The organism is Burkholderia diffusa, from assembly GCF_902499115.1.
Taxonomy (GTDB): Bacteria; Pseudomonadota; Gammaproteobacteria; order Burkholderiales; family Burkholderiaceae; genus Burkholderia; species Burkholderia diffusa.
Map to the genome: position 1 here is coordinate 113,978 of NZ_CABVPN010000014.1, position 55,607 is coordinate 169,584.

Below are 55,607 nucleotides of genomic sequence, written 5' to 3' on the forward strand. Positions count from 1 at the left end.
GAGATCGACGCCGACGCGGTGCCGCGCTCGGCCGCGCTCACGACGCTGCCGCCCGACGTGCAGCGACGCTGCATGCTCGCCGGCGGCGACGACTACGAGCTGTGCTTCACCGCGCCGGCCGCGGCCCGCGCGACGATCGAGGCAGCGGGCGCGAGTGCCGGCGTCCGGGTGACGCGAGTCGGTACAATACGCGCGTTGTCCTCGCCGTCGGAGCAGCCCGCGATCGCGTGGCGCGACGCCGCCGGCGCCCCCCTGACTCTCACGTTGCACGGTTTCGACCACTTCCATGCAGACTGACCCGACCGGGCAATCCGCGGCCGCGCCCGGCGCCGCCCGGAACGTGCCGCAGCGCGCCACGGCGCGCTTCATGCTGTCGCACCCGGTGCACATCGTGTCGCTCGGCTTCGGCAGCGGGCTCGCGCCGTTCATGCCCGGCACGTTCGGCTCGCTGTTCGGCTGGCTCACGTTCGTGGTGCTCAATCGCTACCTGACGGTGCCCGAATGGTGGGCGCTGATCGCGGTCGGTTTCGCGGCGGGCACGTGGATCACCGGTTTCACCGCACGAAAGATGGGCACGTCCGATCCGGGCGCCGTCGTCTGGGACGAAATCGTCGCGATCTGGCTCGTGATGCTGTTCGTCACGCCCGCGACCTTCATCGGCCAGTTGTGGGCGTTCGTCGTGTTCCGCTTCTTCGACATGCTCAAGCCGCCGCCGATCCGCTATTTCGACCGTCGCGTGAAAGGCGGGCTCGGCATCATGGTCGACGACCTGATCGCCGCGTTCATGACGCTGCTCGTGATCGCCGCCTGGCGCTCCGTCGTCGGCTGACCGATTTCCCGACTCCCCGTTCCCGACGCGCATGCCAACCGATTCCGTCGTCCATCAGCTTGCGATCCGCGCAGGCAACAAGCTGCGTGACGAGCACCTGTCGCTCGCCACCGCCGAATCCTGCACGGGCGGCATGATCGCCGCCGCGATCACCGACATCTCCGGCAGCAGCCAGTGGTTCGAGCGCGGCTTCGTCACCTACTCGAACCAGGCGAAGATCGACATGATCGGCGTTCCACCCGACCTGATCGAGAAACACGGCGCCGTCAGCGAGCCGGTCGCACGCGCGATGGCCGAAGGTGCGCTGCGCAACAGCCGCGCGCAGGTCGCGCTGTCCGTCACCGGCATCGCCGGTCCCGCCGGCGGCAGCGAGAAGAAGCCGGTCGGCACCGTGTCGTTCGCATGGAGCAACCGGCTGCATACCGACGTCGAGACCCTCGTGTTCAAGGGCGACCGCGAGCAGATCCGCGCGCAGGCCGCCGCGCATGCGCTGCGCGGGCTGCTGAAGCTGCTCGACGAGCGCGAAGGCTGATTCGCCGGCGCAGCGGCAGGGGCGGCCGCCCCTGCCCGCCGACTGAATTGCGTCGGGCTTCACGACGATCCAGTTCTTGTGCGCCGTGGCCGGCAGGCCGAGCGCCTTCTGCCGCGCAGGCATGCGGTGCGCAAGCGACGGGAAAGTTGTTCGCGTGCGCCAGGATGGCAGACACGCGAAGCAGGCGCGCGGCCCGCGGATGCGGGCTCGGCGGTGAAAGGCCGCCCGGGCGGGCGGCCTGCGTTTCAGCGCTATTTCAGCGATGCGCGTTGATCGTATCGCGCGTCTTCTGCGCGGCGAGCGCGGCGGCTTCGGCGAAATCCTCACCCTTGCTCGCGTACAGGATCGCGCGCGACGAGTTGATCATCATCCCGGTGCCGTCGGCGGTGCGGCCCGCGTTGACGGTCGCCTGCACGTCGCCGCCCTGTGCGCCGATGCCGGGGATCAGGAGCGGCATGTCGCCGACGATCCCGCGCACGATCTCGATTTCCTTCGGGAACGTCGCACCGACCACGAGGCCGAGCTGGCCGTTCTTCGCATTCCACTTGTTCGCCGCGAGGTCGGCCACGACCTGGTACAGCGGCCGGCCGTTGGTGTCGAGGAACTGCAGGTCCGACCCGCCCGGGTTGGACGTGCGGCACAGCACGATCACGCCCTTGCCTTCATGCTCGAAGTACGGCTCCACCGAGTCGTAGCCCATGTACGGGTTCACCGTGACCGCGTCCGCGCGATAGCGCTCGAACGCCTCGCGCGCGTACTGCTCGGCCGTGCTGCCGATGTCGCCGCGCTTCGCGTCGAGGATCACGGGCAGCCCCGGATGCTGGAGGTGGATGTGCGCGATCAGGCGCTCGAGCTGATCTTCCGCGCGATGCGCGGCAAAGTACGCGATCTGCGGCTTGAACGCACTCGCGTATTCAGCGGTCGCGTCGACGATCTGCCGGCAGAATTCGAAGATCGCGTCGGGCTGGCCGTCGAACTGCACGGGAAAGCGCGACGGCTCGGGGTCGAGGCCGACGCACAGCAGCGAATTCGTGCGCTGCCACGCGGCGCGCAGCGATTCGATGAAAGTAAGCGGGGAAGACATGGCGGATACTCGCGGCAAACCGTTGGTAGACCGCGTATTTTACCCGCGTCGCCGGCGTCCTTCGCGCGCGGCGGCGTCGATGCGCGCATCGGACCGCTCGACGGTGAATGCGAAACGCCGCGTGAGCCGCTCGCCCGGCGCGAGCAGCGTCATCCCGTGCGCGGCCGCGCCGCCCGGCAGGTTCACCGCATTGATCGGATGATCGACCGGCTCGAAGCAGAAAAAATGCTCGCCGGGCGGCGTATAGAGCACGTACGCATCGGCGTCGGCCGCGATCGTCAACAACAGCCCGCGGCGCGGCCAGCTCACCGTCGCGTGGCCGCCCCAGCCGGTGAACGCATGATTGACGAGCGTCGCCGGCAACGGATATGCGACGCCGAACTGCCAGGCCGGCGGCACGCTCACGTGCCGCACCGGCAGGAAATCCGTACCCGACAGCCACAGGCCGCCCGCGGCCGCGGCCAGCTCGGTCGCGTCGTCGCGCACGAGGAACGGATGCATGCCGAGCCCGAACGGCAGCCGTGCACGCCCCACGTTTTCGATCGTCAGCGCGATCGACAGCGTCGTATCGTCGAGCGCGAACGACTGGATCGCGCGAAACGCGTACGGCGCGCCGCTCGCGCGATCGAGCGACAGCTGCAGCGTCGTGTCGGTTGCGTCATCCACCTGCCACGGCGCGAGCCAGCCGTCGCCGTGAATCGGCAATGGTTCGTCGCGGCGGTTGCGCGGCACCGCGACGCTGCGCCCGTCGCATTCGAAACGGCCGTTGCCGATCCGGTTCGAGTACGGCAGCAGCGGATAGCAGGCGAGCGCGTTCGGATCCGTCGCCGTTTCCGGGTGCTCGCAACGCCGGAACACCGGCACCAGCGCGCCGTGATCGCCGCGCCAGTCGAAGCGCGCGATGCCGCCGCCCAGATGCGGCAGCACGTCGAGCCGCAGCGCCGCATTCGACAGCGTGACGACCGCCGCATGCGCGGTGCCGACGCCCTGCGCGAACGCGGCGGTCTGCGGGCCGGCGCTGACGGGCTGCGCGGCGGCAGCCAGGCGCGCGCGGCGCGACTGGCTCGTGGACGACGATGCGCGCGAGGACGTGGCGGTCATGGTGAGCTCCTTTCCTTCGTCGATGAAGTGATACGGGTCGTCGCGCGGTGCCGCGCGAATTCGAACATCGGCAATCAGGCCCAGCCGCCGTCGACCACCACGTCCTGCGCGGTGATCATCCGGCTGTCGTCGGCCGCGAGAAACAGCGCCATGCGCGCGAGATCGTCCGGCAGCAGCTCGGCGTCGATGCACTGGCCGGCCTTGATCGCCGCACGGCCCGCGTCGTCGAGCCAGAGCTTGCGCTGCTTGTCGGTCATCACCCAGCCGGGCACCAACGAATTCACGCGGATTCCGAACGAGCCGAGATCGCGCGCGAGCCCGCGCGTGAGGCCCTGCACGGCCGCCTTCGCCATCACGTAGACGGGGTAGCCGCCGTTCTTCAGCATCCAGCTGATCGAACCGAGATTGATGATCGCGCCGCCGCCGCGCTGCTTCATGTCGTCGATCACCGCCTGCGCGGCGAAGAACTGATGGCGCAGATTCACCGCGATGCCCGCGTCGAACGACTCGGGCGTCACGTCGCCGATCGCGTGGCGCGTGTCGTTCGCCGCGTTGTTCACGAGCACGGCGATCGCGCCGATGCGCGCGCGGATCGCGTCGATCGCATGGCGCAGCGCGTCGATGTCGGTCAGGTCGCACGGGATGAACAGCGGCGCGTGGTGCACGTCCGGCGCCTGCGCGAGGGTTTCCGCGAGCGCCTGGCCCGCGTGCGCGTCGAGATCGACGAACGCCACGCGCGCGCCCTGCCGCGCGAAGTGCTCGACGAACGCCGCGCCGATCCCGGTCGCGCCGCCGGTGATCAGCACCGCGCGATCCTCGAGGCTCGGGTAGCGCGCATAGCGTGCGTCGCTCGCGGCGCGCGAATCCTGCGCGGAAGTTTCGATGGTCATGCGAATCGTCTCCGTGGAATCGGTCAGTCGCGTACGCCGCGGTTCTTCAGCTGGTCGAGCAGCACGGCCGCGAGCAGGATCGCGCCGCGCACCAGGTACTGATAGAACGCGTCGATGTTCAGCAGGTTCATCACGTTCTCGACGGTGCCCATGATCAGCACGCCGATCACGACGCCCGAGATCGTCGCGCGGCCGCCCATCAGCGACACGCCGCCGAGCACGCACGCGGAGATCACGTTCAGCTCGAAGCCCTGCGCCGCGTTCGGCTGGCCCGACGTAATGCGCGATGCGAGGATCACGCCGGCGAGCGCCGTCACCGCGCCCTGGATCAGGAAGATGTAGACGCGCGTGCGTTCGACGTTGATCCCCGCGAGGCGCGACGCCTCGGGGTTGCCGCCGATCGCGAGCGTGTTGCGGCCGTACACGGTCTGGTTCAGCAGCACGCCGAACACGATGAAGCACATGAGCGTGACCCAGATCGGCAGCGATACGCCGAAGAGCGACAGCCCGCCGAGCGCGATGAACGTATCCGACGACACGCCGACCGCCTGCCCCTTCGACACGATGAAGCCGAGCCCGCGCACGATTTCCATCGTCGCGAGCGTCGTGATCAGCGCGTTGATGCGCAGGTACGCGATCACCGCGCCGTTCACGAAGCCGATCGCCGCCCCGGCCGCGACCGCCGCGACGATCGCGACGAACGTGTTGTCGGTCGCATTCAGCACCATCGCGCACAGCACGCCCGAGAACGCGACGGTCGAGCCGATCGACAGGTCGAAGTCGCGCGAGGCCAGACAGAACATCATCGTGCACGCGACCATCCCGATCTGCGAGATCGACAGCGCGAGGCCGAGCATGTTGTCGATCGAGAAGAAGTGATCGACCGTCAGCGACATCGTCACGAACATCACCGCGAAGATCGCGATCAGGCTGTATTCGGTGAGGTGCTGCCACCACTTCTGGCGGTCGCTCTGTTGTGGAACCAGCGCGTCGGCCGACGGCTTCACGGCTGCGCTGGCGAGGTTTTCCCTGACTTGCATGATTGTGTCTCCTGCTCCTGCGTCGCGCGGCCCGCGCCGCGCTTGATCGATTCGAATGTCGTGCGTCGCCCGAGGCGACCTGAAACCGCGTCAGGCCGCCTCGACGACGCTGGTCTGCGGCAGCGCGAGGCTCAGCACCGCATGCTCGTTCGCCTGCTCGCGCGGCAGCTCGCCCGCGATGCGGCCTTCGCGCATCACGACGATGCGGTCGGACACGCCGAGCACTTCCGGCAGTTCCGACGACACCATCACGATCGCGCAGCCGCGCTCCGCGAGCCGGTAGATCACGTCGTAGATCTCGTGCTTCGCGCCGACGTCGATGCCGCGCGTCGGCTCGTCGAGGATCACGACCTTCAGGTCGGGCTCCGCGAGCCAGCGCGACAGGATCGCCTTTTGCTGGTTGCCGCCCGACAGGAAACGGATCTTCTGCCGCCGGTTCGGCGTCTTGATCTTCAGCCGCTGGATGAAGCGGTCGGCCGTTTCATTTTCGGTCTTGCGGTCGATGAACAGGCCCGCGCGCAGCGAATGACGGCGGCAGCTGATGTTGATGTTCTCGGCGACCGACGCCATCGCGATGATCCCTTCCTCCTTGCGGTCTTCCGGGCACAGCACGATGCCGTGACGGATCGCGTCGCCGGTGCGCTTCACGTCGATGCGCTTGCCGTCGAGCGTCAGCGCGCCCGCGCGTCGGCGGTCCGCGCCGTACACGAGCCGCATCAGTTCGCTGCGCCCCGCGCCGACCAGCCCGAAGAAGCCGACGATCTCGCCGGCACGCACCGAGAAGCTCGCTGGTTCGCGCAACGCGGGGCCGTCGACGCCTTCGGCCGAAAACCGCACGTCGCCGAGCGCACGCGGCGCGTAGTGGTAAATGTCCGCGATCTCGCGCCCGACCATCTCGGCGACCAGCCGCTCGCGCGGCACGTCGGCGAGCGATTCGTGCGACGCGATCTTGCGCCCGTCGCGAAAGATCGTGCACGCATCGCACAGCCGGTAGATCTCGTCCATCCGGTGCGAGATGTAGATCAGCGCGCGGCCCTGCGCGCGCAGGTCGTCGACGAGCTTGAACAACACCTCGGTCTCGCGATGCGACAGCGAGCTCGTCGGTTCGTCGAGCGCGATCACGCGCGCGTTGCGCATCAGCGCCTTGCAGATCTCGACCATCTGCCGCTGCGCGATCGACAGCCGCCCGAGTTTCGCGTCGGGATCGAGATCGACGCCCATCGCCGCGAGCCGTTCGCGCACATGGCGCTTCGCCTCGCCCTTCCTCACCCAGCCGAGCGCGTTCGGCAGGCGGCCGAGCAACAGGTTCTCCGCGACCGTCAGGTCGGGCACGTACTGCAGTTCCTGGTGAATCACCGCAACGCCGGCCGCGATCGACGCGGCCGCACTCGAAAAATGCACGGGCTGGCCGTCGACCAGCACGCTGCCCGCATCGGGCTGGTATTCGCCGCCGAGAATCTTCAGCAGCGTCGACTTGCCCGCGCCGTTCTCGCCCATCAGGCCATGCACCTCGCCCGCGTGCACGTCGAACGAGATGCCGTCGAGTGCGCGCACGCCGGGAAATACCTTGCCGATATTGTCAAAACGCAGTGCCGCTGACACGTCGTCTCCCTACTTGCAGTTCCATCGATCGCCGGCCGCCGCATCGCCACGGCAGCCGGCGGGCGGCTTACTTCGATGCGAGCCCCATCTCGTCGCGCACCTTCGACACGTTGTCGCGCGTCGCGAGCATGCCCGTCGTCAGCGTCAGCGCCGGCGGTGCCTTGCCCTGCGTGATCCACGCGTACATCAGGTCCGAGGTTTCCTCGCCGTGGCGCTTCGGGCTGATGATCACGGTGCCGTAGAAGCCCGTCGGCCGCGGCTTCTTGAATTCGTTCAGCGCCGATTCGGAACCACCGATGCCGATGCCGATCATGTTGTCCGCCTTGAAGCCGCGCCCTTCGGCCGCGCGCACGGCGCCGAGCACGGCCTCGTCGTTCAGGCCGTACGCCACCCAGTGCTTGAACTGCGGGTTCTTGGTGAGCGCGATGTTCGCCGCGTTGAACGCGTTCTCGGTATCGGTCTTCGCCTGCGGCGCCGCGATCACGTTCGCCTTCGGGAAGCCGGCCGCCACCAGCGCGTCAGTCGCGCCGCTCGTGCGGTCGTGCGCAGTCGGCAGCTGCTCGTAGGTGATGTCGATCGCGCCGACGTCCTTCATGTCCCAGCCGCGCTTCTTGATCTCGGCCGCGATGCCGTCGCCGACCTGCTTGCCGATGTTGTACGCGGAGATCCCCATGTGCGGCACCGCCTCGATCGGCTTGCCCGCGCCGTCGACGAGGCGATCGTCGACCGTCATCATCTTCAGGTTGTGCGACTTCGCCTTCGCGACGATGCCCGGCCCGAGCTTCACGTCGGGCGTGCAGATGATGAAGCCCTGCGCCTTCTGCGCGGACAGGTTGTCGATCGCGCTCATCACCTTCTCGCCCGACGGCGCGCCGATCTTCACGAGCGTGAAGCCCTTGTTCTTCGCCGCGATCTCGGCGAACTTCCACTCGTCCTGGAACCACGGCTCTTCCGGCTGCTTCACCAGGAAGCCGATCTTGACCGGGTCGGCCGCATGCGCGACCGGGCTTCCGATCACCACTGCCGCCGCGGCGGCCAGCGTTACGAAGGTTCTGCGTTTCATCTCCAGTGTCTCCTTGTCTTCATCGAACGGAATACAGCCGCTTGTTGGTTTCGACGCAGCGTGCGCGCGGCCGTCGCACGTGCGGTCTGTCGAATCGTTGCGTCAGTCGTGGTACAGCGCCGCGCGCCCGCCGTCGACGGTGATGCAAGCCGCATTGATGAACGGCGCCTCGTCGGAGGCGAGAAACACGGCCGTCATCGCGACTTCTTCCGGCTTGCCGATCCGCTTCATCGGCTGCAGCGCGAGCGTCTCGGCGCGCGCCGCGGCCGGGTCGGCCTGCGCGTCCCACCAGTCGCGCGTGAGCTGCGTCTCGATGTAACCGGGCGCGATCGCGTTCACGCGCACGTTGCGCGCCGCGTATTCGATGCCGAGCGCACGCGTGAGGCCCAGCACGCCGTGTTTCGCGACGGGGTACGGAAAGCAGCCCGGGATGATCCGGAACGCATGCGTCGACGCGATGTTCACGATGCTGCCGCGGCCGCGTTCGACCATCCCCGGCAGCGCCGCGCGGCAGCCGTGCCATACGCCGTCGAGGTCGACCGCGAAGCAGCGGCGCCAGTCTTCGTCCGTCATCGTCAGCGGATCGGCGAACACATTGATGCCCGCGTTGTTCACGAGCACGTCGAGCGGGCCGAATGCGGCTTCGGTCTGCGCGAGCGCGTCGCGCACCGAATCCTGCCGCGCGACATCCGCATGCAGCGGCAGCACGCGCGCGCCATCGATGTCGTCGGCGATCGCCGCCGCCGTGCGCTGCGCTTGCGGGAAATCGAGGTCGACGAGCGCGACGGCCGCGCCCTCGCGCGCGAACGCCTGCGCGATCGCGGCGCCGATCCCGCGGCCGGCGCCCGTCACCATCGCGACCTTGCCCGCGAGACGTCCCATCATGCGGCTCCGCCGCGCGCCACGCGCAGGCCGGCCTGGAACGCGCGCGCATTCGCCGCGGTCGCCTCCGCCGACTGGCCGGGCCGGTACAGCGCCGAACCGAGCCCGAAGCCGTTGGCGCCGGCCGCGAGGAACGGCTGCATGTTGTCCGGGGAAATTCCGCCGACGGGTATCAGCGGCACCGCGCGGTCGATCACCGCACGCCACGCCTTCACGACGGGCACGCCGAGCTGCTCGGCCGGGAACATCTTCAGCACGTCGGCGCCGTTCGCGAGCGCGGCAAACGCCTCGGTCGGCGTCGCGACGCCCGGTGCGCTCGCGAGCCCGCGCTCGCGCGCACGGCGGATCACGGCCGCGTCGCTGTGCGGCATCACGATCAGCGTGCCGCCCGCGTCCTGCACGCGGTCGACATGCTCGGCGCGCAGCACGGTGCCAGCGCCGACGATCATGTCGTCGGGTAGCGCGCGGCGCAGCGCCGCGATGCTGCCGAACGGATCGGGCGAGTTGAGCGGCACCTCGACGATCCGGAAGCCCGCTTCGTGCAGCGCAAGGCCGTGGTCAGCGGCTTCGGCGGACGTGATGCCGCGCATGATCGCGATCAGCGGGCACGCGTCGAACGCGCGCATCAGTGCGGCGTGCGGCGTGTATGGTGCGGGCAGCGTAAGGTCGGACGACATCGGCGGTTCCTCTTCAATCGATTCTTTGGTCGGCGCAGACGGGCTCGCCATCCGCGCGCACGAGCCCGGCGCGCGACGCGATCCACCACAAGCCGCGCTCTGTCGCCTGAGCGACGACACGCGCATGCGTGCAGCCGAACACGCTCAACGCGTCGACGTAGCGCGCGCACAATCCGTCGTCGCCGATCAGCAGCAGCGGCTGGTTCGCGAGCGCGACACCGCGTTCCGCCAGCATCGCGTCAAGTGCGTTCAGCTCATGGCCGATCAGCAGGCCGGACAGATAATCGCCCTGCGCATCGGGTGCGAGCCGGTCGGTCAGGCCGAGCGTGCGCGTGCTGAAGATCGTCGCGAGCAACCCCGCGCGCTGCGCACCGCGGGCCACCGCGACGCCGCGCGCGAATGCCGCGCGGTCGGGCGACGCGCTCGCGCGCATCGTGCGGCCGAGGATCGTGTGATCGCGCAGCGCCGCGAACAACTCGCCGGTCATGAAGGTCTGGAAGCGCTCGATGAGCCCGTCCTTCACCCATGCCCACTTCGCATGCGTGCCCGGCAATCCGATCAGTACGCCTGAACGATCTGCATCAAGCATGGGATCGTTCGCGAGTGCGCCGAATATCTGCGTTTCTTCGCCGCGCATCACGTCGGGCAACTCGCCCGTCGCGATCACGCCCGGCACGATCGACACCGTCGTGCCGCGCGACGTCGTCACCGTGACGAGCCCCGCGACGAGCGCGTCGGCACCGGCCGGCACCTGGACGTACGGCGCCTCGCGCCAGCCCTGTGCGCTGCCGACCATCCCGGCGGCCAGCACCGGCACGCCCGGCGCGCGGTCGAGCCAGTCGCCGCACGCTTCCTCGAACACGACGTCGAAGGCTCGCGCGCCGCCGGCCGGCACATGCATCACGCCCGCGGCGCGGCTGCGCGTGTCGAGCAGCGCACCGTGCGCGTCGAACAGATACGCGCGCAGCGACGTCGTGCCCCAGTCGAGCGCGATCAGCGACGGTGCGGCGCAGGAGGCGTCCGGAGCGGTCCGGGTCGAATTGGTCATCGTTTGATCCTGCGGGTACCCTGCGGCGGGCTCCAGCCCAGTTCCGCGGAAATGGCTCGCGCTTCGCGCTGCACGAGCGGAATCAGTTCGTCCATCCGGTCGTGCGGCATGTACGGAATCGTGCTCGCGACCGATACGGCCGCGACGATCGCGCCCGACGCGTCGCGGATCGGCGCGGCTACGCAACGGATCGACGCCTCGTTTTCCTCGAGGTCGAACGTGTAGCCGCCGGCCGCGTAATGCGCCATGCGCTGCAGGAACGCGCTCGTCTCGGGCCGGTTGTCCGGCTTGAAGTTGACGCCGGCCAGCGCGCGCCGCGCGGCTTCGAACAGCGAGCGCCACAGGTCCGGATCGAGGTCGAGCATCATCGCCTTGCCGATGCCGGTCGACGCGAGCGGCATCCGGTGGCCGACACGCGAGCGCATCTCGAGGCCGCGCGTGCCGGGGATCTTGTCGATGTACAGCACGTCATCGCCGTCGCGCACGCCGAGGTGGATCGTGTCGAGCGTCGCTTCGGCGAGCGCCTCGAGGTGCGGCCGCGCGACCGCCGTGAGCGGCATCTGTTCGAGCGCGATCGTGCCGAGCTCGATCAGCTTCGGGCCGAGCAGGTAGCCGCCCTGCACCTGGCGCAGGTAGCGCGCCTGCACGAGGCTGCTGACGAGACGGTGCGTCGTGCTGCGCGTCGTGCCGAGCGCGGCGCCGATCGCACGCATGTCGCGCGCGCCGTTCGCGATCGCTTCGAGGATCGCGAGACCGCGCAACAGCGTCTGCGTACCGGCCTGCTGCGCGGTGAGGTCGAGCGGCGTGCTGGTCGCGCCGATGGAGTCGGTGAGCGGCGCATCGCCCGGCGTCGCGCGCCGGGCGTCGAGAGCAAGGGAATCGGGCATCTTGGTCATGGAACGGGTTTCTTCAGCCGAATCGGTGAAGCCGCTGTCGCGACGCCGGAACGAGGTCGGGCGTCGCGGCAACGCGGCGGTCGATGCACCGAGGAAAGCGCCCGGCGAACTTCATGGAATGTGTCTCCGTGTGCGTCGGGCGCCGCGCGATGCGTGGGTCCGAAGCTGTCGATGTGCTTCGGATTGTAGGAGCGCACGCATTCGTCTCCAATATTTGAATGCGTTGCCCAGATAATGAGATAAACCGGTGGAGGTCGCGAAACGGTCGCGCCATGCGCACGGGGGCGGAACCCGATGCGTCGCGGGTCCCGCCCCCGTTGGTCATGCGCGCCGCGCTTACTGCTGGTTCGTGCTGCGCGCCTGCATGTAGCGCTGCACGTCGGAGAACGACACGCGGCCGCTACCGCTCGCGTCGATCTGCCGGAAGTGATTCGCGACATAGCCGAGCCCGGCCGCGCGCGCCTGCGCTTCGGTGATCGAACCGGTGTTCTGCGTATCGGCCGCGCCGAACTGCCGCGCGAGTTTGCGCACCACCTGCGCGTGCAGCGCGGCGCCCGTCGTCTGCGTGCCGGCGGTCGGCTTGCGCGCGGCCGGCGGCACGTACGGATCGCCGAGTTGCGCCTGGCGCGCGCGCGCCGAGGTGGCGGCGTCGCTCGCCTGCGCGAACGCGGACACCGATGCGGATGCTGCAACGCCGGCGCATGCGAGCGCAGCGGCAACGACGATGAAACGTTTCTTCATGTCAGGCTCCAGTCTGGAATGGGGTCGTCGACGGCCGGCGAACGGCGCCGCCACGGGCGCGCGTCGCCAGGCCCGCACATCGCATCAGTGCGCGGCCGCGTTGTAGAAGGTCACGAGGTCGGCTTTCTCCTGCGGACGCGACGTATCGTCGAGATAGACCATGTGTCCACCCTGATAGTCCTTGATCGTCAGGTTCGGTTGCGAGCCGAGCCGGGCGAGGTCGAGTTCGGTCTGGTAGAACGGCGTCGCGATGTCGTGATACCCGTTCAGCGACAGCACCTTCAGCGACGGATTCAGCGTCAGCGCAGCCGCAAGATCGGGAATCGTGTCCGGCATCGCGAGGCCGTCGTGCGTCCAGTCCCAGGTCTGGATCGCATTGCTGCTCAGCGAATACGCCGACTGCGCGCTGTACTTGAGCACGTTCGGCAGGTAGCTGCCGATCGTGTCGGTGAACGGTTTCGTGATGAACGTGCTCGACGGGTCGCCGTCCGCCGCGAGCGGGCTCGACGACGGCACGTTCACGCGTGCGTCGTAGCGGCCGATCAGCGTGCCCGGGATCAGCGACACCTGGAAGCTGTTGTCGAAGAAGGTCGGGACGACGTTGAAGTCCGCGTTCCACAGCGTCTGCTTCACGCCGGTCGAATTCACCATCGTCGTGACGAGCGTCGGCGGGGGCGGCGTGTGGCTCGCGAGATACGCGTTCACGGCGGGCACGTAGCTGCCGGCCGTCAGCTGACGCATCTGGTCCGCATATTGCGGCAGGCTCGACGGGTTCGGGTTGTCGAGCTGGTAGTACGCGCCGACCGTGCCGTAGGACGGCACGAAGCCCGCGCAACTCACGGGGCTCGCCCCGTTGTTCGAGTTGCCGACATAGTCGCTCGCCATGTCGCAGTTCGCGTTGTAGTTCAGGATCGACGACTGCAGCACGATGCCGTCGAGCTTCACGCCGGCCGTCTCGAGCAGGTTCGCGAGCACGTCGGTGCGCGGCGTGCCGTACGACTCGCCGAACAGGTACTTCGGCGAATCGTTGCGCTGGTTCACGGCGATGTAGCGCGTCACGAAGTCGCGGAACGCGCCGCCGTCCTGGTCGACGCCCCAGAACGTCTGGTTCGTGTTCGGCGCGATCGCCTCCGAGAAGCCGGTGCCGATCGCATCGACGAACACGAGGTCCGTCGTGTCGAGCAGGCTTTCCGCGTTGTCGACGAACGGGAACGTCGACGCATTCGCGTTCGGGTCGCCCGTCTGGATCCGTTTCGGACCGAACGAGCCGAGATGCAGCCACACCGATGCGGAGCCGGGGCCGCCGTTATACAGGAACGTGACGGGCCGCTTCGCCGCGGGCTGGTTGTCGGCGGTGTACGCGACGTAGAAGAACGATGCCTCGGGCGCGCCCGTCTGCGGATTGCGTGCGACGAGGTGGCCGGCGGTCGCCGTGTAGCGAATCGTCTTGCCGTTCAGCGTGATCTGGTGATGGGTGACGGCGGCCTTTTCGACCGCGGCGGACGCGTCGAGCGACGCGGTCGCGCTCGACGAATAACTGTTGGGATCGTTGTACGGCTTGTCCACCTGAGCGGCGGGATCGGCTGAATTGTCGGTACCTGCTGCCGAGGACGACGTCACGTCGTCGTTGCAGGCCGTCAGAATCAGCGAAGAGAACACAACCCCCAACAACAGCTTCGCTTTGCTCGCTGGCATCGTTGCTTTCCTTCTCTCGAATGTTTTTTGTGTCGAGCAGCCGGGTGAGCCGCCCCCCGCCTCGATTGCGGCCGATGAGCCGAGGCGCTGGCCAATATACGTGAGCGGGTCGGCTTTGAAAAATTTGGAAATATTTGATCGACGCTCGGTGCGGCGCACACCTTTCAGGAATGCTTCAATTCACGAACCGTTGTGTTTCAACAGTCTTTCAATTGCTTTCGCTTCTACCCGAAAACACTCAAACCGCGCGGATTTCGTGCCATATCGGCAAACAAATTCTCGCGCGGGCGGGCATTGCTCAGTAAAGCGAAATAGATGAATTCGTCTAATGGATGCGTCCCGAAATGCGGGCGACACGAATGCGCTGCAGCGCACCAATGGCGCGCCGGCGACGGAACGGACAATGTCACGGCGCGAGCGCGCCGCTCACTGCGATTGCGGAAGTTCGGCCGCGCCCATCCGGCGGGCAATCACGGCCGCGCGCTGCGCCTGGTAGGCCGAGCCGCGGTGCGCGTCGAACCAGCGCGGCTTCGGCAGCATCACCGCGAGACGCGCCGACTGCCACGCGCCGAGCCGGCTCGCGGGAATCCTGTAGTAATAGCGGGCGGCGGCCTCGGCACCGTACACGCCGCGGCCCCATTCGACGGAATTCAGGTAGATCTCGAAGATCCGCTCCTTGTCGAGCACCGTCTCGAGCATCCACGTGATGATCAGCTCCTGCCCCTTGCGGATGTAGCTCTTCTCGCGCGACAGGAACAGATTGCGCGCGAGCTGCTGCGTGATCGTCGACCCGCCCGCGACGATCCGTCCGCGCGCCTTGTTCTTCTCCCACGCCTGCAGGATCGCGTCGACGTCGTAGCCGTTGTTGGTCGCGAAGGTCGAATCCTCCGACGCGATCAGCGCGCGCTTCAGGTTGCGCGAGATCTGGTCGTACGGCACCCACTGGTGCTGGATCCGCGCGGGCGGATTGTCGCGCGACAGCCACCATGCGTCGGTCCGCATGAACGCGGTGGAACCCGGATTGATGAACGACCACAGCGCGATCTGCACGAGATAGAACAGCTGCGTCGCGAGCCACGCGCCCGCGAACACCGAACCCGCATAGACGATCCAGCGGGTCGGGCTGATGGTCCGCGTGCGCTGCGTGCCGCTTACCGCCACCACCTGCCGCGCTCCGGTCAGGCCGCCGCGAGCGCCTGGCGCAGCGCGGCCAGCACCGGTGCGCCGTCCGGCCGCACGCCGCGCCAGATGAAGAACGATTCGGCCGCCTGCTCGACCAGCATCCCGAGCCCGTCGGCCGTGCGCGCGCCGAGCGACGCCGCATGTTGCATGAACACGGTCGGCTGCGCGCCGTACATCATGTCGTACGCGAGCGTGCCCGGGCCGAACGCGGCCGCGTCACACTCCGGCAGCGCCGCGTCGAGGCTGCCGGCCGTCGCGTTGACGATCACGTCGTACGGCTCCGCACGCACGGTGTCCGGGCCGCCGCCCGACAGCACGCAGCCCGCATCGTGCGCGGCCTGCGTGAACTGACCGACGAGCGCTTCGGCCTTGCTCGCGGTGCGGTTCACGATCGTGATCGACAGCGGCGCGCGCTCGAGCATCGGCAACACGACGCCACGCGCCGCGCCGCCTGCGCCGAGCAACAGGATGCGCGCACCCGCAAGCGACACGCCGAGGTTCGATTCGATGTCGCGCACGAGACCGACGCCGTCCGTGTTGTCACCGTAGATGCGGCCGTCGGCTTCGATGCGCAGCGTGTTCACCGCGCCCGCCGCCGCCGCGCGCGGCGACAGTGTATCGGCGAGCGCATGCGCGTCGAGCTTGAACGGCACCGTCACGTTCGCGCCGCGTCCGCCTTCGGCGACGAACGCGCGCACGGCGGCCTCGAAACCGTCGACCGGCGCGAGCCGGTGCTCGTAGACGATCGCCTCGCCCGTCTGCGCGGCGAACTGCGCGTGGATGAACGGCGACTTGCTGTGCGCCACCGGATTGCCGAACACCACGTAGCGGTCGGCGCCGCTCGTCGACGCGGCTGCGTTCATGATGCGCGCCCCTCTTCGCTTTCCTGGCCGGTGCCGTTCGCGGCCTCGCCGTCTTCGACCGCTGCGCCGTCCGCTTCGGCCAGTGCCTCGGCCTCGGTTTCCGCCGACGCGTCTTCCGCATCGACCAGCGTGTCGTCGCCGCCTTCGGTCTCGTCTTCGTCTTCGGCCGCGTCGCCGCTCGTCACGGTCGGCGCGTCAAGCACGTTCAGCAGTCGCACCGACGCCTCGATCGTCAGCTCGTCGAGCGACATCACGTCGAGCAGCACGCGCGTGCCGCGCGCATGCACGCCGAGCCCCGGCACGTGCAGCAGCAGCGGAATTTCCTCGAGGCGCACCAGGTCGCCCTTCACGACGCTCGCGACGACCTGCTTCTTCTGCTCCTGGGCGAGCCAGCGCAGGCACCAGAAGTACTCCATCCGGCGCTGGTAGTCGGCGTAAGCGGTATAGGTGTCGTCGAAGCCCTGCACGACCGCGTACAGGTCGGCGTCCTTCGGCTTGAACGGCGCGGCGAGCTTGGCCGTGACGCCGTGCTGCACGCATGCGAGCAACTGCCACTGGTTCACCAGGTCGACATAGCGGCGCAGCGGCGACGTGCTCCACGCGTACTGAGCGACACCGAGGCCTTCGTGCGGCGCGGCCGTCGTCTGCATCCGCGTGCGCTTCGGGCCCGGCGCGCCGAAGCCGCGCTGCGAGCGGTAGATGCCCGGCACCGTGTGATCGTGCAGGAACGCGCCCCACGTCGAGTTCGCGAGGATCGCGAGCTCCGACACGATCAGGTCGAGCGGCGACCCGCGGCGGCGCGGCGTGATCGTCACGTGCTCGCCTTCGACGTAGAAGTTGTAGTCGGTGTTGCGCTGCACTTCGCGCTTCAGGCCATAGCCCGCGCGCGCGACCTGGCGCTTCTCGAACAGCGCCTGCGCGAGCGGCCACAGCACGGCGATGTCGTCCTTGTGCGGGTAGTCGCCGGTGCCGGCCGCGAGCGTCTCTTCATTGACGAGCTCGTCGAGCGTGTTGTGGCGCAGGTTGTTCTTCACGAACACGAGTTCGGCACGCGTCTCGTTCGCGACGATCTCCTGCGTCTCGCGGTTGACGATGATGTACAGCGAGAGCGCCGGGCGGTAATCGCCTTCCTTCAGCGTGAACACGTCGACGACGTCATCCGGCAGCATCGTGATCTTGTCGCCCGGCATGTAGACGGTCGACAGGCGTGCGCGCGCGATCGCGTCGACCGCGTCGCCGCGCACGATGCCGAGCGCCGGCGCCGCGATGTGCACGCCGATCCGCACGCGACCGTCGGACAGGTGTTCGACCGAGAATGCGTCGTCGATTTCGGTCGTCGTGATGTCGTCGATCGAGAACGCCTCGACGTCCGCGCGCGGCAGGTCGTCCGGCAGCGGGCCGACCGTGACGGCGGGGAAGCCCGTGCCGTGCGGGAAGAATTCCGCGAGGAAGCGCGCCTCGTGCAGCGCACGCGGCGACGCGATGCCGCCGCAGTCGAGCATCAACCGCGCCGGCGACACGCCGCGCGCCCCGGCCGCCGCTTCCATCGCCTTGTATTCGATCGCGTTCTTGTCCGGCCGCGTCAGCAGCCCGAGCACCTTGCCCGCGAACGCTTCCGGCAGCTTGCCGGCCTTCAGTTCCTCTTCATACTGCGCCTGGACGAGCGCCTGCTGACGCTTGCGCTCGAGCGACGCGAGCGCCATCTTGAGCTGATCTTCCGGCGCCCGCTGATACTGGCCGCGCCCCTTGCGGCGGAAGTAGACGGGCGAGCCGTGCAGCCGCAGCACCAGCGCCGCGCGCTCGACCGGGCCGTAGGTCGCGCCGAAATATTCCGAGGCCAGCGCCGTATACGCGAACTCCTCGGCCGGCGCGCATTCCCACAGGAAATCCAGGTCGATCTGCTGCGCGGCCGTATCGGCTTCCTGCATCAGCTCGCCGGCGGCCGGCTTCTCGAATTCGATCAGCACGTCTTTTGCACGCACCTTCGCGCGCCGCCCGCCGGGCAATTCGACCTGAAACGCGTCGCCCTGGCGCGACAGCACGCTGCCCGCCTTGAAACTGCCCGATTCCTCGAAGAAAACGTTCACTCAGTACTCTCGTTCAGACTGCCGGGCGCCGCATCGGCGGCGCCGCATGATGATGGGAATTCGATCGGCATGACGCCGTGTTCATGACGTTCTTTCGTCGCAAAAGGCGAGAACGTCGTCGATATAGTCGGCAAATTCACTGATTCCATGATCGCTGCCTTCGATCACGCGCGTTTTCGCGCCCGGGTAATGGGCGAGCATCTCGCGGTAGTCCAGCACTTCATCGCCGGTCGCCGCGAACAGATAGTAGCGTTCGGGCCGCGAAATCGCCGGCACGCGCAGCGCATCGAGCTCGTGCAGGTGTCGGCGTTCGACGACGATCGACCCGCCGCCGTGCCACAGCGGCTGTTCGCCCAGATACTGCTCGAGGTCGCGCTGCGGCACGATCGCCGGATTCAGCACCACCGCCTTCCAGCCGCGCTTTTCGGCGAGCCAGGTTGCGTAGTAGCCGCCGAGCGAGCTGCCGATCACCGTCACGTCGCGCGCACCGGCCACCTCGGCTTCCGCGACGGCGATCGCCTCGAGCGGCGATACCGACAGCGACGGGCAGCGCCACTCGTGCGTGCGACCGAGTTCGGCCATGCGCGCGGCGAGGAGCCGCGACTTCTGCGACTCCGGCGACGACCGGAATCCGTGCAGGTACAGGATCACGCGCGGCTCCCGAGCGCGTCGAGCAGCTTCTGATGCACGCCGCCGAAGCCGCCATTGCTCATCACGAGCACGTGGTCGCCCGGGCGCGCGGCCTCGACGACCGATTTCACCAGCAGGTGGAGATCGTCGAACGCCCGGGCCTTGTCGCCGAGCGGCGCGAGCGCGTCGCCGAGGTTCCAGCCGAGCGCGTCGCGCCCGGTCGGGGCACCGTAGCCGAACACCAGGTCGGCGTCGGCGAGGCTTGCCGGCAATTGCGCCTTCATCACACCGAGCTTCATCGTGTTCGAACGCGGCTCGAGCACGGCGAGAATGCGGGAATTTTGGCGACCGATGCGCGCACGAAGGCCGGCGATCGTCGTTTCGATCGCGGTCGGATGGTGCGCGAAGTCGTCGTAGACGGTCACGCCGTCCACGCTGCCGCGCACTTCCATGCGCCGCTTCACGTTGCGGAACGATGCGAGGGATTCGGCGGCCTGCGCGGGCGGCACGCCGACGTGGCGCGCGGCGGCGATCGCCGCGAGCGCGTTCATCCGGTTGTGGTCGCCCTGCACCTGCCACGCGACTTCACCGACGCGCTCGGCCTGCGCGTACACCGCGAAACGCTCGTCGACCAGCACGCCGTCTTCGGCAGGCAGCGCCTGCCAGCCGCCGTCGACGCCGAAGCGCTCGACCTCGCTCCAGCAGCCGCGCGCGAGCACGCGCTCCAGCGCGTCCGAGCGGCCGTTGGTCACGATCCGGCCAACGCCCGGCACGGTGCGCACGAGGTGATGGAATTGCGTCTCGATCGCGGCGAGATCCGGGAAGATGTCGGCGTGATCGAATTCGAGATTGTTGAGCACCGCGGTGCGCGGCCGGTAGTGGACGAACTTCGAGCGCTTGTCGAAGAACGCCGTATCGTACTCGTCGGCCTCGATCACGAAGAAACTCGAATCGGTCAGCCGCGCCGACACACCGAAGTTCAGCGGCACACCGCCGATCAGGAAGCCCGGGTTCAGGCCGGCATCTTCCAGCAGCCACGCGAGCATCGACGACGTGGTCGTCTTGCCGTGCGTGCCCGCGACCGCCAGCACCCATTTACCGGCCAGCACGTGCTCGCCGAGCCATTGCGGGCCCGATACATACGGCAGGCCGCGATCGAGAATCGCCTCCATCAGCGGGTTGCCGCGCGTGACGACGTTGCCGATCACGAACAGGTCGGGCTTCAGCTCGATCTGCTCGGCGCCGTAGCCCTCGATCAGCGTGATGCCCTGCGCCTCGAGCTGCGTGCTCATCGGCGGATAGACGCCCGCGTCGCAACCCGTCACCGTGTGGCCCGCCTCGCGCGCGAGCACGGCGAGACCGCCCATGAAGGTGCCGCAGATGCCAAGAATGTGGATGTGCATAGATGAATGCTTTCGCGCCGCCGGGCGCCGTCGATTCGGAAAGGAAGGTCTGCGGCACGCCGGACAGGCCGCCCGGCCAACGACTTTCGCCGCGACACAAAGACCGTCATTGTAACTGACGGCCCGCCCTGCCCGGCGGCCCGAACGATGGATCCGAACACCGCGCGGCGCGGCGGGCGGCACCCGGCCGCACCGCGTTCGGCCGTGGCGGCGATCGAGTATGATTGCCGGATCATGTCTCGCAAACCTCTTGTCGACCCGCGGCGCGCCCGCGAGGAAATTGCCCAGTCCGCCGCCCGCCTGATCGCGGAGGACGGCCTCGATTACGCCAGCGCGAAACGCAAGGCCGCGCGCCAGTTGTTCGGCGATACGCGCGTTGCCGGCGAATGGCTGCCTGATAACGATCTGATCGAGGAAGAACTGCGCGAGTACCTCGCCCTGTTCCAGAGCGACACACAGCCGGACGAACTGCGCCGCCTGCGCGAGATCGCGCTCGACTGGATGCGCCGGCTCGCCGAGTTCAATCCGTACGTGACGGGCGCGGTGCTGAACGGCACCGCGAACGCGCATTCGGACATCCATTTGCAGATATTCACCGACAACTCGAAGGACGTCGCGATCTACCTGCTGAACCAGAACGTTCAGTACGACGTGTCCGAAACGCGGCATTTCGCCGGTCGCGCCGACGTCGAGACGCTCAGCTTCCTGTGGCGCCCGCGACGCGACGTGGACGCGATCGGCATTCACGTCGCGCTCTACGCGAGCGACGACCTGCGCGGCGCGGTCAAGGCCGACGCCCGCGGCCGGGTCGCCCGCGCCGACGCCACCGCGTTGCGCGCGCTGCTCGAGGCCAGCAACGCCCCTTCCGAACCGGAATGATTCAACGATGATGATGAAACGCATGTTGGCGCTCGCGGTGGTCGCGGCCGCCGCCGTCGCCGGCGGAATCGCCGCCGGCCATTGGTTCCGCGGCGGCAGCGCCGATGACGGCGTCGCCGTCGCCGCACCCGCCGCGAACGGCAGCCCGGTCGACCAGCTGTGGGCCGCGTCGCTGACCGGTGTCGACGGCAAGCCGGCGTCGCTCGCTTCCTTCAAGGGCCAGAAGGTCGTGGTCAATTTCTGGGCGTCATGGTGCGGCCCGTGCGTCGAAGAGATGCCGGAGCTCGTCGCGCTGTCGCACCAATACAAGCAGAAGGGGATCCGTTTCATCGGGATCGGCGTCGATTCCGACCAGAACGTGAAGAACTTTCTGCAGAAGGTGAAGGTCGACTATCCGGTTTTCGTCAGCGGTTATGCGGGCGCCGATCTGGCCCGTAATTTCGGAAATACCGCCGGCGCGCTGCCGTTTACGGTCGTCATCGACGAAACCGGCAAGATTCGCGAGACAAAATTGGGACAAATCCAACCGGCCGAGCTGAAAAAGACCCTCGACGCGTTGTGATCGCCCTGAACGGCTGCCTGCGCGTTGGCGGCGATTTGTGCGTCGATCGCCGCAATTTCACGTGAATTCGCTGATACTTTGCGGCCGCACCGGTAATTCTTGCAGGTCCGGCGCGCCCGGCCGTTCGGCAAAACTAGACAAATTTCTCTAAATAGCGCTAAAGTTCGCGCAATTCCGCAGAAATAGAAGCGACCATGACACGATTGCTGGTGCTGCACGGCCCCAACCTGAACCTTCTCGGCACCCGGGAACCGGAGGTGTACGGCCGCGTCACGCTCGCGCAGATCGATCAAGCGCTTGCCGCGCGGGCGCAGGAGGCCGGCGCCGAACTGTCGTCGTTCCAGAGCAACCATGAAGGCGCGCTCGTCGACCGCATCCAGGCCGCGCGGGAGGAACAGACCGATTTCATCCTGATCAATCCCGCCGCGTATACGCACACGAGCGTCGCGATCCGGGACGCGATCGCCGGCGTTGGCATCCCGTTCGTCGAGGTTCATCTGTCGAACGTGCACCGCCGCGAAGCCTTCAGGCATCACTCCTACTTTTCCGACCAGGCCGAAGGCGTGATCTGCGGGCTCGGCTGGAAAGGTTATCTGTACGCGCTCGAGTACGCGCTCGACAAGCTGCAAGGCGCGTCGCGCGGCTGATTTCGCGATCTAGATTCAGCGCCGGTCCCACCGGCGCTTTCACGTATTGAAAGGGGAATTCCCGATGGATCTTCGTAAGCTGAAAACTCTGATCGACCTCGTCTCCGAATCCGGCATCTCCGAGCTGGAAGTGACGGAAGGCGAAGGCAAGGTGCGTATCGTCAAGAACGCGCCGCCGGTCTATGTCCAGCCGACGGGCGGATTTGCCCCGCAGGTCAGCGCGCCGGCCCCGGCGGTCGCGCTGCCGACCGAAGGCGCGGCTGCCGCGCCGGCCGCGGGCGCCGCTGCCGCGCCCGCCGTGCCGCAAGGCCACGTCGTGACGTCGCCGATGGTCGGCACGTTCTATCGCGCGCCGTCGCCGGGCGCGGACCCGTTCGTCCAGGTGGGCGACACGGTCAAGGAAGGCCAGACGATCTGCATCATCGAAGCAATGAAGCTGCTCAACGAGATCGAATCGGACAAGGCCGGCGTGATCAAGGAAATCCTCGTCGAGAACGGCCAGGCCGTCGAATACGGCCAGCCGCTTTTCGTGATCGGCTAAGTCCGCCGCGCGGCCTGCGGGCCGCGCGCCGCCGATGCTCGCCAGGCGCCGTTCGCGCGCCCCTCGAAGAGACGAATACTCGCTATGTTTGAAAAAATCCTCATTGCCAACCGCGGTGAAATCGCGCTGCGCATCCAGCGCGCGTGCCGCGAACTCGGCGTCAAGACGGTGGTCGTCTACTCGGAAGCCGACAAGGAAGCCAAGTACGTGCGCCTCGCGGACGAAGCCGTCTGTATCGGCCCGGCCCCGTCGAACCTGAGCTACCTGAACATGCCGGCGCTGATCAGCGCCGCGGAAGTCACCGATGCCGAGGCGATCCACCCCGGCTACGGCTTCCTGTCGGAGAACGCCGACTTCGCGGAACGCGTCGAGCAGTCGGGCTTCACGTTCATCGGCCCGCGCCCGGAAACGATCCGCATGATGGGTGACAAGGTCACCGCGAAGCAGACGATGATCAAGACCGGCGTGCCATGCGTGCCGGGCTCGGAAGGCGCGTTGCCGGACGATCCGAAGGAGATCGTGAAGATTGCGCGCGCGATCGGCTATCCGGTCATCATCAAGGCGGCGGGCGGCGGCGGCGGGCGCGGGATGCGCGTCGTGCACACCGAGGCCGCGCTCGTCAACGCGGTCAACATGACCCGCGAGGAAGCCGGCCGTGCGTTCGGCAACCCGCAGGTGTACATGGAGAAGTTCCTCGAGAACCCGCGCCACATCGAGATCCAGGTGCTGTCGGACGCGCACAAGAACGCGATCTGGCTCGGCGAGCGCGACTGCTCGATGCAGCGCCGTCACCAGAAGGTGATCGAGGAAGCGCCGGCGCCCGGCATTCCGCGCCGCCTGATCGAGCGCATCGGCGACCGCTGCGCGGACGCGTGCAAGAAGATGGGCTATCTCGGCGCGGGCACGTTCGAATTCCTGTACGAGAACAACGAGTTCTACTTCATCGAGATGAACACGCGCGTGCAGGTCGAGCATCCGGTGTCGGAGCTGATCACGGGCGTCGACATCGTGCAGGAACAGATCCGCATCGCGGCCGGCGAGAAGCTCGCGCTGCGCCAGCGCGACATCCAGTTCCGCGGACATGCGATCGAATGCCGGATCAACGCCGAAGATCCGTTCAAGTTCACGCCGTCGCCGGGCCGGATCACGTCGTGGCATACGCCGGGCGGTCCCGGCGTGCGCGTCGACTCCCACGCCTACAATGGCTATTTCGTGCCGCCGAACTATGATTCGATGATCGGCAAGCTGATCACCTACGGCGCGACGCGCGACCAGGCGATCCGCCGGATGCGCATCGCGCTGTCGGAGATGGTCGTCGAAGGCATCCAGACCAACATCCCGCTGCACCGCGAGCTGATGATCGACTCGAAGTTCGTCGAAGGCGGCACCAGCATCCATTACCTCGAAAACCGGCTCGCGCAGAAGCAGCAGGTCGCACCGGAAGAAGCGTAAGCATGAGTTATCGCGAACTCGTCGTCGAACTGGCCCGTGAGCATGCGGAGGCGCTGTCCGACGCACTGCTCGACCTCGGCGCGCTGTCGGTGTCCGTCGAGGACGCCGACGCCGACACGCCCGACGAACAGCCGCTCTTCGGCGAGCCGGGCCTCGTGCCCGAACGCACCGCGTGGCAGCACTCGCGCGTGATCGCGCTGCTGTCGCCCGATCACGAGCCGGCCGTGCTGCTCGCGGCGGCCGCGAACGAGATCGGCATCGCCGATACGCCGAAGTTCGACGTGCGCGAAGTCGAGGAGCAGGACTGGGTGCGGCTCACGCAGTCGCAGTTCGAGCCGATTCCGATCGGCGAGCGGATCTGGGTCGTGCCGTCGTGGCACGACGCTCCCGACCCCGACGCACTGATCCTCGAACTCGACCCCGGTCTCGCATTCGGCACGGGCAGCCACCCGACCACGCGCCTGTGCATGGAATGGCTCGAACAGTCGGTCAAGCCCGGCCAGTCCGTGCTCGACTACGGCTGCGGCTCGGGCATCCTCGCGATCCTCGCGAAGAAATGCGGGGCGAACCCCGTGGTCGGCATCGACATCGATCCGCAAGCGGTCGAATCGGCGCGACAGAACAGCGAACGCAACCATGCGGAAGTGACGTACGGGCTGCCCGACGCGTGCCCGGCCGGAGAATTCGACATCGTCGTCGCCAACATCCTGTCGAACCCGCTGAAGCTGATGGCGTCGATGCTCGCATCGAAGGTGAAACCGGGCGGGCGCATCGCGCTGTCGGGCGTGCTCGCGCGCCAGGCGGACGAAGTCGCGGCCGTCTATGCGCGCTATGTCGACATCTCGGTCTGGCGCGAACACGAAGGTTGGGTATGCCTCGCCGGAACGCGGCGGGAAAGCCATTAGAATAGCGCTGTCCTTCACTTTGGCCAGCAGGCCGCCCGGCTCGACATGCTTCTTGCGACGCGCTGCCCTCATTGCGAAACCGTCTTCCGGCTGCAGCAGGAACAGCTCTCGCTGCATGACGGGCTCGTGCGCTGCGGACACTGCCATCAGGTCTTCAACGCGTCGCAGTCGCTCGTTCCCGAACCGGCACGGCGGCCCGAGCCGGCGCTGACCGAAGCGGCACCGGCCGGGCCGGCCGCCGCCGAACCGCAACACGAAGCCGCGCCCGTGCGGCTCTTCACCACCGACGCACCGGTCGAGCCGGCGCCCGGTTCCGACTACAAGCCCGAAGGCTGGGACATGTGGGCGCCGTGGCTCGATGCCGGCGTCGACCCGTCCCTGCAGCACAACGTACAGACCGTGCGCACCGAGCCGCTGGTGCCGCTCGCGCTGCCGGCCATGGACGCCGGTGTCGTCCACCTCTCCGGCACGCCCGCCCCGATCGCATCGGCCCCCGCCGAACTGCACGCTGTCGCGTCGGCCGAGCCGGACTTGGCGGGGCACGAAACCGACTCATCCGGCACATCGCGGGCCACGGCACCCGCCGAATCCGACCTGCGCGAACCGCGCTTCGTCGCGCACACGCCGTCGGCCACCGACGCGAACGAACCCATCGGCAACGCGCACTTCTCCGTACCCGACGACGAACACGCACCGCGCGAACCGCGCTTCGCATTCACGCCGGCGCAAGCCGTCCCTGAACACGATGCCAACGCCGACACGCGCGCCGCCGGACCGGCCGCGGCCGCCAGCGAAACGGCTGCCCAACCGGCCGTCAGATCGGCCGCGCCCTTCCCCGCCACACTGGCCGACGACGATCGCCCGCACTTCGCCGTGACCCGCGAGACGCGCGCGCCAGAGCGACGCGGGATGCTCGGCGGCTTTTTCGGCGGACTCATCGCTGCCGCGCTCGCGGTGCTGCTCGTCGCGCAACTCGCGTGGTGGCAGCGCGAAACCGTGATGATCTACTGGCCGGTCACGCAGGGCTGGTTCCGGCAGGCGTGCGCGCCGCTCGGCTGCACGGTCACGCCGCCGCGCGCGATCGACGGCCTGCGGCTCGACGCGGCCGATCTGCGCCAGCTCGACGGCCCGCGCGTGCTGGAGTTGAAGGTACCGCTGACGAACCGCTACCGCGTCGCACTCGCCTACCCGTCTCTCGAGCTGACGCTGCTCGACGACACGAATCACGTGACCGTGCGCCGCGTGCTTGCGCCGCGCGACTACGTCCGCCCGGGCACGCCGATCGACGCCGGGCTGCCGCCCGGCACGACGCGGACGATGGTCGTCCGTCTCGACACGAACGGCGCGCCCGCCTCGAATTTCCGCGTCCAGATCTTCTATCCGTGACGCCCCGCGGCGCGTGCATGCGCGCCGTCTCAACCCGCGCGCCGCAGCGGCGCGCTATTTCGGAGCACGAACATGAGCAAAGTTACGCTGGGTGGCAACCCGATCGATCTCGCCGGCACGTTCCCGGCCGTCGGCTCGCAAGCCCCCGACTTCAAGCTGGTCGGCAAGGACCTCGCCGATCTGTCGCTCGCCAGCTTCGCCGGCAAGCGCAAGGTGCTGAACATCGTCCCGAGCCTCGACACGCCGACCTGCGCGACGTCGACCCGCAAGTTCAACGAAGCCGCGTCGTCGCTCGACAACACGGTCGTGATCGTCGTATCCGGCGACCTGCCGTTCGCCGCCACGCGCTTCTGCACGACGGAAGGCCTCGCGAACGTCGTGACGGCTTCGACGTTCCGCGGCGCCCGCGCGTTCGCGAACGCGTACGGCGTCGACGTGACGAGCGGCCCGCTGAATGGCCTGACGGCCCGCGCGGTCGTCGTGCTCGACGCGCAGGACAAGGTGATCCACGCGGAACTCGTCGGCGAGATCAAGGACGAGCCGAATTACGACGCAGCGCTCGCCGCACTGAAGTAACCCGCTGCCGCCCGGCCCTGCCGCGCGAGGCCCGACGGCCTCGGCGCACCGGCCGGGCGGCCGCTTCCTTTTGCTCTCTACAGGAACGCACGCCTTGACTACGCTGATTTGCGGCTCGCTCGCCTACGACAACATCATGACCTTCGAAGGCCGGTTTCGCGAGCACATCCTGCCCGACCAGGTTCACCTGCTGAACGTGAGCTTCCTCGTGCCGACGATGCGTCGCGAATTCGGCGGTTGCGCGGGGAACATCGCTTACGCGCTGCACATGCTCGGCGGCGACGCGCGCATCATGGCGACGGTCGGCGCGAACGACGCCGATCGCTATCTCGAGCGTCTCGACAGCCTAGGCCTGTCCAAGGCCAGCGTGCGCGTGGTGCCCGAAACGCATACCGCGCAGGCGATGATCACGACCGATCTCGAGAACAACCAGATCACCGCATTCCACCCGGGCGCGATGATGCAGTCGCACCTGAACCGCGCGGACGAAGTGTCGGGCGTGAAGCTCGGCATCGTCGCGCCGGACGGCTTCGACGGGATGGTCCAGCACGCCGAGCAATTCGCGAAGGCCGGCATCCCGTTCATCTTCGATCCGGGCCAAGGCCTGCCGCTGTTCGATGGTGCGACGCTGCGCCGCATCATTGAACTCGCGACCTTCGTCGCGGTCAACGACTACGAGGGCAAGCTCGTCAGCGACAAGACGGGCTGGTCCGAACAGGAAATCGCCAGCCGGGTTCAGGCGTTGATCATCACGCGCGGCGAGCACGGCGCCACCATTCTTCACAAAAACGGCGAAGAACAGATTCCGGTTGTGCAAGCCGAGCGTGTCGTCGATCCGACCGGCTGCGGCGACGCCTTCCGGGGCGGCCTGCTGTACGGCATCGAGAATGGCCTCGACTGGGCAACGACGGGCCGCCTCGCGAGCCTGATGGGCTCGATCAAGATCGCCCACCAGGGGCCTCAAACTTACGCACTGACGCGCGCCGAAATCGACGCGCGTTTCGAGGCTGCCTTCGGGTACAGTCTCAAATGAATATTGTGGGAGAGTAAAAATGTTGACCAAGAAAACCCTCACGCTCACCGCCATGCTGACGGCCACGCTCACGCTCGCGGGCTGCTTCACGGCGCCGGGCTCCGCAGATGTCTATAGCGTCGGCCAGGCGCAGCGCGAACAAACCGTTCGCATGGGCACCGTCGAAAGCGTCCGTGCCGTGCGCATCCAGTCCGACGGCGGCGGCAGCGCGATCGGCACGCTCGGTGGCGGTGCGCTCGGCGCGGTCGCGGGCAGCGCGATCGGCGGCGGCAAGGGGTCGATCCTGACGGCCATCGCGGGCGGTCTCGTCGGCGCGGTCGCGGGCAACGCGGTCGGCGAAAACCTCAGCACGGCGAACGGTGTCGAAATCACCGTGCGCCTCGACAACGGCGACCTGCGCTCGATCACGCAGGCGGCGAGCGGCGAAATGTTCCGCGCCGGCGAGCGTGTGCGACTGCTGTCGAGCGGCGGCGTCACGCGCGTCACGCACTAACGAGCATCCTCAGCACGCGGCGCAAGCCGCGGTCGAACGCATGTGCGACGCTGCACATGCGTTTTTTTTCGTTCGTGCCCGGCAACCGGTCGACACATCGATGAATACGGACGAAAAAAATCCCGCCACCTGAGCCAGATGGCGGGACCGATTGAGTAGCGCTACTCAACCCGCGGACACCACGTGAGTGTCCGGGTGGTACTGGTCAGCCGCGATTACGGACGGCTGCCGGTCGGGAACGGCCATGCCGCTGCCGGGTTGAGCGCGGTCTTCACGCCCGATGCCGGCGCGACCGATGCGGTCGACGCGGTGGTTGCCGGTGCAGCCTTCTTCACGACGGCCTTCTTCGGAGCAGCAGCCTTCTTCGCCGGGGCAGCGGCCTTCGGTGCGGCAGCAGCCTTCGGTGCGGCGGCAGCCTTCTTGGCAGGCGCAGCCTTCTTCGCAGGGGCAGCCTTCTTCGCAGCAGCCTTCTTGGCGGCAGCCTTCTTCGCCGGCGCGGCCTTCTTCGCAGCAGCCTTCTTAGCCGGTGCTGCCTTCTTCGCAGCAACCTTCTTCACTGCGACCTTCTTCGCTGCAACCTTCTTCGCTGCGGCCTTCTTCGCCGGTGCTGCCTTCTTCGCGGCAACCTTCTTCACCGCGACTTTCTTCGCAGCGACCTTCTTGGCTGCAACCTTCTTCGTTGCGACCTTCTTTGCCGCGACCTTCTTCGCTGCGGCCTTCTTCGCCGGTGCTGCCTTCTTCGCGGCAACCTTCTTCACCGCGACCTTCTTCGCAGCAACCTTCTTCACTGCAGCGGCCTTCTTCGCCGGAGCAGCAGCCTTCTTCGCAACGGTCTTCTTGGCAGCGACCTTCTTAGCAGCCGGTTTCTTCTTGGCAGTAGCCATGTTGTTCTCCTTCAGGTTCAGATGAGAGTCAGTTCAAACTACACCCTTCGTCAAAACCCGCTTCCCGCGGACGCTGTTCAGGACGTGCGCTTCGAAGCGGGCTATTCATCGGCGTACGCGGATACCACGCGCTTACGCTAATGAATACGGTATGGCGCGCGTGACCCCATGGCCTCGCGCGCCAAATCAAGTCGGTAGCCGGCGCACCTCGCGCCGCTACCCCTAATCGCTTGATCAAGCGGACCGCCACACGGCTGCCCGCTTTTTCCGGAGGGAAGTTTGCCCATCCCACTGAAGGGTTCGCAAAGTGCCGATCATGTCGTTGGGCCGTTAAGGCACCGGGCATGCTTTGCATCAGGCGTTCTTGCTCCTAAACCTTGGGCCGGGGCCGAGAGGCCGCCGGCTGCTCCATCATGTGACGGGTTCGCTGCTGCGGGTTATTCCCAGGACAGCGCACCGCCCGTCTGATACTCGATCACACGCGTCTCGAAGAAGTTGCGTTCCTTCTTCAGGTCGATCATCTCGCTCATCCACGGGAACGGGTTTTCCTCGTTCGGGAACAGCGGATCGAGGCCGATCTGCTGGCAACGACGGTTGCTGATGAAGCGCAGATAGCTCTTGAACATCGACGCGTTCAAACCCAGCACGCCGCGCGGCATCGTGTCCTCGGCGTAGCGGTATTCGAGTTCGACAGCCTGCTTGAACAGCTCGCGGATCTCGGCACGGAATTCCGCGGTCCAGAGATGCGGGTTCTCGAGCTTGATCTGGTTGATCAGGTCGATGCCGAAATTGCAGTGCATCGACTCGTCACGCAGGATGTACTGATATTGCTCTGCAGCACCCGTCATCTTGTTCTGGCGGCCGAGTGCGAGGATCTGCGTGAAGCCGACATAGAAGAACAGGCCTTCCATGATGCAGGCGAACACGATCAGCGACTTCAGCAGCTTCTGATCCGCTTCGAGCGTGCCGGTCTTGAAGGCTGGATCCGTCAGCGTGTGGATGAACGGGATCAGGAATTCGTCCTTCGCGCGGATCGACGTGACCTCGTGGTACGCGTTGAAGATCTCGCCTTCGTCGAGACCGAGCGATTCGACAATGTATTGATACGCGTGCGTGTGGATCGCTTCCTCGAACGCCTGGCGCAGCAGAAACTGCCGGCATTCGGGCGCCGTGATGTGGCGGTACGTGCCGAGCACGATGTTGTTCGCGGCGAGCGAATCGGCCGTCACGAAGAAACCGAGGTTGCGCTTGACGATGCGGCGCTCGTCCTCGGTCAGACCGTTCGGGTCCTTCCACAGTGCGATGTCGCGGGACATGTTGATTTCCTGCGGCATCCAGTGGTTCGCGCAACCCGCCAGATACTTTTCCCACGCCCACTTGTACTTGAACGGCACCAGCTGATTGACATCAGTCTGGCCGTTGATGATGCGCTTGTCGGCGACATTGACCCGCGCTTCCGAACCGCCAGCGGGAACAGCAGATGCTTGCGGCGGCACCGCAAGATCGCCTTCGAAAATGTCGCGGACCTGATGGGCGGCAGGCGTTGCAGCCTGCTGTCCGACAGCCATCCCTGCGGAGGTGCGCATCGCGTTCTGCTGCGCTCCGCTCGCGGGGGTTACGGCAGTCTTCTCGTCATCCCAGTTGAGCATAAATTCTCACCATCAATTTAGAACGGTTTGTACCATCTTTTCCTGAGCGATAAAAGGGTTCGCTCACGAAAAATCCTTTTTTCGATTCGCGTTGCGACCTCGATACAACACTTTGAGCAACGCATCGTCGTTCATGCAGAGCGCGACGCGTGTCACGCATGTATCGCGAGGTGCGCTCGACGCATCGAACGCTGATCGAAACGCGACGTCGTCGGGGATGTTTCGATCGCTTGTCACTGCCTGCAACGCAAGTGTCGCGTTACAGATTCCTTATCATTTTTTTAGTTGAGAGCGGCGCACACTTCAACCTCGATCGGTTGCCGTGCGCGCCGCCCGAACCTTCTTCAGGTCATGCGCGCCAGTGTTACTGGCAGGCTTCGCACTCGTCGAAGCCCGGATCGCCCGGACGCATCGTGCACACCGGACCATCTGCTTCGACAGGCGCCAGCGCCGGTGCCGCATTGACCGCGCCCGACGATGCATCGCCGCCCGCCGCACCGAAGCCGCCTGCCGCGCCTTGCGCGCCGCCGCTGCTCGAGCCGCCGCTCGTCGGCACTGCGTTCAGCGCGCCGTGTGCGACCGTCGACTTCTCGACGTGCGTCGCCGCCATCGTGCGGAGGTAGTAGGTCGTCTTCAGGCCGCGCAGCCATGCGAGCTTGTAGACCTCGTCGAGCTTCTTGCCCGACGCGCCGCCCATGTAGATGTTCAGCGACTGCGCCTGGTCGATCCACTTCTGGCGACGCGACGCCGCCTCGACCAGCCACGTCGGGTCGACTTCGAACGCGGTCGCGTAGATCGCGCGCAGGTCGGCCGGGATGCGGTCGATGCGCGACAGCATGCCGTCGAAGTACTTCAGGTCGGCGACCATCACTTCGTCCCACAGGCCGCGTTCCTTCAGGTCGCGAACGAGGTACTCGTTTACCACCGTGAATTCGCCCGACAGGTTCGACTTCACGTACAGGTTCTGGAAGGTCGGCTCGATACAGGCCGACACGCCGATGATGTTCGAGATCGTCGCCGTCGGCGCGATCGCGACGCAGTTCGAGTTGCGCATGCCGTGCGCGGCGATCCGCGAACGCAGCGTCGTCCAGTCGAGCGACTCGGACGTGTCGACCTCGACGTAGCCGCCGCGCGCTTCCGTCAGCAGCTTCAGCGTGTCCTGCGGGAGGATGCCGCGATCCCACAGCGAGCCGCGGTAGCTCGAGTAGCGGCCGCGTTCCTCGGCCAGCTCGGTCGACGCGTAGTACGCGTAGTAGCAGACCGCTTCCATCGAACGATCGGCGAACTCGACGGCCGCGTCCGACGCGTACGGCGTGCGCAGCAGGTGCAGGCAGTCCTGGAAGCCCATGATGCCCATGCCGACCGGACGGTGCTTCAGGTTCGAGTTACGCGCCTTCGGCACCGCGTAGTAGTTGATGTCGATCACGTTGTCGAGCATGCGCATCGCGACGCTGATCGTGCGCTTCAGCTTGTCGTGGTCGAGCGCGTAGCTGCCGTCGGCCTGCTTCACCAGGTGGGCGACGAGGTTCACCGAGCCCAGGTTGCACACCGCGATTTCGGTGTCGCTCGTATTCAGCGTGATTTCCGTGCACAGGTTCGACGAGTGGACGACGCCGACGTGCTGCTGCGGCGAGCGCACGTTGCACGGATCCTTGAACGTGATCCACGGGTGGCCGGTTTCGAACAGCATGCCGAGCATCTTGCGCCAGAGTTGCTGCGCCGGGATCTTCTTGAACAGCTTGATCTCGCCGCGCGCGACCTTGTCTTCGTAAGCCGTGTAAGCCTTCTCGAACTCCGCGCCGAACTTGTCGTGCAGATCCGGGCAGGTCGACGGCGAGAACAGCGTCCAGTCGGCGCCTTCCATCACGCGCTTCATGAACAGGTCGGGAATCCAGTTCGCCGTGTTCATGTCGTGCGTGCGGCGGCGATCGTCGCCGGTGTTCTTGCGCAGCTCGAGGAATTCCTCGATGTCGAGGTGCCAGGATTCGAGGTACGCGCAGACCGCGCCCTTGCGCTTGCCGCCCTGGTTGACCGCGACGGCCGTGTCGTTCACGACCTTCAGGAACGGGACCACGCCTTGCGACTTGCCGTTCGTGCCCTTGATATGCGAGCCGAGTGCGCGCACGCGCGTCCAGTCGTTGCCGAGACCGCCGGCGAACTTCGACAGCAGCGCGTTTTCCTTCAGCGCTTCATAGATGCCGTCGAGATCGTCCGCGACCGTCGTCAGGTAGCACGACGACAGTTGCGAGCGGTGGGTGCCCGAGTTGAACAGCGTCGGCGTCGAGCTCATGAAGTCGAAGCTCGACAGCACGTTGTAGAACTCGATCGCGCGCGTTTCGCGGTCGATCTCGTTCAGCGACAGGCCCATCGCGACGCGCATGAAGAAAGCCTGCGGCATTTCGATGCGGGTGCCTTCGACGTGCAGGAAGTAGCGGTCGTACAGCGTCTGCAGGCCGAGGTAGCCGAACTGCAGGTCGCGGTTCGCGTCGAGCGCTTCGCCGAGGCGCTTCAGGTCGAACTGCAGCAGCTTGTCGTCGAGCAGGCCAGCGTCGACGCCGCGCTTCAGGAACTGCGGGAAGTACTCGGCGTAGCGGGCCGACATCTCGGCCTGGAGCACTTCCTCGCCGAGGATCTCGCGACGGATCGTGTGCAGCAGGATACGGGCCGTGACCTGGCTGTATGCCGGATCCTTTTCGATCATCGTGCGCGCAGCGAGGATCGCCGAGTCGTAGACCTGGCTCATCGGCACGCCGTCGTACAGGTTCTTCACCGTTTCCGCGACGATCGGGTCAGGGTTAACCGCAGCGCCGAGGCCGTCGCACGACGACACGATCAGCGCACGCAGCGCGTTCAGGTCGAGCGGACGCGTGACGCCGTTGTCGACGACGTTGATGCCGGTGCTCGACTCGCCGCCCTTGGCTGCTGCTTCCTCGCCCGCATGCTGACGCTCCAGGTGACGCTTCTCGCGATACAGCACGTACGCACGCGCGACGTTGTGCTCGCCGCCGCGCATCAGCGCGAGTTCGACCTGGTCCTGGATGTCTTCGATATGGAACGTACCGCCGTTCGGACGGCTGCGCACGAGCGCGCGCACGACGTTGTGCGTCAGTTGCTCGACGAGTTCGCGTACGCGCGCCGATGCCGCGCCCTGCCCGCCGTTGACGGCCAGGAAAGCCTTGGTCACCGCAATCGCGATCTTCGAAGGCTCGAACGACACCACGCTGCCGTTGCGGCGGATCACCTTGTAGTCGGCGAACGTGGCCTGCGGCGCGAGCGCCTGCGCGCCCTGTTCGGTCCCGCCGAGCGGACGGCTCGAGGCGCTCTCGTACTGGGACGTCGCGTTGTCGGTGGTTTGCATGTGCAAAGCTCCTGGTGTTGGATGGTGCGGAGAGAACCGCGGATTAAAACGAACGCTGCGCAATGGAGTGCGCGAGCGGTAAGAGGCGAGCGATGCGTCGGGGAAGCCGGTTCGGTCGATGCGCGACAACCGTTCCGGTCGTGTGCTTCGTCATGTGTACCCTGCCCCGTCGAAGTTCGCTGCGCTTGATCGCGACGCCCGGACCGCCCGGCCTGGCGCGCCGCCCTGAGAACCCTGTCCGCCGGCGTTGCCCGCCAGCCGGTGCCGCTCGGGTTTCCCCTGCGACACACACTATATCTAGTACAGAACCGCTCAACTGGCACCAAGTATAGTGGACATTCGGACGAGGTCAAAACGGATAATTTGCGATGGAGGTCTTGACATCGCTCGCGCGCAGACACGACAAGGCATTGGTCGGAGAAAAAACTTTCCCCGGTCAAAAAACCCTGCGCTCAGTGCTGACGGAAGGGAAAGTATTCGGCGGAAAAGCCGGCATCGCCCGCGAAGCGTTGCCAATCGAAGTGCGGACCCGGATCGGTCTTGCGGCCCGGCGCGACGTCGGAATGCCCGGCCACTGCATCGATCGGGTAGCGCGCGGCGAGCGTGCGCGCGAGCACGCCGAGCGTCGCGTACTGCGCCGCGTCGAACGGCACGTCGTCCGCGCCTTCGAGCTCGATGCCGATCGAGAAGTCGTTGCAGCGCGGCCGGCCGAAGAACTCGGACGCGCCCGCATGCCAGGCGCGCTCGTCGCACGACACGAACTGCACGAGCTCACCGTCGCGACGAATCAGGAAGTGCGCGGACACGCGCACGCCGCGCAGATGGCTCTGGTAATAGGGGTGCGCATCGCAATCGAGGCGATTCAGGAACAGCGCCTCGATCGCGTCGCCGCCGAACTCGCCGGGCGGCAGGCTGATGTTGTGGACGACGACGAGCGTCGGCACCGCGCCTGCGGGCCGCGCCTCGAAATTCGGCGACGGCGCGTGGCGCGCTTCGCGCACCCAGCCGTGCGCGTCGACCGACAGCAGCGCTGCGTCGCTCATCGGGCGTCGCGGCCGCTCGCGTGTGCGCCGTGGCGCTGCGCGTGCTCGGTGCTGCAGAAATATTCGCCACCCGCGGCGACGGCATCGCCCTTCGGCGTATGCACGCCGCATTCGGCGCAGCGCACCATCGGTTCGGGCAGCGAGCGCGCATCGCCGTTCGGGCGTGCCGTCCCGGCGCCGCCGGAACCGGGTGCGCCATCAAAGCCGCCGCCGCGGCCGGTGCGCGCCTGTGCGTGCTCCTGGGCCTGGCGCAGCTTGCGCGTGAGCCACGAACCCGCGAAGAAGAGAAGAATCAGGAGAAGAATCTGTCGCATCGGAGACCTGCGTTCAAACCACGGAGCGGTGCAGCAGCACCTCGAAAACGAACCGGCTGCCGACATACGCGAGCAGCAGCGCGGCAAACGACACGAGCACCCAGCGCGCGGCGCCGCGTCCACGCCAGCCCGACGTCTTGTGGGCGACCAGCAGGCCGCCGAACATCAGCCACGACAGCACCGCGAACACGGTCTTGTGATCGAGCCGCAGCGCGCGCGCATCGATCTGCTCGCTGAACAGGATCCCCGACGCGAGCGTCAGCGTGAGCAGCACGAAGCCTGCGCCGATCAGGCGGAACAGCAGTTTCTCGAGCGTGAGCAGCGGCGGCAGTGTCTCGAGCCAGCTCGCGATCCAGCCGGTCGAGCCGTCGCGCCCGCCGCTCCTCAGCGACTGCAGGCGCCGCTCGACCATCAGCATCAGGACCGCGTGCAGCGCGGCGATCGCGAAAAGGCCGTACGCGATGTTCGCGATCAGGAAGTGCATCTTGAACAGCGGCGCTGCGGCATAAGGCAGCACCCGCACGCCGCCGAACACGAGCGGCAGCAGCGACGCGCCGCACGCGAGCGGCAGCACCAGCAGGCGCAGGCTGTCGAGCGGGAAGAAGAAGCTCTCGATCCAGTAGATGCCGGCGCCGAGCCAGAACATCGCGGACAGCGCGAACGCGAAGCCGAAGATCATCGCGTCGTTCGGAAAAATGGTCATGTGCAGCAGCACGCCGTGCGCGACGAGCGCCGCGAACAGCAGCGCGCGGCCGGCCCCGCTCATCCCCGACGCGGCGGACGCCGGAACCGGCACGGCCGGCACGCTCGCGACAAGCGAGGTCGCGCCCTGGCGGTGGGTGCGCCAGCCTGCGACGGCGAGGCCGCCGTACAGGAATGCGGTGAGGGCATACAGTACAATATCCATGTTCGAAGTTTACACTAGGCCCCCTTCCCGCGACGGCTCCCTTTGTTCGGTTCCGTTGCGCCTTCGGGCCCCACTGTCCATCGCTCCCCATGCTCGACAATCTCACTCAACGGATGGCGCGCGTCGTCAAGACGCTGCGCGGCGAGGCCCGGCTCACCGAGGCGAACACCCAGGAGATGCTCCGCGAGGTGCGTCTCGCGCTGCTGGAAGCCGACGTCGCGCTGCCCGTCGTCCGCGAATTCATTGCCAAGGTCAAGGAAAAGGCGCTCGGCGAGGAAGTGATCAGCAGCCTGTCGCCGGGTCAGGCGCTCGTCGGCGTGGTCCAGAAGGAACTGACCGCCGTGATCGGCGGCGACTACGAAGGCAAGGCCGCCGAGCTGAACCTCGCGGTCACGCCGCCCGCGGTAATCCTGATGGCCGGCCTGCAGGGCGCCGGCAAGACGACGACCGCCGGCAAGCTCGCGAAGCTGCTGCGCGAGAAGTACAAGAAGAAAGTGCTGACGGTGTCGTGCGACGTGTATCGCCCGGCCGCCATCATGCAGCTGAAAACGGTGAGCGAACAGGTCGGCGCCGACTTCTTCCCGTCGACCCCGGACCAGAAGCCCGTCGACATCGCACTCGCGGCCGTCGACTGGGCGAAGCGCCACTACCATGACGTGCTGATCGTCGACACGGCCGGCCGCCTCGGTATCGACGAGGCGATGATGCAGGAAATCGCCGCGCTGCACGGCACGCTGAAGCCGGCCGAAACGCTGTTCGTCGTCGACGCGATGCTCGGCCAGGACGCGGTCAACACCGCGAAGGCGTTCAACGACACGCTGCCGCTCACCGGCGTCGTGCTGACCAAGCTCGACGGCGATTCGCGCGGCGGTGCCGCGCTGTCGGTGCGCCACATCACGGGCAAGCCGATCAAGTTCGTCGGCGTCGCCGAGAAGCTCGACGGCCTCGAGGTGTTCTACCCGGACCGGATGGCGAACCGGATCCTCGGCATGGGCGACATCCTCGCGCTCGTCGAGGAGGCGCAGCGCGGCGTCGACGTGCAGGCCGCGCAGAAGCTCGCCGACAAGGTGAAGAAAGGCGGCGACTTCGACCTGAACGATTTCCGCGCGCAGATCTCGCAGATGAAGAACATGGGCGGGCTGTCCTCGCTGATGGACAAGCTGCCCGCGCAATTCCAGCAGGCGGCGGCCGGCGCCGACATGGGCCAGGCCGAGAAGTCGATCCGCCGGATGGAAGGCATCATCAGCTCGATGACGCCGGCCGAGCGCGCAAAACCCGAAATCATCAAGGCGACGCGCAAGCGCCGTATTGCAGCCGGCGCCGGCGTGCCGGTGCAGGAAGTCAACCGGATGCTGAATCAGTACGACCAGATGCGTACGATGATGAAGAAGCTGAAGGGCGGCAACATGCAGAAGATGATGCGCGGCCTGAAGGGCATGATGCCCGGCATGCGCTGATTCCGCCCGTCGGTCGGCGCGCGGGTTTTTGCCGTAGCGCGCGCCGGCCGTTCTGCTTCATCCTTATTTGTATACCGACTGCCCGCCAGAACACATGAACCGCGAAGAAGCCCTCCACATTTTCGACCACTCCGAAGAGATCGTCTCGGCCGATGCCGTCAACGCATCGATCGCCCGGATGGCCGACGCGATCCGCGCCGACATCGGCGACGCGTTTCCCCTCGTGCTCTCGGTGATGGGTGGCGCCGCGGTGTTTACCGGGATGCTGCTGCCGCATCTCGATTTCCCGCTGGAGTTCGACTACATCCACCTGACCCGCTACCGCAACACCACGCAGGGCAGCCCGGAGATGCACTGGCGCGTCGCGCCGCGCGAATCGGTGAAGGACCGGATCGTGCTCGTGCTCGACGACATCCTCGACGAAGGCGAGACGATGGCCGCGATCCGCGACCGCATCCTCGACATGGGTGCAAAACGCTTCATGTCCGCCGTGCTGTGCGAGAAGACGCTCGCGAAGGCGAAACCGCTGCATCCCGACTTCTGCGGCTTCTCGGTGCCGGACCGCTACGTGTTCGGCTGCGGGATGGACGCAAAGGGCTACTGGCGCAATCTGCCGACGATCCGCGCACTGACCGCGAACGTCTGACCGCCCTGCCCGCCACAAAGAAAAGCGGCGCCCCGGTTTCCCGGAGCGCCGCTTTTTTTCGTCGGCACGCGCCGCGCCGCCCGCGCTACAGCTGGTGCACGAACGCCCGGATGCCGGCCAGCAGCATCTCGACCGAGATCGCGACGAGCACCAAACCCATCAGCCGCTCGAACGCCGCGACGGTCCGCTCGCCGAGCCACTGCTGGATCCGTTCGGCCAGCACCAGCGTGATCGCGCAGACGATCATCGTGACCGTCAGCGCGCCAACCCACTCGAACATCTTGCCCGGCGCCTGCGACGTCAGCAGCATCACCGTCGCGAGCGCGGACGGCCCGGCAAGCGCCGGAATCGCGAGCGGCACGATGAACGGCTCGCCCCCGGCGCGCGGATCGCTGCCGAGCGCGCCGTCCGGATGCGGGAAGATCATTCGCAGCGCGATCAGGAACAGCACGATCCCGCCGCCGAGCCGCAGCGACAGGTCGGTCAAGCTCATCATCCGCAGGAAGCGGTCGCCGACCACCATGAAGAACAGCAGGATCACGAACGCGATCCCCACTTCACGCAGGATCAGCTTCACGCGCCGCTCGCGCGGCACGTCCCGCATCGCCGTGATGAACAGCGGGATGTTGCCGAGCGGATCCGTGATCAGCACGAGGAGCACGGTGGCCGACAGGAAGGTGTATTCCACCGCGTTCCCCTGTTGTAGCGCTTAGCGCGCGAGCGCAGCGCGGATCTTTTCCGTCACCGTCGCCGCGGCGGCGTCGGCCGGCAGCAGCGTCGCTTCGGCGTCGCGGCGGCCCTGGTACTCGATCTTGCCTTCCTTCAAGCCGCGCTCGCCGATCACCAGGCGATGCGGCACGCCGATCAGTTCCCAGTCGGCGAACATCACGCCCGGGCGCTCGCCGCGATCGTCGAGGATCACGTCGATGCCGGCGGCGGCCAGTTCCGCGTACAGCTTGTCGGCCGCCTCGCGAACCATGTCGCTGCGATCGTAGCCCATCGGGCACAGCACGACCTCGAAGGGGGCGATCGACTCGGGCCAGATGATGCCGCGATCGTCGAAGTTCTGTTCGATCGCCGCGCCGAGAATACGCGTGACGCCGACGCCGTAGCAGCCCATCAGCATCGGCTGCGGCTTGCCCGATTCGTCGAGGAACGTCGCGCCCATCGCTTCCGAGTACTTGGTGCCGAGCTGGAACACGTGGCCGACTTCAATGCCACGGCAGATGTCGATCACGCCCTTGCCGTCCGGCGACGGATCGCCCTTCTGCACGTTGCGCACGTCGGCGACGTCCGGCTCGGGCAGGTCGCGGCCCCAGTTCACGCCAGCGATGTGATAGTCCACCTCGTTTGCGCCGACGACGAAGTCGCTCATGTTCGCGACCGTGCGGTCCGCGATCACCTTCACGGGCTTCTTCGTGCCGACCGGGCCGAGATAGCCCGGCGGCGTGCCGAACCACTCGACGATTTCCTGCTCGGTCGCGAAGCGGTGGTTCTTCAGCCCCGGCAGCTTCGACACCTTGATCTCGTTCAGGTCGTGATCGCCACGCAGCATCACGAGCCAGATGGTCGGCTCGGCGCCTTCGTTGTCGGTCGCGAGCACGATCGATTTGATCGTGCGCTCGAGCGGGATCGCCAGCAGTTCGGCGACGGCTTCGCACTTCGCCTTGCCGGGCGTCGCGACCTTCTCCATCGCTTCGGCCGGCGCCGCGCGCTCGGCAATCAGCGGCAACGCTTCGGCCGCCTCGATGTTCGCCGCGAAGTCGGACGTCGGGCAGTAGGCGATCGCGTCCTCGCCGGTGTCGGCGATCACGTGGAACTCGTGGGAGAAGTTGCCGCCGATCGAGCCGCTGTCGGCCGCGACCGCACGGAACTCGAGGCCGAGGCGCGTGAAGATGCGCACGTATGCGTCATACATCTTGCGATACGACTCGTTCAGACCGGCCGCGTCCTTGTCGAACGAATACGCGTCCTTCATGATGAATTCGCGGCCGCGCATCACGCCGAAGCGCGGACGAATCTCGTCGCGGAACTTGGTCTGGATCTGGTAGAAGTTCACCGGCATCTGCCGGTAGCTCTTGATCTGGTTGCGCGCGATGTCGGTGATGACTTCCTCGTGCGTCGGCCCGATCACGAAGTCGTTGTCCTTGCGGTCCTTGAAGCGCAGCAGCTCGGGGCCGTACTGTTCCCAGCGCCCCGATTCCTGCCACAGCTCGGCCGGTTGCACGGCCGGCATCAGCAGCTCGATGGCGCCTGCCCGGTTCATTTCCTCGCGCACGATCGCCTCGACCTTGCGAATCGAACGCAGGCCGACCGGCAGGTAGTTGTAGATGCCGCCGGCGACGCGACGGATCATGCCGGCGCGCACCATCAGCTTGTGGCTGACGATCTCTGCGTCGGCCGGTGCTTCTTTGAGGGTGCCGATAAAGAAACGGGAAGCTTTCATGCGGACGGTTCCAAATACGGCGCCCCAAGGCGGGGCGCCCGAAAAAGTTTCAAGGTGAAAAAGCTGCGCGCGGCGAACAACGAGGGACGACGATGGCGCAGATGACGTAGCAGACTAATCAGGGACAATTCAGCCGGTGCACCCCGCGCGGATTCGCTCCGTCACGGTGCGCAGCGCCCGTTATCTGTTTATAATCAAAGCAATTTTAAAGGATTCGAAGGTGGTTGTATGCTGGATCGTGAAGGCTTTCGCCCGAACGTCGGCATCATCCTCTTGAACGCGCGCAACGAGGTGTTTTGGGGCAAGCGGCTCCGCGAGCATTCCTGGCAGTTTCCTCAAGGTGGGATCAAGTACGGCGAGACCCCCATGCAGGCGATGTACCGGGAACTGCACGAAGAGACCGGCCTGCACCCGGAACACGTCAAGATAATCGGCCGCACCCGCGACTGGTTGCGTTACGAGGTGCCTGACAAGTTCATCAAACGCGAAGTACGCGGCCATTACCGCGGCCAGAAGCAGATCTGGTTCCTGCTGCGGATGGTCGGACGCGATTGCGACATTTGCTTGCGCGCGACCGATCACCCGGAGTTCGATGCGTGGCGCTGGAACGAGTACTGGGTGCCGCTCGATGCGGTGATCGAGTTCAAGCGGGATGTCTATCAGTTGGCGCTGACGGAACTGTCGCGCTTCCTGCGCCGCCCGGCGCAGCGAGCCGAAAAGCCGCGTGGGCCGCGTCCGTCGCGCTATCCGCGCGTCATCGGTGCGCAGGTCCAGCAGACGCTGACGATTGTCGACACATCGTTAGTCTGTTCGGAGATCGAAGTGGAGGCGAGCACGCTCGACGAGATGCCGTCCCGCGAGATCGTCGGCAAATGACGAGTCGGACTGCATGACCGGGCGCGACCTTGTGTCGCGCCCTTTTTTTACGAGGAATGCATATTGAAAGCGATTGCTCTCGCGCTCGCATCGATTGTCGCGGCGGCCACGCTGGCCGGTTGCGCAAATTCGAAGACGCCGACCAACAAGGATGACAGCGAGTTCGTGTACCTGCTGGACCGCCAGGGCAACTGGAAGGAAAACCCGGTCGACACGCTGCCGCCGCTTCCGCAAGCGGGCGACCTGCTGCCGTTCAACGTGTCTCAGAATACGCCGCTCAAGTTCTCCGTCGATGCGAAGTCGCTTGCGGTCGGCACCGACGGCGTCGTGCGCTATGCGGTCGTCATCACGAGCCCGGCAGGCGCACGCAACGTGAACTATGAAGGCATCCGCTGCGACACCTACGAATGGCGTCAGTATGCCGGCCTGAATTCGGATCACGACGGCTGGGACCGCACGGTCGAGAACGACTGGCGTCGCATCGAGAACGGCGAGTTGAACGCGTACCACTCGGCGCTGTACCAGGACTACTTCTGCTCGAACAAGATGCCACAGGGCACGACCCAGCAGATTCTCGAGAACATCCGGTTCCACCGCACCGCGATGAGCCAGCTGCGCTGACTGCGCGACGCAGGCCACCGGCCTTGCCGAGCCAATCGCAACAAAAAGCCCGCACAACGCGGGCTTTTTTAGTATCTCGGGACGTCTGGCCGAATGGTTACACGAGCACGAGGTTGTCGCGGTGAATCAGCTCCGGTTCCAGCATGTAGCCAAGCACCGTCTCGATCTCGCCGCTCGGCTTGCGGTGAATCAGCTTCGTTTCCGCACTGCTGTAGTTCGTGAGACCGCGCGCCACTTCGCGTCCGTCGGGGCCGACACATGCGATCACCTCGCCGCGCGCGAACGCCCCCTGCACGCCAATCACGCCGATCGGCAGCAGGCTCTTGCCGCCGGCCGTCAGCTTCTCGACCGCACCGGCATCGATCACGACGTGCCCGCGTACCTGCAGATGGTCGGCCATCCATTGCTTGCGCGCGGCCATCCGCGCGGTGCGCGCGATCAGCTGCGTGCCGATCGCCTCGCCCGCCGCCAGCCGCACCAGCACGTCGGCTTCGCGGCCGCTCGCGATCACGGTGTTCGCGCCGCTGTGCGCTGCGCGCTTCGCCGCGAGGATCTTCGTCAGCATTCCGCCGCGGCCGAGGCTCGAGCCGGCTCCGCCCGCCATCGCCTCGAGTTCCGGTGCGCCCGCACTGGCTTCCGCGACCAGCGTCGCGTTCGGATCCTTGCGCGGATCGGCGGTGAACAGCCCCGACTGATCGGTCAGGATGATGAGCGCATCGCCTTCGATCAGGTTCGCGACCAGCGCGCCGAGCGTGTCGTTGTCGCCGAACTTGATTTCGTCGGTGACGACCGTGTCGTTCTCGTTGATGATCGGCACGACGCCGAGCCGCAGCAGCGTGAGCAGCGTCGAGCGCGCATTCAGGTAGCGCTCGCGATCGGCAAGGTCGGCATGCGTCAGCAGGATCTGCGCGGTGCGGATATCGTGCTCGGTGAAGCGGCTTTCATAGACTTGCGCGAGCCCCATCTGGCCAACCGCGGCGGCAGCCTGCAGCTCGTCGATCTCGCGCGGACGCTTGCTCCAGCCGAGCCGCTGCATCCCTTCAGCGATCGCGCCCGAACTGACGAGCACCACTTCCTTGCCCTGCGCGCGCAGCGCGGCGATCTGGGCCGCCCAGCGGCCGATCGCAGCATGATCGAGCCCCTTGCCGTCGTTGGTTACGAGGCTCGAGCCCACCTTCACCACCAATCGCTTCGAATCCGCGATGATCGAACGCATCGTGCGCCGTCTCCTGTATCTGATGCCTGCCCGACCGGGCGCGCTTAAATTCCGGCACCGGGCGCGACGCCCGGTGCGTTCCGGCCACGCTCAGGCGTCGTCGCCGGGCGTCGCGCCGCCAGCGGCGGGCGGCGCATCGCGGAATCGCACGTCCGCGGCCAGATCTTCCTCTTCCGCCGCGCGATGCGCGTCCGAATGCTGGGCGAGGTAGTCGTAGATCGCGTAGCACAGCGCTTCGCAGCCCTGGCCCGTGAGCGCCGAAATCTCGAACACCGGGCCGTCCCAGCCGAAACGGTCGAGGAAATCGGCGACGCGCGCCTCGCGCTCGTCTTCCGGCACCATGTCGAGCTTGTTGAGGACGAGCCAGCGCGGCTTCTCATAGAGCGCCTCGTCGTACTTGCGCAGTTCGCCAACGATCGCGGTTGCTTCCGCGACCGGATCGACGCTTTCGTCAAACGGAGCCAAATCGACGAGATGCAAGAGCACGCCGGTGCGCTGCAAGTGTCGCAGGAACTGGTGGCCGAGGCCCGCACCTTCAGCTGCGCCCTCGATCAGCCCCGGGATGTCGGCGATCACGAAGCTCTTGCTCGGGCCGACCCGCACGACGCCGAGGTTCGGCGCGAGCGTTGTGAACGGATAGTCGGCGATCTTCGGCTTCGCGTTCGACACCGACGAGATGAAGGTCGACTTGCCAGCGTTCGGCATGCCGAGCAGACCGACGTCGGCGAGCACCTTCAGTTCGAGCCTCAGCATGCGCCGTTCGCCCGGCTTGCCGTCGGTCTTCTGGCGCGGCGCGCGGTTCGTGCTCGACTTGAAATGCAGGTTGCCGAGACCGCCTGCGCCACCCTTCGCGAGCATCACCTGCTGATCGTGCTCGGTCAGGTCGGCGATCAGTTCGCCCGTGTCCATGTCGGTCACGACCGTGCCGACCGGCATGCGCAGCGTGACGTCGTCACCGCCCTTGCCGTAGCAATCGGATCCGCGACCGTTTTCGCCGTTGCGCGCCAGGTGCTTCTTCGCGTAGCGATAGTCGATCAGCGTGTTGATGTTACGGTCAGCGATCGCGTAGACGTTCCCGCCCCGGCCGCCGTCGCCGCCGTCCGGCCCGCCGAACGGAACGAATTTCTCGCGGCGCATCGACGCGCTGCCATCGCCTCCGTCGCCGGCGATGACTTCGATTCGTGCTTCGTCAATGAACTTCATTCGTCACTCCGACCAGTATTTCCGCTATTGTGCCGCGCGCCGGCGCGCTTGAACAATCTGCCGTTCGGCCAATTGCCCGCCGTTTCGCGACAGCCGCCGGTGCGCACATGCGCCCGGCGGCCAAATAAAAAAAGGCCCCGCGAAGACTGCGGGGCCTTTCGGCTACGAAGCCCGTGGGTGCCTGAACTTAGGCAGCCGCCGGGACAACGATGACCAGATGCTTCTTGTCCGCGCCCTTGGTCGCGAACTTGACGTGACCGTCGACCAGCGCGAACAGGGTGTGATCCTTGCCCATGCCGACGTTCTCGCCAGCGTGCATGCGCGTACCGCGCTGACGCACGATGATGCCGCCGGCATTGATTGCCTGGCCGCCATACACTTTCACGCCGAGACGTTTCGACTCGGAGTCGCGGCCGTTCCGGGAAGAGCCGCCTGCCTTTTTGTGTGCCATCTGATTGCTCCTTTACCGAGGCGCTTACGCGTTGATCGCGTCGATGCGCAGCTCAGTGTAGTTCTGGCGGTGGCCGCCGTGCTTTTGGTAGTGCTTCCGGCGACGCATCTTGAAGATGGTGACCTTGGCATGACGACCGTGCGACACAACGGTGGCCTTGACGGAAGCCCCACTGACCAGCGGCGTACCGAACTTAATCGATTCGCCTTCGCCCACTGCGAGAACCTGGTCGAGCGTGATTTCAGCGTCAATGTCAGCCGGTATCTGTTCTACTTTGAGTTTTTCGCCAACGGCAACCTTGTACTGCTTGCCGCCGGTTTTTATGACCGCGTACATTGAGAACCTCACTCTGGATCCAATTTTTCCGCACACCACGCGCGGAAAACACGTGATTATACATGGGGTTAGCACCCAAGTCAAAGCCGATCCGCGATTGCCGCGCGCAAGACCTGGCCGGACGGCCAAAATCACCGTGCCGGCACGTCCGACAGACCGGGATATCGTGGATTCGACTTATAATCCGCGGCATCACCCATTTCGATCATCATGTCGTCGTCCACCGCCTCCCCCACCCTCAGCGCCGCCCACCTGCTCGCCCCGATCGCCAGCGACATGGAGCAGGTGAATCGCGTTATCCGGCAGAGCCTCGCGTCCGACGTGCTGCTGATCAACCAGATCGCCGAGTACATCATCGGCGCGGGCGGCAAGCGGCTGCGTCCGGCCCTGCTTTTGCTCGTCGCCGGTGCGCTCGGCGAGACGTCGCACCAGCGGCACGTGCTGGCTGCCGTCGTCGAGTTCATCCACACCGCCACGCTGCTGCATGACGACGTCGTCGACGAATCCGAACTGCGGCGCGGCCGCCAGACGGCCAACGCGCTGTTCGGCAATGCGGCGAGCGTGCTGGTCGGCGACTACCTCTATTCGCGCTCGTTCGAGATGATGGTCGGCGTCGGCAAGATGCGCGTGATGGAAATCCTGTCGGAAGCGACGACGATCATCTCCGAAGGCGAAGTGCTCCAGCTTCTGAACATGCACGACGCGGACGTCGACGAGTCGCGCTACATGCAGGTGATCCGCTACAAGACAGCGAAGCTGTTCGAGGCATCGGCCCGCCTGGGCGCAGTGCTCGCCGGCGCCGATGCGCCGACCGAAGCCGCCGCTGCCGAATACGGCCGGCGGATCGGCACCGCATTCCAGATCATGGACGACTGGCTCGACTATGCTGGCACGGCCGAAGCGATGGGCAAGAATGCCGGCGACGATCTGCGCGAAGGCAAACCGACGCTCCCGCTCATCTACCTGATCGAACGCGGCACGCCAGAACAGTCGGCGCTCGCGCGCGAGGTGATCGAACAAGGCGGCACCGATCGCTTCGATACGATTTTCGATGCAATCACCCGCTCGGGCGCGCTCGACCATACGCTCGAATGTGCGCGCAAGGAAGCACAGGCCGCTGCGGCCGCGATCGCCGCGTTCCCGGATTCGATCTACAAGGAAAGCCTGCTCGCGCTGTGCTCGTACTCGACGTCGCGACAGTCGTAAACGCGCCGTGAAGGGGACGAGATACCTTGTCTCGAAAAATTTCTTCAACAAGGTATTCCCTTTTAGAAAAAACATCGTTATAGTTACGTTCTTGCTTGAGACGACGCAGCGATCTTCACGAAGGCGCTAGAGTCGGAAGAGCAAAAAATCGGGGTGTAGCTTAGCCTGGTAGAGCGCTACGTTCGGGACGTAGAGGCCGGAGGTTCGAATCCTCTCACCCCGACCAGATTTGAAAAAACCGTGCACCACGTGCACGGTTTTTTTTTGCCTTCCTTTTGCCCGGTCACGCGAGCCCGATGCCGCGTGCGATATATCCCGGCCGCCGGCCTCTGCTATATTCCCTCCATCCCTGTCCTTCACTGCCCTTCTGACGCGTGGACCAAATTCCCTTATGGGCGCAAATCGGCGCCGTCTTCCTGCTTCTCCTCTGCTCCAGCTTCTTTTCCATTTCCGAGACCGCGATGATGGCGCTCAACCGCCATCGGCTGAAGCATCTCGCCGGCCAGGGTGTGCTCGGCGCGAAAACCACGCAGGGTCTTCTCACACGCACCGACCTGCTGCTCAGCGTGATCCTGATCGGCAATAATCTGTTCAACACGATCATCCCGGTTCTGACGACCTCGCTCGCGCTACACACGTTCGGCCGCAACAACCTCGCGCTGTCGATCGCGACCGGCATCGTCGCGTTCCTGATCATCGTGTTCGCGGAAATCGCGCCGAAGATCGTCGGCGCGACCTTCCCCGAGCGCATCGCGCTGCCCGCCAGTCTCGTGATCGCGCCGCTGATGCGCGTGTTCAAGCCGATCGTGTGGTTCGTCAACGCGCTCGCGAACGGCGTGCTCTGGGTGCTGCGCATCAACACGAAGAAGGGCCGCGACCAGCGGATGTCGGCCGACGAGCTGCGCGCGATCGTGCTCGAATCGAGCAGCTTCATGCCGACCAAGCACCGCAGCATCCTGCTCAACCTGTTCGACCTCGAGAACATCACCGTCGACGACGTGATGGTGCCGCGCCGGCAAATCGAATCGCTCAACTTTCACGCGCCACTCGACGACATCCTGCATCAGCTCGAGACCTGCTATCACAACCGCCTGGTCGTCTACGAAGGTGACATCGACAAGGTGCTCGGCGTGTTGCACGTCCGGAAGACACTCACCGCACTTCACAACCAGGATTTCGACCGCGAAACGTTGCGCACGCTGCTCGCCGAGCCGTACTACGTGCCGTCGGGCACGCCGGTCGTCCAGCAGCTCCAGTATTTCCAGGAGAGCCGGCAGCGAACCGCACTTGTCGTCAACGAGTACGGCGAACTCGAGGGGCTCGTCACGCCCGAGGACATCATCGAGGAACTGATCGGCGAATTCACGACGTCGATGCCGCGCGGCGAACGCGCGGGCGGCTGGAACCAGAACGGCGAATGCATCGTCGCCGCCAGCATGCCGCTGCGGGAACTGAACCGCTGGCTGCACCTGCAACTGCCAACCGACGGACCAAAAACGTTGAACGGCCTGATCCTCGAAATCCTCGAGGAAATTCCCGAAGGCGACGTGTGCCTGAAAATCCGTGACGTGATGCTCGAGGTCATGCGCAGCGACGACCAGGCCGTTCGCACCGTCAAGCTCTTCAAGCCGCGCAGCACGCGCGCACGCGCCACGCGCTAGCCGAACGGCCGACTGTCAGCACCGCTCGCGATACGCGACCATTTGCAGGTCACGATCAACAGGCGGCCGAGCGCCGGCTCACATGCACCTCCCACCTCCTGGGGCGCCGCTGCACACGCAGCGGCCGCCTGCCTCCATCGACGCATCGCCCGCTGAAACGCCCCGGTCGCTCGATGCGGCGCAGCTCGACGATTCGCCCGCCGTGCGGCTGCTGACCGACACGCTGCACGCCGCCCGCGTGCGCGACGCGTCCGACGTCCACGTCGAACCGTTCGAAGCAGGCTGGCGCATCCGCCTGCGCATCGACGGCGTCCTGCACGAACACGCGCGGCCGCCTGCTCATCTGCGCGACGCACTCGTCACACGGATCAAGGTGCTCTCCCGCATGGACATCGCCGAGCGCCGGCTTCCGCAGGACGGCCGGCTGCGCATCGCGGTCGACGGCGGCATGCGAGGCGACTACCGGGTCAGCTCGCTGCCCACGCTGTTCGGCGAGAAACTCGTGTTGCGTCGCCTCGAAACATTACCGCCCGACCTCACGCTTGCGCGCCTCGGCTTCGACGCGCGGCAGGCGGCGGCGATGGAGGCCGCGATTCTCGCGCCGCACGGCCTCGTGCTCGTCACCGGGCCGACCGGAAGCGGCAAGACGCTGTCGCTCTACTGCGCGCTGCAGATGCTCGACCGCGATGCCCACAACGTGTGCACGGTCGAGGATCCGGCCGAGATTCAGCTCGACGGCATCAACCAGGTCGGCGTGGCGGAAAAAGCCGGGCTCACTTTCGCCACCGCGCTGCGCGCGCTGCTGCGGCAGGACCCGGATGTCATCATGGTCGGCGAGATTCGCGATGCGGAGACGGCCGACGTCGCGATCAAGGCCGCGCAGACCGGGCACCTCGTGCTGTCGACGCTGCACACGAACGACGCGCCGACAGCCGTCGCGCGACTGCTCGACATCGGCGTCGCGCCGTACAACCTGGCGGCCGCATTGCGCCTCGTCACCGCGCAACGCCTCGTTCGGCGCCTGTGCACCATCTGCCGCGTGCGTTCCGACGCGTCGGCACGCGCGCTGCGCGAAGCTGGCTGCGATTCGGCAGCGCTGGAATCCGGATGGCGTCCGTTCGTCGCGCGCGGCTGTGCCGCCTGTCACGGCATCGGTTATCGCGGCCGGATCGGCCTGCATCAGACAATGCCGGTTTCACCGGCAATGGCGGAGCGCATCGTCGCGCGCGCAAGCGTCGGCACGCTCGCACAATGCGCGGCGTCCGAGGGCGTATGCAGTCTGCGCGACGCGGCACTTGCGCACGTCCGCGACGGCACGACGAGCATCGCGGAAGCGCTGGCCGCGACGCCTGACGCGTGACCGCCATGCGTGCACCGCCAAACGAAACCTGCTTCGCGTGGCGCGGCCGTCGTCGCGACGGCACGCCATGCCGCGGGAACGTCATCGCCTTCGATGCCGCCGCCGCACGAGCAGCGCTCGCGCGCGACGGCGTCGCGGTGCTGTCGCTCGACGTCCGCGGCGCGGCCCGACCACCAGCGGCCGGAGCAAGGGAGGTCACGCGCTTCACGCGTCAGCTCGCGAGCCTGCTGCAAGCCGGACTACCACTCGCACCGTCGCTCGAGATGCTCGCCCGCACCCGCACGCGCGACGGGCTGCCGCGCATCGCCGCCGGTCTCGCGCGCGAGATCGTCGGCGGGCAACGCTTCGCCGCCGCGCTCGCACGCTATCCGTCCCAGTTCGGCATGCTGTATCGCCAGTTGATCGAGGTGGGCGAGGCATCGGGTGCGCTCGGTACCGTACTGACCCGCGTCGCGGAGCACCGGGAACGCGCCGACGCGCAATGGCGCAAGCTGCGTGCCGCACTTGCGTACCCGGTCGCCGTCATCGTGTTCGCGCTCGCTATCTCGGCCGCGCTGATGGTGTGGGTCGTGCCGACGTTCCGACAGATCTTCGACGGTTTCGGCGCGGCACTGCCTGCACCGACCCGCGCCCTGCTCGCCCTCTCGTCCGCGACATCGGCCTGGGGTGGCACGTTGGTTGCCGGCGCAGCCGTCGCAGTATTCACCGCGCGCCACGCGCTGCGGCGCTCGCCTTCGCTGCGCTATACGGTGGCACGGCATCTGCTGAATCTGCCGTTCGTCGGCAGCGCGCTCACGCGCTTCGCGACCGCGCGCTGGTGCCGCTCGCTTGCAACGCTGCTCGGTGCCGGCGTCCCACTCGCCGATGCGTTCGCCACGCTCGAGCGCACCGCCGGCCATCCGGTGTTCGAACAGGCCACCGCACAGATTGCGACGCGCGTGCTGCGCGGCGCGCGCCTGGCCGATGCGATGCACGCGACGGGATGCTTCCCGGACGACGTCGTGCAGCCGATCGCCGTCGCCGAGGAAACCGGCGCGCTCGACACGATGCTCACCGATATCGCCGCGCTATGCGAGCGTCAGCTCGACGCGCGTCTCGATGCGCTCGCCGCGCTCGGCGAGCCGCTGATCGTGATCGTGCTGGGCGCACTCGTCGGCGGCCTCGTGATCGCGATGTATCTGCCCATCCTTCAGCTGGGCAACGTGGTGTAGCATCGCAACCGATTCTGTCGCCTTTCATGCCCGAACCCGAGCCCCATGACGCCCGCGCCCCTGATCACCGTTTTCGCCTCGCCCGACAGCATGTTGCTCGCGCTGGCGATGCTGCCGCATGCGGTGCAGTATGCGTTCGCCGTCGTGCTCGGCCTGTGCGTCGGCAGCTTCGTGAACGTCGTCGTGCACCGGGTCCCGGTGATGATGCAGCGCGCCTGGCAGGCCGAGATCGCCGAAGCGACCGGCAGTGCAAGCGCGCCGCCGGACGACGGTTATCCGCGGCATTACGATCTGTGGCGCCCGCGCAGCGCCTGTCCACATTGCGGTCACGTGCTGCGTGCGTGGGAGAACATCCCGCTCGTGAGCTACTTGCTGTTGCTCGGGCGCTGCCGTCAGTGCGGCCATGCGATCGGCATGCGCTATCCGCTCGTCGAGCTCGCCGGTGCGCTGCTCGCCGCCGGTTCGCTCGCCGCGTTCGGCCCCACCGTCGCCGCGCTCGCCGCGTTCGGACTGTGCGCGGCACTGCTGGCAATGAGCGCGATCGATATCCAGACCGGGTACCTGCCCGATTCGATGACGCTGCCGATGCTGTGGGCCGGGCTCGCACTGAACCTCGGCGGCACGTTCACGTCGCTGCGTTCGGCCGTGGTCGGCGCGATGGCCGGCTACCTGTTCCTGTGGTCGGTCTACTGGCTGTTCAAATGGTTGCGCGGCATCGAGGGCATCGGCTTCGGCGACCTCAAGCTGCTCGCCGCGCTCGGCGCATGGATGGGCTGGGCCGCGCTGCCGCAGGTCGTGCTGTTCGCCGCGGTGACGGGCGCGCTCGTCGGGCTCGTCGCGACCTGGCGCGGACGCATGCGCTTCGAGGAGCCGATTCCGTTCGGCCCGTTTCTCGCGGCAGGCGGCGTCGCGACGCTGTTTTTCGGCACCCCTTTCTACTCGGCACTCGGCGGCTGACATGACGCACCGCCGGCGGCCGCCATGTTCGCTGCGTCGCGGGGAGGCGCTTCGCTGCCTCGCGACGGCCCGGCGGAGGCTCACATGTTTTCAATAGGACTCACCGGCGGCATCGGCAGCGGCAAGACGACCGTCGCCGACATGTTCGCCGCACGCGGCGCATCGCTCGTCGATACCGACCTGATCGCGCACCGCATCACCGCACCGGCCGGCCTCGCGATGCCAGCGATCGAACAGGCATTCGGACCGGATTTCGTCGCTGCCGACGGCTCGCTCGACCGCGCGAAGATGCGCGCACTCATTTTCAGCGACGACGACGCGCGTCGGCGCCTCGAAGCTATCACGCATCCGCTGATCCGCGCCGAGACCGAGCGCGAGGCCCGCGAAGCGCAGGGCCCTTACGTGATCTTCGTCGTGCCGCTGCTCGTGGAGTCAGGTAACTGGAAGGCGCGCAGCGATCGCGTGCTGGTCGTCGACTGTCCGGTCGAAACGCAGATCGCACGTGTGATGCGGCGCAATGATTTCACGCGCGAACAAGTCGAAGCGATCATCGCAAGACAAGCGACGCGCGAAGCGCGTCTCGCCGCGGCCGACGACGTGATCGTCAACGACGCGACGACACCCGCTGCTCTCGCTGCACAGGTCGATGCACTGCACCAACGCTATCTTGCGTTCGCGGCTGCCGCACACTGACCGCCGCGCGCGATCGTGATGGTGTACGAAATTGGTGCGTTGCTAGGGTAGACAGTGAGCATTAGAATGTCCTGCATTGTTTCAATCCCTACCCTAGAGGCGAGCGCGCTTGATTCTTTACGAGTATCCGTTCAACGAGCGAATTCGCACGCTATTGCGCCTCGAAGACCTGTTCGAGCGCTTCGCGTTCTTTTTGGCTCAGGAGGACCCGCGTGAACATCACGTCGCGCTGACGACGCTGTTCGAAATCGCTGAGGTCACAGGCCGCGCGGACCTGAAATCGGATCTGATGAAGGAGCTCGAACGTCAACGCCAGACGCTCGCCCCCTTTCGCGGCAATCCGGGCATCGAACAGAATGCGCTCGAGGCCGTGCTCGGTGAAATCGAGCAGACGCTCGCCAATCTTGCGCAGATGCAGGGCAAGACCGGGCAGCATCTGGTCGACAACGAGTGGCTCGCCAGCATCCGCAGCCGCGCGGTGATTCCCGGCGGCACGTGCAAGTTCGACCTGCCGTCGTACTATGCGTGGCAGCAATGGCCCGCGGAACAGCGGCGCCAGGACATTGCGAAATGGATCCTGCCGCTGCTGCCGCTGCGCGATGCCGCTGCGATCGTGCTGCGGCTCGCACGTGAATCGGGGCAGGCTTCGAAAGTGATGGCGATGCAGGGCAGCTACCAGCAGATGCTGTCGGGGCGCTCCTACCAGCTGATGCAGGTCCGCGTGCCCCCGGAGCTGCGCGTGATTCCCGAAGCGAGCGCCAACAAATACATGCTGTGGGTACGGTTCACCATGCAGGACGGCGACGTGCGGCCGCGCGCGGTGGACATCGACGTGCCGTTCCATCTGACACTGTGCAATCTGTAACGGCCGCGCGCCGGTTCGACGCTTTCGTATGACTACCGTTGTGAAATGTCCTTCGTGCGGCGCAGAAGTGCGCTGGACGCCTGAAAACAAGTTCCGTCCCTTCTGTTCGGCCCGCTGCAAGCAACTCGACCTCGGCGCATGGGCCGCAGAAAAGTACCGGATCGGCGGGGCCTCCGACGAGGGTCCGTCGTCGGAGGAAGATGGCGCCGACGGCCGCCGCGACAGCTGAGCGGCGCGCGACACCGCTCGCCCTGCAGATATGGCCCGCCTTTCAGGCGAGCCGCCACGGCGTCATTGCGACGCCGCCTCCTTCTCGAGCAGCGCCAGCACCGGCAGCGCCGCCGGCAACAGCGGCGCGACCTCGACCGGCAGTTGCTGCCACACGAACGCCTGCCCTTCCTTGCTGTGCGGCTCACCCGCCCAGCCCGTCACCTTGCAGAAATAGAGCCGCACGTACGCGTGCGGATAATCGTGCTCGAGCGTATGCCAGCGGTGGCTGGCCGTGACTTCGATGCCGAGTTCCTCGTGCAATTCGCGCGCCAGCGCGTCCTCCACGCTCTCCCCGGCCTCCAGCTTGCCGCCGGGAAACTCCCAGTAGCCCTCGTACGGCTTGCCCTGCAGCCGCTGTGCGAGCAGGTAACGACCGTCCGCCTGCACCATCACGCCGACCGCGACCTCTGTCACCTTGCGTCCATCGGGCGCGCGCACGCTGCCCGCTGCGAAATCCGTACTCATACCTGCTCCTTGCGACCCGACCAGTCGCGCGCGAACTGCCATGCGACGCGCCCCGAACGCGAACCGCGCTCGAGCGCCCAGACGAGCGCGTCGCCGCGCGCCGTCTCGATCTCCGCGTCCGCGCAGCCGGAATGGCGCAGCCAGTGCGCGACGATGTCGAGGTAGTCGTCCTGCTTGAACGGGTAGAAGCTGACCCACAGGCCGAAGCGCTCCGACAGCGAGATCTTTTCCTCGACGACTTCACCGGGGTGGATCTCGCCGTCCGGCAGATGCTTGTACGACTCGTTGTCGCTCATGTACTCGGGCAGCAGATGGCGGCGGTTCGACGTCGCGTAGATCAGCACGTTGTCGGACTGCGCGGCGATCGAGCCGTCGAGTGCGACCTTCAGCGCCTTGTAGCCCGATTCGCCCTCCTCGAACGACAGGTCGTCGCAGAACACGATGAAACGCTCCGGACGCTCAGAGATCAGATCCACGATGTCGCCGAGATCGTGCAGGTCGTCCTTGTCGACTTCGATCAGGCGCAGCCCGTCCTTCGCATACGCGTTCAGGCAGGCCTTGATCAGGGACGACTTGCCAGTGCCGCGCGCACCTGTCAGCAGCACGTTGTTCGCCGGCTTGCGCTGGACGAACTGTCGCGTGTTCTGCTCGATCAGCCCTTTCTGTCGATCGATGTTGTGCAGGTCGCCCAGCGTGATCGACGACGCTGCCGGCACCGGCTGCAAATAGCCGCGCCCCTGGCGCTTGCGCCAACGGAACGCGGTGGCGGCATTCCAGTCGATGGCCGCCGGCG

At 66.5% G+C, this 55,607-nt stretch carries 57 protein-coding genes and 1 tRNA gene (2 of these 58 running past the window's edge); 26 read left to right on the forward strand and 32 right to left on the reverse strand.

Annotated features, from left to right (window positions below; translation table 11 throughout):
• The 3 genes in view from thiL to BTE28158_RS16075 are tightly spaced (at most 31 nt apart) and all read left to right on the forward strand, a layout consistent with a single transcriptional unit that may run on beyond the window.
• Positions 1-297: the 3' portion of a thiamine-phosphate kinase gene (gene thiL / locus BTE28158_RS16065; protein WP_151051953.1), read on the forward strand. The gene continues 738 nt to the left of window position 1, outside the view; 297 of the gene's 1,035 nt are visible here — the last part of the coding sequence; the start codon falls outside the window, past its left edge; its stop codon occupies positions 295-297.
• A complete protein-coding gene (locus tag BTE28158_RS16070; RefSeq protein WP_151051951.1) occupies positions 287-829 on the forward strand; it encodes a phosphatidylglycerophosphatase A family protein in 543 nt (180 codons plus the stop codon). Before thiL ends, BTE28158_RS16070 begins: the two co-directional genes overlap by 11 nt.
• A 31-nt stretch (positions 830-860) precedes the next feature.
• Positions 861-1,361 (forward strand): CinA family protein, encoded by a 501-nt coding sequence (locus BTE28158_RS16075; RefSeq protein ID WP_151051949.1) that lies wholly within the window; start codon positions 861-863, stop codon positions 1,359-1,361.
• Positions 1,362-1,617: 256 nt separating this feature from the next.
• Here the strand turns inward: BTE28158_RS16075 and pyrF are convergent, their stop codons facing one another.
• From pyrF to mpl, 17 genes are all read right to left on the reverse strand, one after another.
• Positions 1,618-2,445, reverse strand: coding sequence for an orotidine-5'-phosphate decarboxylase (gene pyrF, locus BTE28158_RS16080; protein WP_069247098.1), 828 nt, complete (start codon positions 2,443-2,445; stop codon positions 1,618-1,620).
• A gap of 39 nt (positions 2,446-2,484) precedes the next feature.
• The gene (locus tag BTE28158_RS16085) at positions 2,485-3,546 is read right to left on the reverse strand and encodes an aldose 1-epimerase (protein ID WP_174919960.1); all 1,062 of its coding nucleotides are present in this window, start codon (positions 3,544-3,546) and stop codon (positions 2,485-2,487) included.
• A 74-nt stretch (positions 3,547-3,620) separates the two neighbouring features.
• Complete coding sequence (locus BTE28158_RS16090) at positions 3,621-4,436, reverse strand: SDR family NAD(P)-dependent oxidoreductase (protein WP_059608211.1); 816 nt, start codon at positions 4,434-4,436, stop codon at positions 3,621-3,623.
• A gap of 23 nt (positions 4,437-4,459) precedes the next feature.
• Positions 4,460-5,476, reverse strand: a complete 1,017-nt coding sequence (gene araH, locus BTE28158_RS16095) for an L-arabinose ABC transporter permease AraH (RefSeq protein WP_059465359.1) — start codon at positions 5,474-5,476, stop codon at positions 4,460-4,462.
• Between the two features lie 90 nt (positions 5,477-5,566).
• Entirely contained in the window at positions 5,567-7,078 is a 1,512-nt protein-coding gene (gene araG, locus BTE28158_RS16100) for an L-arabinose ABC transporter ATP-binding protein AraG (protein WP_124624781.1), read from the reverse strand.
• 67 nt (positions 7,079-7,145) lie between these two features.
• The gene (locus BTE28158_RS16105) at positions 7,146-8,141 is read right to left on the reverse strand and encodes an arabinose ABC transporter substrate-binding protein (protein WP_151050651.1); all 996 of its coding nucleotides are present in this window, start codon (positions 8,139-8,141) and stop codon (positions 7,146-7,148) included.
• A 102-nt stretch (positions 8,142-8,243) separates the two neighbouring features.
• Entirely contained in the window at positions 8,244-9,023 is a 780-nt protein-coding gene (locus BTE28158_RS16110) for an SDR family oxidoreductase (protein ID WP_124625068.1), read from the reverse strand.
• On the reverse strand, positions 9,023-9,700 hold the full coding sequence (locus BTE28158_RS16115) for a 2-dehydro-3-deoxy-6-phosphogalactonate aldolase (RefSeq protein ID WP_124903784.1): 678 nt from the start codon (positions 9,698-9,700) through the stop codon (positions 9,023-9,025). Before BTE28158_RS16115 ends, BTE28158_RS16110 begins: the two co-directional genes overlap by 1 nt.
• A gap of 13 nt (positions 9,701-9,713) precedes the next feature.
• Positions 9,714-10,748 carry a 2-dehydro-3-deoxygalactonokinase gene (locus BTE28158_RS16120; protein ID WP_151050649.1) on the reverse strand — a complete coding sequence of 345 codons (1,035 nt, stop codon included), beginning with the start codon at positions 10,746-10,748 and terminating at the stop codon, positions 9,714-9,716.
• Entirely contained in the window at positions 10,745-11,644 is a 900-nt protein-coding gene (locus BTE28158_RS16125) for an IclR family transcriptional regulator (protein ID WP_059608207.1), read from the reverse strand. The genes BTE28158_RS16120 and BTE28158_RS16125 overlap by 4 nt, the downstream gene beginning before the upstream one ends.
• A 336-nt stretch (positions 11,645-11,980) precedes the next feature.
• Complete coding sequence (locus BTE28158_RS16130) at positions 11,981-12,385, reverse strand: EF-hand domain-containing protein (protein ID WP_151050648.1); 405 nt, start codon at positions 12,383-12,385, stop codon at positions 11,981-11,983.
• An 84-nt stretch (positions 12,386-12,469) separates the two neighbouring features.
• Positions 12,470-14,080, reverse strand: coding sequence for a S10 family peptidase (locus tag BTE28158_RS16135; RefSeq protein WP_124903790.1), 1,611 nt, complete (start codon positions 14,078-14,080; stop codon positions 12,470-12,472).
• A gap of 426 nt (positions 14,081-14,506) precedes the next feature.
• Positions 14,507-15,244 (reverse strand): monofunctional biosynthetic peptidoglycan transglycosylase, encoded by a 738-nt coding sequence (gene mtgA / locus BTE28158_RS16140; protein ID WP_059681846.1) that lies wholly within the window; start codon positions 15,242-15,244, stop codon positions 14,507-14,509.
• Between the two features lie 14 nt (positions 15,245-15,258).
• Complete coding sequence (gene aroE / locus BTE28158_RS16145; RefSeq protein ID WP_059608203.1) at positions 15,259-16,125, reverse strand: shikimate dehydrogenase; 867 nt, start codon at positions 16,123-16,125, stop codon at positions 15,259-15,261.
• Positions 16,122-18,212 carry an RNB domain-containing ribonuclease gene (locus BTE28158_RS16150; protein WP_059608202.1) on the reverse strand — a complete coding sequence of 697 codons (2,091 nt, stop codon included), beginning with the start codon at positions 18,210-18,212 and terminating at the stop codon, positions 16,122-16,124. Before BTE28158_RS16150 ends, aroE begins: the two co-directional genes overlap by 4 nt.
• Before the next feature lie 81 nt (positions 18,213-18,293).
• Positions 18,294-18,863: a YqiA/YcfP family alpha/beta fold hydrolase gene (locus BTE28158_RS16155; RefSeq protein WP_151050646.1), complete on the reverse strand. Its 570-nt coding sequence runs from the start codon at positions 18,861-18,863 to the stop codon at positions 18,294-18,296.
• Positions 18,860-20,245: a UDP-N-acetylmuramate:L-alanyl-gamma-D-glutamyl-meso-diaminopimelate ligase gene (gene mpl, locus BTE28158_RS16160; RefSeq protein WP_151050644.1), complete on the reverse strand. Its 1,386-nt coding sequence runs from the start codon at positions 20,243-20,245 to the stop codon at positions 18,860-18,862. The genes BTE28158_RS16155 and mpl overlap by 4 nt, the downstream gene beginning before the upstream one ends.
• Before the next feature lie 234 nt (positions 20,246-20,479).
• On the opposite strand from mpl, the gene BTE28158_RS16165 reads away from it, so the two are divergent.
• The 10 genes from BTE28158_RS16165 to BTE28158_RS16210 all read left to right on the forward strand — a co-directional run bounded on the left by BTE28158_RS16165 (position 20,480) and on the right by BTE28158_RS16210 (position 28,719).
• Positions 20,480-21,124, forward strand: a complete 645-nt coding sequence (locus tag BTE28158_RS16165; RefSeq protein WP_151050642.1) for a UDP-N-acetylmuramate--alanine ligase — start codon at positions 20,480-20,482, stop codon at positions 21,122-21,124.
• A gap of 7 nt (positions 21,125-21,131) precedes the next feature.
• Complete coding sequence (locus tag BTE28158_RS16170; protein ID WP_059608199.1) at positions 21,132-21,686, forward strand: TlpA family protein disulfide reductase; 555 nt, start codon at positions 21,132-21,134, stop codon at positions 21,684-21,686.
• A gap of 194 nt (positions 21,687-21,880) precedes the next feature.
• Positions 21,881-22,333, forward strand: a complete 453-nt coding sequence (aroQ, locus tag BTE28158_RS16175; RefSeq protein WP_040143361.1) for a type II 3-dehydroquinate dehydratase — start codon at positions 21,881-21,883, stop codon at positions 22,331-22,333.
• Positions 22,334-22,397: 64 nt separating this feature from the next.
• On the forward strand, positions 22,398-22,874 hold the full coding sequence (accB, locus tag BTE28158_RS16180) for an acetyl-CoA carboxylase biotin carboxyl carrier protein (RefSeq protein WP_174910590.1): 477 nt from the start codon (positions 22,398-22,400) through the stop codon (positions 22,872-22,874).
• A gap of 84 nt (positions 22,875-22,958) precedes the next feature.
• Positions 22,959-24,326: an acetyl-CoA carboxylase biotin carboxylase subunit gene (gene accC, locus BTE28158_RS16185; protein WP_059608197.1), complete on the forward strand. Its 1,368-nt coding sequence runs from the start codon at positions 22,959-22,961 to the stop codon at positions 24,324-24,326.
• A gap of 2 nt (positions 24,327-24,328) precedes the next feature.
• A complete protein-coding gene (gene prmA / locus BTE28158_RS16190; protein ID WP_124624753.1) occupies positions 24,329-25,231 on the forward strand; it encodes a 50S ribosomal protein L11 methyltransferase in 903 nt (300 codons plus the stop codon).
• 45 nt (positions 25,232-25,276) lie between these two features.
• Positions 25,277-26,617, forward strand: coding sequence for a DUF3426 domain-containing protein (locus BTE28158_RS16195; protein ID WP_151048148.1), 1,341 nt, complete (start codon positions 25,277-25,279; stop codon positions 26,615-26,617).
• Positions 26,618-26,689: 72 nt separating this feature from the next.
• Positions 26,690-27,193 carry a thiol peroxidase gene (gene tpx / locus BTE28158_RS16200; RefSeq protein ID WP_059535219.1) on the forward strand — a complete coding sequence of 168 codons (504 nt, stop codon included), beginning with the start codon at positions 26,690-26,692 and terminating at the stop codon, positions 27,191-27,193.
• A 94-nt stretch (positions 27,194-27,287) separates the two neighbouring features.
• Positions 27,288-28,226, forward strand: a complete 939-nt coding sequence (locus tag BTE28158_RS16205; RefSeq protein WP_124903802.1) for a carbohydrate kinase family protein — start codon at positions 27,288-27,290, stop codon at positions 28,224-28,226.
• A gap of 19 nt (positions 28,227-28,245) precedes the next feature.
• Positions 28,246-28,719, forward strand: a complete 474-nt coding sequence (locus BTE28158_RS16210; RefSeq protein WP_059608193.1) for an outer membrane lipoprotein — start codon at positions 28,246-28,248, stop codon at positions 28,717-28,719.
• Between the two features lie 215 nt (positions 28,720-28,934).
• Here the strand turns inward: BTE28158_RS16210 and BTE28158_RS16215 are convergent, their stop codons facing one another.
• The 7 genes from BTE28158_RS16215 to BTE28158_RS16245 all read right to left on the reverse strand — a co-directional run bounded on the left by BTE28158_RS16215 (position 28,935) and on the right by BTE28158_RS16245 (position 36,874).
• Positions 28,935-29,603 carry a histone H1-like DNA-binding protein gene (locus BTE28158_RS16215; protein WP_151048149.1) on the reverse strand — a complete coding sequence of 223 codons (669 nt, stop codon included), beginning with the start codon at positions 29,601-29,603 and terminating at the stop codon, positions 28,935-28,937.
• Positions 29,604-29,631: 28 nt separating this feature from the next.
• On the reverse strand, positions 29,632-29,958 hold the full coding sequence (locus BTE28158_RS16220; protein WP_081334211.1) for a hypothetical protein: 327 nt from the start codon (positions 29,956-29,958) through the stop codon (positions 29,632-29,634).
• An 82-nt stretch (positions 29,959-30,040) separates the two neighbouring features.
• Positions 30,041-31,252 (reverse strand): ribonucleotide-diphosphate reductase subunit beta, encoded by a 1,212-nt coding sequence (locus tag BTE28158_RS16225; RefSeq protein ID WP_151048150.1) that lies wholly within the window; start codon positions 31,250-31,252, stop codon positions 30,041-30,043.
• A 364-nt stretch (positions 31,253-31,616) separates the two neighbouring features.
• On the reverse strand, positions 31,617-34,610 hold the full coding sequence (locus BTE28158_RS16230) for a ribonucleoside-diphosphate reductase subunit alpha (protein WP_151048151.1): 2,994 nt from the start codon (positions 34,608-34,610) through the stop codon (positions 31,617-31,619).
• A 452-nt stretch (positions 34,611-35,062) separates the two neighbouring features.
• Positions 35,063-35,653 carry a 1,6-anhydro-N-acetylmuramyl-L-alanine amidase AmpD gene (ampD, locus tag BTE28158_RS16235; protein WP_059608190.1) on the reverse strand — a complete coding sequence of 197 codons (591 nt, stop codon included), beginning with the start codon at positions 35,651-35,653 and terminating at the stop codon, positions 35,063-35,065.
• Complete coding sequence (locus tag BTE28158_RS16240; RefSeq protein ID WP_059608189.1) at positions 35,650-35,967, reverse strand: PP0621 family protein; 318 nt, start codon at positions 35,965-35,967, stop codon at positions 35,650-35,652. The genes ampD and BTE28158_RS16240 overlap by 4 nt, the downstream gene beginning before the upstream one ends.
• 13 nt (positions 35,968-35,980) lie before the next feature.
• Positions 35,981-36,874 carry a cytochrome C assembly family protein gene (locus tag BTE28158_RS16245; RefSeq protein ID WP_059608188.1) on the reverse strand — a complete coding sequence of 298 codons (894 nt, stop codon included), beginning with the start codon at positions 36,872-36,874 and terminating at the stop codon, positions 35,981-35,983.
• Positions 36,875-36,963: 89 nt separating this feature from the next.
• On the opposite strand from BTE28158_RS16245, the gene ffh reads away from it, so the two are divergent.
• Together ffh and BTE28158_RS16255 are read left to right on the forward strand one after the other, a co-directional pair.
• Positions 36,964-38,331: a signal recognition particle protein gene (gene ffh / locus BTE28158_RS16250; RefSeq protein ID WP_059608187.1), complete on the forward strand. Its 1,368-nt coding sequence runs from the start codon at positions 36,964-36,966 to the stop codon at positions 38,329-38,331.
• 94 nt (positions 38,332-38,425) lie between these two features.
• Positions 38,426-38,977, forward strand: coding sequence for a hypoxanthine-guanine phosphoribosyltransferase (locus BTE28158_RS16255; RefSeq protein WP_059465332.1), 552 nt, complete (start codon positions 38,426-38,428; stop codon positions 38,975-38,977).
• 85 nt (positions 38,978-39,062) lie between these two features.
• Here the strand turns inward: BTE28158_RS16255 and BTE28158_RS16260 are convergent, their stop codons facing one another.
• On the reverse strand, positions 39,063-39,665 hold the full coding sequence (locus BTE28158_RS16260) for a MarC family protein (protein ID WP_012363042.1): 603 nt from the start codon (positions 39,663-39,665) through the stop codon (positions 39,063-39,065).
• A gap of 21 nt (positions 39,666-39,686) precedes the next feature.
• On the reverse strand, positions 39,687-41,423 hold the full coding sequence (locus tag BTE28158_RS16265) for a proline--tRNA ligase (protein WP_151048153.1): 1,737 nt from the start codon (positions 41,421-41,423) through the stop codon (positions 39,687-39,689).
• Positions 41,424-41,651: 228 nt separating this feature from the next.
• On the opposite strand from BTE28158_RS16265, the gene BTE28158_RS16270 reads away from it, so the two are divergent.
• Together BTE28158_RS16270 and BTE28158_RS16275 are read left to right on the forward strand one after the other, a co-directional pair.
• Positions 41,652-42,299, forward strand: coding sequence for an RNA pyrophosphohydrolase (locus BTE28158_RS16270; protein WP_151048154.1), 648 nt, complete (start codon positions 41,652-41,654; stop codon positions 42,297-42,299).
• 63 nt (positions 42,300-42,362) lie between these two features.
• Positions 42,363-42,920, forward strand: coding sequence for a CNP1-like family protein (locus tag BTE28158_RS16275; RefSeq protein WP_059465329.1), 558 nt, complete (start codon positions 42,363-42,365; stop codon positions 42,918-42,920).
• Positions 42,921-43,017: 97 nt separating this feature from the next.
• Here the strand turns inward: BTE28158_RS16275 and proB are convergent, their stop codons facing one another.
• From proB to rplU, 4 genes are all read right to left on the reverse strand, one after another.
• A complete protein-coding gene (gene proB / locus BTE28158_RS16280) occupies positions 43,018-44,136 on the reverse strand; it encodes a glutamate 5-kinase (RefSeq protein ID WP_059465328.1) in 1,119 nt (372 codons plus the stop codon).
• Positions 44,137-44,226: 90 nt separating this feature from the next.
• Positions 44,227-45,339 (reverse strand): Obg family GTPase CgtA, encoded by a 1,113-nt coding sequence (cgtA, locus tag BTE28158_RS16285; RefSeq protein ID WP_059608182.1) that lies wholly within the window; start codon positions 45,337-45,339, stop codon positions 44,227-44,229.
• Positions 45,340-45,526: 187 nt separating this feature from the next.
• The gene (rpmA, locus tag BTE28158_RS16290) at positions 45,527-45,790 is read right to left on the reverse strand and encodes a 50S ribosomal protein L27 (protein WP_006476999.1); all 264 of its coding nucleotides are present in this window, start codon (positions 45,788-45,790) and stop codon (positions 45,527-45,529) included.
• A 24-nt stretch (positions 45,791-45,814) separates the two neighbouring features.
• Positions 45,815-46,126, reverse strand: coding sequence for a 50S ribosomal protein L21 (gene rplU, locus BTE28158_RS16295; RefSeq protein ID WP_006025184.1), 312 nt, complete (start codon positions 46,124-46,126; stop codon positions 45,815-45,817).
• A 210-nt stretch (positions 46,127-46,336) separates the two neighbouring features.
• On the opposite strand from rplU, the gene BTE28158_RS16300 reads away from it, so the two are divergent.
• The 9 genes from BTE28158_RS16300 (at position 46,337) to BTE28158_RS16340 (ending at position 54,308) form a co-directional block, all read left to right on the forward strand.
• Positions 46,337-47,332: a polyprenyl synthetase family protein gene (locus BTE28158_RS16300; RefSeq protein WP_059608181.1), complete on the forward strand. Its 996-nt coding sequence runs from the start codon at positions 46,337-46,339 to the stop codon at positions 47,330-47,332.
• A gap of 149 nt (positions 47,333-47,481) precedes the next feature.
• A tRNA-Pro gene (locus tag BTE28158_RS16305) sits at positions 47,482-47,558 on the forward strand.
• Between the two features lie 148 nt (positions 47,559-47,706).
• Complete coding sequence (locus BTE28158_RS16310; RefSeq protein WP_151048155.1) at positions 47,707-48,993, forward strand: HlyC/CorC family transporter; 1,287 nt, start codon at positions 47,707-47,709, stop codon at positions 48,991-48,993.
• Positions 48,994-49,075: 82 nt separating this feature from the next.
• Positions 49,076-50,353, forward strand: coding sequence for a GspE/PulE family protein (locus BTE28158_RS16315; protein WP_124624729.1), 1,278 nt, complete (start codon positions 49,076-49,078; stop codon positions 50,351-50,353).
• A gap of 5 nt (positions 50,354-50,358) precedes the next feature.
• On the forward strand, positions 50,359-51,564 hold the full coding sequence (locus BTE28158_RS16320; RefSeq protein ID WP_151048156.1) for a type II secretion system F family protein: 1,206 nt from the start codon (positions 50,359-50,361) through the stop codon (positions 51,562-51,564).
• 45 nt (positions 51,565-51,609) lie between these two features.
• Positions 51,610-52,521, forward strand: a complete 912-nt coding sequence (locus BTE28158_RS16325; protein WP_151048157.1) for a prepilin peptidase — start codon at positions 51,610-51,612, stop codon at positions 52,519-52,521.
• Between the two features lie 84 nt (positions 52,522-52,605).
• Complete coding sequence (coaE, locus tag BTE28158_RS16330) at positions 52,606-53,214, forward strand: dephospho-CoA kinase (RefSeq protein ID WP_124624721.1); 609 nt, start codon at positions 52,606-52,608, stop codon at positions 53,212-53,214.
• Between the two features lie 109 nt (positions 53,215-53,323).
• On the forward strand, positions 53,324-54,079 hold the full coding sequence (gene zapD, locus BTE28158_RS16335; protein WP_059608176.1) for a cell division protein ZapD: 756 nt from the start codon (positions 53,324-53,326) through the stop codon (positions 54,077-54,079).
• A gap of 28 nt (positions 54,080-54,107) precedes the next feature.
• Entirely contained in the window at positions 54,108-54,308 is a 201-nt protein-coding gene (locus BTE28158_RS16340; RefSeq protein WP_151048158.1) for a DNA gyrase inhibitor YacG, read from the forward strand.
• 62 nt (positions 54,309-54,370) lie between these two features.
• Here the strand turns inward: BTE28158_RS16340 and BTE28158_RS16345 are convergent, their stop codons facing one another.
• Together BTE28158_RS16345 and BTE28158_RS16350 are read right to left on the reverse strand one after the other, a co-directional pair.
• Positions 54,371-54,814: an NUDIX domain-containing protein gene (locus BTE28158_RS16345; protein ID WP_151048159.1), complete on the reverse strand. Its 444-nt coding sequence runs from the start codon at positions 54,812-54,814 to the stop codon at positions 54,371-54,373.
• On the reverse strand, positions 54,811-55,607 hold the 3' portion of the coding sequence (locus BTE28158_RS16350) for an ATP-binding protein (protein ID WP_151048160.1). It continues 73 nt past the right edge of the window; the window shows 797 of its 870 coding nt (coding positions 74-870); its start codon lies off the right edge, out of view; it ends in the stop codon at positions 54,811-54,813. Before BTE28158_RS16350 ends, BTE28158_RS16345 begins: the two co-directional genes overlap by 4 nt.

Coding starts and splice junctions, on each gene's coding strand:
- BTE28158_RS16070 (WP_151051951.1), top strand. CDS start 287: ATGCAGACTGACCCGACCGGGCAATCCGCGGCCGCGCCCGGCGCCGCC.
- BTE28158_RS16075 (WP_151051949.1), top strand. CDS start 861: ATGCCAACCGATTCCGTCGTCCATCAGCTTGCGATCCGCGCAGGCAAC.
- pyrF (WP_069247098.1), bottom strand. CDS start 2,445: ATGTCTTCCCCGCTTACTTTCATCGAATCGCTGCGCGCCGCGTGGCAG.
- BTE28158_RS16085 (WP_174919960.1), bottom strand. CDS start 3,546: ATGACCGCCACGTCCTCGCGCGCATCGTCGTCCACGAGCCAGTCGCGC.
- BTE28158_RS16090 (WP_059608211.1), bottom strand. CDS start 4,436: ATGACCATCGAAACTTCCGCGCAGGATTCGCGCGCCGCGAGCGACGCA.
- araH (WP_059465359.1), bottom strand. CDS start 5,476: ATGCAAGTCAGGGAAAACCTCGCCAGCGCAGCCGTGAAGCCGTCGGCC.
- BTE28158_RS16105 (WP_151050651.1), bottom strand. CDS start 8,141: ATGAAACGCAGAACCTTCGTAACGCTGGCCGCCGCGGCGGCAGTGGTG.
- BTE28158_RS16110 (WP_124625068.1), bottom strand. CDS start 9,023: ATGGGACGTCTCGCGGGCAAGGTCGCGATGGTGACGGGCGCCGGCCGC.
- BTE28158_RS16115 (WP_124903784.1), bottom strand. CDS start 9,700: ATGTCGTCCGACCTTACGCTGCCCGCACCATACACGCCGCACGCCGCA.
- BTE28158_RS16120 (WP_151050649.1), bottom strand. CDS start 10,748: ATGACCAATTCGACCCGGACCGCTCCGGACGCCTCCTGCGCCGCACCG.
- BTE28158_RS16125 (WP_059608207.1), bottom strand. CDS start 11,644: ATGACCAAGATGCCCGATTCCCTTGCTCTCGACGCCCGGCGCGCGACG.
- BTE28158_RS16130 (WP_151050648.1), bottom strand. CDS start 12,385: ATGAAGAAACGTTTCATCGTCGTTGCCGCTGCGCTCGCATGCGCCGGC.
- BTE28158_RS16135 (WP_124903790.1), bottom strand. CDS start 14,080: ATGCCAGCGAGCAAAGCGAAGCTGTTGTTGGGGGTTGTGTTCTCTTCG.
- aroE (WP_059608203.1), bottom strand. CDS start 16,125: ATGAACGCAGCCGCGTCGACGAGCGGCGCCGACCGCTACGTGGTGTTC.
- mpl (WP_151050644.1), bottom strand. CDS start 20,245: ATGCACATCCACATTCTTGGCATCTGCGGCACCTTCATGGGCGGTCTC.
- BTE28158_RS16165 (WP_151050642.1), top strand. CDS start 20,480: ATGTCTCGCAAACCTCTTGTCGACCCGCGGCGCGCCCGCGAGGAAATT.
- BTE28158_RS16170 (WP_059608199.1), top strand. CDS start 21,132: ATGATGATGAAACGCATGTTGGCGCTCGCGGTGGTCGCGGCCGCCGCC.
- aroQ (WP_040143361.1), top strand. CDS start 21,881: ATGACACGATTGCTGGTGCTGCACGGCCCCAACCTGAACCTTCTCGGC.
- accB (WP_174910590.1), top strand. CDS start 22,398: ATGGATCTTCGTAAGCTGAAAACTCTGATCGACCTCGTCTCCGAATCC.
- accC (WP_059608197.1), top strand. CDS start 22,959: ATGTTTGAAAAAATCCTCATTGCCAACCGCGGTGAAATCGCGCTGCGC.
- prmA (WP_124624753.1), top strand. CDS start 24,329: ATGAGTTATCGCGAACTCGTCGTCGAACTGGCCCGTGAGCATGCGGAG.
- BTE28158_RS16195 (WP_151048148.1), top strand. CDS start 25,277: ATGCTTCTTGCGACGCGCTGCCCTCATTGCGAAACCGTCTTCCGGCTG.
- tpx (WP_059535219.1), top strand. CDS start 26,690: ATGAGCAAAGTTACGCTGGGTGGCAACCCGATCGATCTCGCCGGCACG.
- BTE28158_RS16210 (WP_059608193.1), top strand. CDS start 28,246: ATGTTGACCAAGAAAACCCTCACGCTCACCGCCATGCTGACGGCCACG.
- BTE28158_RS16215 (WP_151048149.1), bottom strand. CDS start 29,603: ATGGCTACTGCCAAGAAGAAACCGGCTGCTAAGAAGGTCGCTGCCAAG.
- BTE28158_RS16220 (WP_081334211.1), bottom strand. CDS start 29,958: ATGCAAAGCATGCCCGGTGCCTTAACGGCCCAACGACATGATCGGCAC.
- BTE28158_RS16225 (WP_151048150.1), bottom strand. CDS start 31,252: ATGCTCAACTGGGATGACGAGAAGACTGCCGTAACCCCCGCGAGCGGA.
- BTE28158_RS16230 (WP_151048151.1), bottom strand. CDS start 34,610: ATGCAAACCACCGACAACGCGACGTCCCAGTACGAGAGCGCCTCGAGC.
- ampD (WP_059608190.1), bottom strand. CDS start 35,653: ATGAGCGACGCAGCGCTGCTGTCGGTCGACGCGCACGGCTGGGTGCGC.
- BTE28158_RS16240 (WP_059608189.1), bottom strand. CDS start 35,967: ATGCGACAGATTCTTCTCCTGATTCTTCTCTTCTTCGCGGGTTCGTGG.
- BTE28158_RS16245 (WP_059608188.1), bottom strand. CDS start 36,874: ATGGATATTGTACTGTATGCCCTCACCGCATTCCTGTACGGCGGCCTC.
- ffh (WP_059608187.1), top strand. CDS start 36,964: ATGCTCGACAATCTCACTCAACGGATGGCGCGCGTCGTCAAGACGCTG.
- BTE28158_RS16255 (WP_059465332.1), top strand. CDS start 38,426: ATGAACCGCGAAGAAGCCCTCCACATTTTCGACCACTCCGAAGAGATC.
- BTE28158_RS16265 (WP_151048153.1), bottom strand. CDS start 41,423: ATGAAAGCTTCCCGTTTCTTTATCGGCACCCTCAAAGAAGCACCGGCC.
- BTE28158_RS16270 (WP_151048154.1), top strand. CDS start 41,652: ATGCTGGATCGTGAAGGCTTTCGCCCGAACGTCGGCATCATCCTCTTG.
- proB (WP_059465328.1), bottom strand. CDS start 44,136: ATGCGTTCGATCATCGCGGATTCGAAGCGATTGGTGGTGAAGGTGGGC.
- cgtA (WP_059608182.1), bottom strand. CDS start 45,339: ATGAAGTTCATTGACGAAGCACGAATCGAAGTCATCGCCGGCGACGGA.
- rpmA (WP_006476999.1), bottom strand. CDS start 45,790: ATGGCACACAAAAAGGCAGGCGGCTCTTCCCGGAACGGCCGCGACTCC.
- rplU (WP_006025184.1), bottom strand. CDS start 46,126: ATGTACGCGGTCATAAAAACCGGCGGCAAGCAGTACAAGGTTGCCGTT.
- BTE28158_RS16300 (WP_059608181.1), top strand. CDS start 46,337: ATGTCGTCGTCCACCGCCTCCCCCACCCTCAGCGCCGCCCACCTGCTC.
- BTE28158_RS16315 (WP_124624729.1), top strand. CDS start 49,076: ATGCACCTCCCACCTCCTGGGGCGCCGCTGCACACGCAGCGGCCGCCT.
- BTE28158_RS16320 (WP_151048156.1), top strand. CDS start 50,359: ATGCGTGCACCGCCAAACGAAACCTGCTTCGCGTGGCGCGGCCGTCGT.
- BTE28158_RS16325 (WP_151048157.1), top strand. CDS start 51,610: ATGACGCCCGCGCCCCTGATCACCGTTTTCGCCTCGCCCGACAGCATG.
- coaE (WP_124624721.1), top strand. CDS start 52,606: ATGTTTTCAATAGGACTCACCGGCGGCATCGGCAGCGGCAAGACGACC.
- BTE28158_RS16340 (WP_151048158.1), top strand. CDS start 54,108: ATGACTACCGTTGTGAAATGTCCTTCGTGCGGCGCAGAAGTGCGCTGG.
- BTE28158_RS16345 (WP_151048159.1), bottom strand. CDS start 54,814: ATGAGTACGGATTTCGCAGCGGGCAGCGTGCGCGCGCCCGATGGACGC.